At 39.6% G+C, this 57671-nt stretch carries 52 protein-coding genes and 4 pseudogenes; 36 read left to right on the plus strand and 20 right to left on the minus strand.

The features are described 5' to 3' along the window. Positions 1 to 370: 370 nt before the first annotated feature. The 18 genes from BQ4443_RS00050 (at position 371) to BQ4443_RS00135 (ending at position 16459) form a co-directional block, all read left to right on the plus strand. Positions 371 to 1402 carry a methionine ABC transporter ATP-binding protein gene (locus BQ4443_RS00050; protein WP_071057701.1) on the plus strand — a complete coding sequence of 344 codons (1032 nt, stop codon included), beginning with the start codon at positions 371 to 373 and terminating at the stop codon, positions 1400 to 1402. Then, positions 1399 to 2058 (plus strand): methionine ABC transporter permease, encoded by a 660-nt coding sequence (locus tag BQ4443_RS00055; protein ID WP_071057702.1) that lies wholly within the window; start codon positions 1399 to 1401, stop codon positions 2056 to 2058. The genes BQ4443_RS00050 and BQ4443_RS00055 overlap by 4 nt, the downstream gene beginning before the upstream one ends. A 34-nt stretch (positions 2059 to 2092) precedes the next feature. Next, positions 2093 to 2878 (plus strand): MetQ/NlpA family ABC transporter substrate-binding protein, encoded by a 786-nt coding sequence (locus BQ4443_RS00060; protein WP_071057703.1) that lies wholly within the window; start codon positions 2093 to 2095, stop codon positions 2876 to 2878. 256 nt (positions 2879 to 3134) lie between these two features. Then, a complete protein-coding gene (locus BQ4443_RS00065) occupies positions 3135 to 3515 on the plus strand; it encodes a VOC family protein (protein WP_023951001.1) in 381 nt (126 codons plus the stop codon). 37 nt (positions 3516 to 3552) lie between these two features. Continuing rightward, the gene (locus BQ4443_RS00070; RefSeq protein ID WP_071057704.1) at positions 3553 to 4872 is read left to right on the plus strand and encodes an MFS transporter; all 1320 of its coding nucleotides are present in this window, start codon (positions 3553 to 3555) and stop codon (positions 4870 to 4872) included. Between the two features lie 29 nt (positions 4873 to 4901). After that, on the plus strand, positions 4902 to 6413 hold the full coding sequence (gene rmuC, locus BQ4443_RS00075) for a DNA recombination protein RmuC (RefSeq protein WP_023951003.1): 1512 nt from the start codon (positions 4902 to 4904) through the stop codon (positions 6411 to 6413). Positions 6414 to 6644: 231 nt separating this feature from the next. Continuing rightward, positions 6645 to 7334 (plus strand): 50S ribosomal protein L3, encoded by a 690-nt coding sequence (gene rplC, locus BQ4443_RS00080; protein ID WP_023951005.1) that lies wholly within the window; start codon positions 6645 to 6647, stop codon positions 7332 to 7334. After that, positions 7334 to 7954 (plus strand): 50S ribosomal protein L4, encoded by a 621-nt coding sequence (gene rplD / locus BQ4443_RS00085; protein ID WP_023951007.1) that lies wholly within the window; start codon positions 7334 to 7336, stop codon positions 7952 to 7954. The genes rplC and rplD overlap by 1 nt, the downstream gene beginning before the upstream one ends. Further along, positions 7951 to 8253: a 50S ribosomal protein L23 gene (gene rplW / locus BQ4443_RS00090; RefSeq protein ID WP_023951009.1), complete on the plus strand. Its 303-nt coding sequence runs from the start codon at positions 7951 to 7953 to the stop codon at positions 8251 to 8253. The genes rplD and rplW overlap by 4 nt, the downstream gene beginning before the upstream one ends. 1 nt (position 8254) lies before the next feature. After that, on the plus strand, positions 8255 to 9082 hold the full coding sequence (gene rplB, locus BQ4443_RS00095; protein ID WP_071057706.1) for a 50S ribosomal protein L2: 828 nt from the start codon (positions 8255 to 8257) through the stop codon (positions 9080 to 9082). A 16-nt stretch (positions 9083 to 9098) separates the two neighbouring features. Next, the gene (gene rpsS, locus BQ4443_RS00100; RefSeq protein ID WP_023951013.1) at positions 9099 to 9374 is read left to right on the plus strand and encodes a 30S ribosomal protein S19; all 276 of its coding nucleotides are present in this window, start codon (positions 9099 to 9101) and stop codon (positions 9372 to 9374) included. A 3-nt stretch (positions 9375 to 9377) separates the two neighbouring features. Next, entirely contained in the window at positions 9378 to 9707 is a 330-nt protein-coding gene (gene rplV / locus BQ4443_RS00105; RefSeq protein WP_031274552.1) for a 50S ribosomal protein L22, read from the plus strand. 9 nt (positions 9708 to 9716) lie between these two features. Continuing rightward, complete coding sequence (gene rpsC, locus BQ4443_RS00110) at positions 9717 to 10496, plus strand: 30S ribosomal protein S3 (RefSeq protein ID WP_071057707.1); 780 nt, start codon at positions 9717 to 9719, stop codon at positions 10494 to 10496. 2 nt (positions 10497 to 10498) lie between these two features. Then, positions 10499 to 10915: a 50S ribosomal protein L16 gene (gene rplP, locus BQ4443_RS00115; RefSeq protein WP_071057708.1), complete on the plus strand. Its 417-nt coding sequence runs from the start codon at positions 10499 to 10501 to the stop codon at positions 10913 to 10915. A 10-nt stretch (positions 10916 to 10925) separates the two neighbouring features. Next, on the plus strand, positions 10926 to 11117 hold the full coding sequence (gene rpmC, locus BQ4443_RS00120; protein ID WP_023951019.1) for a 50S ribosomal protein L29: 192 nt from the start codon (positions 10926 to 10928) through the stop codon (positions 11115 to 11117). Position 11118: 1 nt separating this feature from the next. Then, positions 11119 to 11394, plus strand: a complete 276-nt coding sequence (gene rpsQ / locus BQ4443_RS00125; RefSeq protein ID WP_023951021.1) for a 30S ribosomal protein S17 — start codon at positions 11119 to 11121, stop codon at positions 11392 to 11394. A gap of 410 nt (positions 11395 to 11804) precedes the next feature. Then, a complete protein-coding gene (fic, locus tag BQ4443_RS00130) occupies positions 11805 to 12365 on the plus strand; it encodes a protein adenylyltransferase Fic (RefSeq protein ID WP_256330789.1) in 561 nt (186 codons plus the stop codon). Between the two features lie 806 nt (positions 12366 to 13171). Beyond that, positions 13172 to 16459: an Eco57I restriction-modification methylase domain-containing protein gene (locus BQ4443_RS00135; protein WP_071057709.1), complete on the plus strand. Its 3288-nt coding sequence runs from the start codon at positions 13172 to 13174 to the stop codon at positions 16457 to 16459. 3 nt (positions 16460 to 16462) lie between these two features. On the opposite strand, the gene BQ4443_RS12060 is transcribed toward BQ4443_RS00135, so the two are convergent. Next, positions 16463 to 17308, minus strand: a complete 846-nt coding sequence (locus tag BQ4443_RS12060) for a TaqI-like C-terminal specificity domain-containing protein (RefSeq protein WP_083331804.1) — start codon at positions 17306 to 17308, stop codon at positions 16463 to 16465. 39 nt (positions 17309 to 17347) lie between these two features. On the opposite strand from BQ4443_RS12060, the gene BQ4443_RS00145 reads away from it, so the two are divergent. The 5 genes from BQ4443_RS00145 to BQ4443_RS00165 all read left to right on the plus strand — a co-directional run bounded on the left by BQ4443_RS00145 (position 17348) and on the right by BQ4443_RS00165 (position 25447). Beyond that, positions 17348 to 18061 (plus strand): master DNA invertase Mpi family serine-type recombinase, encoded by a 714-nt coding sequence (locus BQ4443_RS00145; protein WP_256330790.1) that lies wholly within the window; start codon positions 17348 to 17350, stop codon positions 18059 to 18061. 28 nt (positions 18062 to 18089) lie between these two features. Continuing rightward, positions 18090 to 21440, plus strand: a complete 3351-nt coding sequence (locus BQ4443_RS00150) for a helicase-related protein (RefSeq protein ID WP_071057712.1) — start codon at positions 18090 to 18092, stop codon at positions 21438 to 21440. Positions 21441 to 21703: 263 nt separating this feature from the next. Further along, positions 21704 to 23062, plus strand: a complete 1359-nt coding sequence (locus BQ4443_RS00155; RefSeq protein ID WP_071057713.1) for an FAD-binding oxidoreductase — start codon at positions 21704 to 21706, stop codon at positions 23060 to 23062. A gap of 53 nt (positions 23063 to 23115) precedes the next feature. Next, positions 23116 to 24504, plus strand: a complete 1389-nt coding sequence (locus BQ4443_RS00160; protein WP_071057714.1) for an FAD-binding oxidoreductase — start codon at positions 23116 to 23118, stop codon at positions 24502 to 24504. Positions 24505 to 24526: 22 nt separating this feature from the next. Beyond that, positions 24527 to 25447, plus strand: coding sequence for an aldose epimerase family protein (locus BQ4443_RS00165; protein ID WP_071057715.1), 921 nt, complete (start codon positions 24527 to 24529; stop codon positions 25445 to 25447). An 88-nt stretch (positions 25448 to 25535) separates the two neighbouring features. Here BQ4443_RS00165 and BQ4443_RS00170 read toward each other — a convergent pair whose 3' ends face one another. From BQ4443_RS00170 to BQ4443_RS00180, 3 genes are all read right to left on the minus strand, one after another. Then, positions 25536 to 27041 (minus strand): tripartite tricarboxylate transporter permease, encoded by a 1506-nt coding sequence (locus BQ4443_RS00170; RefSeq protein ID WP_023949219.1) that lies wholly within the window; start codon positions 27039 to 27041, stop codon positions 25536 to 25538. After that, complete coding sequence (locus BQ4443_RS00175) at positions 27041 to 27592, minus strand: tripartite tricarboxylate transporter TctB family protein (RefSeq protein ID WP_023949221.1); 552 nt, start codon at positions 27590 to 27592, stop codon at positions 27041 to 27043. The genes BQ4443_RS00170 and BQ4443_RS00175 overlap by 1 nt, the downstream gene beginning before the upstream one ends. Positions 27593 to 27708: 116 nt before the next feature. Then, positions 27709 to 28689, minus strand: coding sequence for a tripartite tricarboxylate transporter substrate binding protein BugE (locus BQ4443_RS00180; protein ID WP_071057716.1), 981 nt, complete (start codon positions 28687 to 28689; stop codon positions 27709 to 27711). 213 nt (positions 28690 to 28902) lie between these two features. On the opposite strand from BQ4443_RS00180, the gene BQ4443_RS12065 reads away from it, so the two are divergent. Beyond that, positions 28903 to 29067 carry a DUF3861 family protein gene (locus BQ4443_RS12065; RefSeq protein WP_081710609.1) on the plus strand — a complete coding sequence of 55 codons (165 nt, stop codon included), beginning with the start codon at positions 28903 to 28905 and terminating at the stop codon, positions 29065 to 29067. Positions 29068 to 29281: 214 nt separating this feature from the next. On the opposite strand, the pseudogene BQ4443_RS12500 reads toward BQ4443_RS12065, so the two are convergent. From BQ4443_RS12500 to cueR, 4 genes and pseudogenes are all read right to left on the minus strand, one after another. After that, a pseudogene (locus BQ4443_RS12500) lies at positions 29282 to 29587 on the minus strand (pyridine nucleotide-disulfide oxidoreductase); the annotation flags it as partial. 53 nt (positions 29588 to 29640) lie between these two features. Beyond that, positions 29641 to 30096 carry an FAD-dependent oxidoreductase gene (locus BQ4443_RS12505; RefSeq protein WP_218118009.1) on the minus strand — a complete coding sequence of 152 codons (456 nt, stop codon included), beginning with the start codon at positions 30094 to 30096 and terminating at the stop codon, positions 29641 to 29643. Next, positions 30069 to 30614, minus strand: coding sequence for an FAD-dependent oxidoreductase (locus BQ4443_RS12510; RefSeq protein ID WP_218118010.1), 546 nt, complete (start codon positions 30612 to 30614; stop codon positions 30069 to 30071). Before BQ4443_RS12510 ends, BQ4443_RS12505 begins: the two co-directional genes overlap by 28 nt. Positions 30615 to 30679: 65 nt before the next feature. Continuing rightward, positions 30680 to 31108, minus strand: coding sequence for a Cu(I)-responsive transcriptional regulator (gene cueR / locus BQ4443_RS00195; protein ID WP_023949231.1), 429 nt, complete (start codon positions 31106 to 31108; stop codon positions 30680 to 30682). A 107-nt stretch (positions 31109 to 31215) separates the two neighbouring features. Here cueR and BQ4443_RS00200 point away from each other — a divergent pair, with 107 nt between their 5' ends. The 3 genes from BQ4443_RS00200 to BQ4443_RS00210 all read left to right on the plus strand — a co-directional run bounded on the left by BQ4443_RS00200 (position 31216) and on the right by BQ4443_RS00210 (position 34305). Continuing rightward, positions 31216 to 31431 carry a heavy-metal-associated domain-containing protein gene (locus BQ4443_RS00200; RefSeq protein WP_023949233.1) on the plus strand — a complete coding sequence of 72 codons (216 nt, stop codon included), beginning with the start codon at positions 31216 to 31218 and terminating at the stop codon, positions 31429 to 31431. A gap of 103 nt (positions 31432 to 31534) precedes the next feature. After that, positions 31535 to 33700, plus strand: a complete 2166-nt coding sequence (locus BQ4443_RS00205; protein WP_218118005.1) for a heavy metal translocating P-type ATPase — start codon at positions 31535 to 31537, stop codon at positions 33698 to 33700. A 137-nt stretch (positions 33701 to 33837) separates the two neighbouring features. Then, positions 33838 to 34305 carry a hypothetical protein gene (locus BQ4443_RS00210; RefSeq protein WP_071057717.1) on the plus strand — a complete coding sequence of 156 codons (468 nt, stop codon included), beginning with the start codon at positions 33838 to 33840 and terminating at the stop codon, positions 34303 to 34305. A 3-nt stretch (positions 34306 to 34308) separates the two neighbouring features. On the opposite strand, the gene BQ4443_RS00215 is transcribed toward BQ4443_RS00210, so the two are convergent. From BQ4443_RS00215 to BQ4443_RS00245, 8 genes are all read right to left on the minus strand, one after another. Next, positions 34309 to 35505 (minus strand): YncE family protein, encoded by a 1197-nt coding sequence (locus BQ4443_RS00215; protein WP_071057718.1) that lies wholly within the window; start codon positions 35503 to 35505, stop codon positions 34309 to 34311. An 86-nt stretch (positions 35506 to 35591) separates the two neighbouring features. Next, positions 35592 to 36143, minus strand: a complete 552-nt coding sequence (locus BQ4443_RS00220; RefSeq protein ID WP_071057719.1) for a copper chaperone PCu(A)C — start codon at positions 36141 to 36143, stop codon at positions 35592 to 35594. Positions 36144 to 36155: 12 nt separating this feature from the next. Then, positions 36156 to 37295, minus strand: coding sequence for an SCO family protein (locus BQ4443_RS00225; RefSeq protein WP_071057720.1), 1140 nt, complete (start codon positions 37293 to 37295; stop codon positions 36156 to 36158). Positions 37296 to 37444: 149 nt separating this feature from the next. Continuing rightward, complete coding sequence (gene nirK, locus BQ4443_RS00230; RefSeq protein WP_023950938.1) at positions 37445 to 38587, minus strand: copper-containing nitrite reductase; 1143 nt, start codon at positions 38585 to 38587, stop codon at positions 37445 to 37447. A 217-nt stretch (positions 38588 to 38804) separates the two neighbouring features. Then, positions 38805 to 40130 (minus strand): Na+/H+ antiporter family protein, encoded by a 1326-nt coding sequence (locus tag BQ4443_RS00235; RefSeq protein ID WP_023950940.1) that lies wholly within the window; start codon positions 40128 to 40130, stop codon positions 38805 to 38807. Between the two features lie 281 nt (positions 40131 to 40411). After that, complete coding sequence (locus BQ4443_RS12370; protein WP_176752435.1) at positions 40412 to 40549, minus strand: hypothetical protein; 138 nt, start codon at positions 40547 to 40549, stop codon at positions 40412 to 40414. 131 nt (positions 40550 to 40680) lie between these two features. Further along, positions 40681 to 41337, minus strand: a complete 657-nt coding sequence (locus BQ4443_RS00240; RefSeq protein WP_071057721.1) for a membrane protein YczE — start codon at positions 41335 to 41337, stop codon at positions 40681 to 40683. 16 nt (positions 41338 to 41353) lie between these two features. After that, positions 41354 to 41965 carry a glutathione S-transferase family protein gene (locus tag BQ4443_RS00245; protein ID WP_023950946.1) on the minus strand — a complete coding sequence of 204 codons (612 nt, stop codon included), beginning with the start codon at positions 41963 to 41965 and terminating at the stop codon, positions 41354 to 41356. A 309-nt stretch (positions 41966 to 42274) separates the two neighbouring features. Between BQ4443_RS00245 and BQ4443_RS00250 the strand changes: the two genes are divergently transcribed. Further along, a complete protein-coding gene (locus tag BQ4443_RS00250) occupies positions 42275 to 43063 on the plus strand; it encodes a MetQ/NlpA family ABC transporter substrate-binding protein (protein WP_071057722.1) in 789 nt (262 codons plus the stop codon). A gap of 742 nt (positions 43064 to 43805) precedes the next feature. On the opposite strand, the pseudogene BQ4443_RS12725 reads toward BQ4443_RS00250, so the two are convergent. After that, positions 43806 to 43916 (minus strand): annotated as a pseudogene (locus BQ4443_RS12725) (hypothetical protein); the annotation flags it as partial. Here BQ4443_RS12725 and BQ4443_RS12730 point away from each other — a divergent pair. From BQ4443_RS12730 to BQ4443_RS12720, 3 genes and pseudogenes are all read left to right on the plus strand, one after another. Then, positions 43865 to 44206: pseudogene (locus BQ4443_RS12730) on the plus strand (OmpA family protein); the annotation flags it as partial. The pseudogenes BQ4443_RS12725 and BQ4443_RS12730 sit on opposite strands and share 52 nt — an antisense overlap. A 103-nt stretch (positions 44207 to 44309) precedes the next feature. Next, positions 44310 to 45815, plus strand: a complete 1506-nt coding sequence (locus tag BQ4443_RS00260; protein WP_071057724.1) for a VCBS domain-containing protein — start codon at positions 44310 to 44312, stop codon at positions 45813 to 45815. Between the two features lie 84 nt (positions 45816 to 45899). Continuing rightward, positions 45900 to 48608, plus strand: a complete 2709-nt coding sequence (locus tag BQ4443_RS12720) for a VCBS domain-containing protein (protein ID WP_176752436.1) — start codon at positions 45900 to 45902, stop codon at positions 48606 to 48608. A 428-nt stretch (positions 48609 to 49036) separates the two neighbouring features. Here the strand turns inward: BQ4443_RS12720 and BQ4443_RS00270 are convergent, their stop codons facing one another. Continuing rightward, positions 49037 to 50377: an IS66 family transposase gene (locus tag BQ4443_RS00270; protein WP_371128768.1), complete on the minus strand. Its 1341-nt coding sequence runs from the start codon at positions 50375 to 50377 to the stop codon at positions 49037 to 49039. Between BQ4443_RS00270 and BQ4443_RS00275 the strand changes: the two are divergent. The 3 genes and pseudogenes from BQ4443_RS00275 to BQ4443_RS00285 form a co-directional block, all read left to right on the plus strand. Next, positions 50368 to 51093 (plus strand): annotated as a pseudogene (locus tag BQ4443_RS00275) (helix-turn-helix domain-containing protein); the annotation flags it as partial. The gene BQ4443_RS00270 and the pseudogene BQ4443_RS00275 overlap by 10 nt on opposite strands. Positions 51094 to 51309: 216 nt before the next feature. After that, positions 51310 to 51702: an IS66 family insertion sequence element accessory protein TnpB gene (gene tnpB, locus BQ4443_RS00280; RefSeq protein WP_023950278.1), complete on the plus strand. Its 393-nt coding sequence runs from the start codon at positions 51310 to 51312 to the stop codon at positions 51700 to 51702. Between the two features lie 86 nt (positions 51703 to 51788). Beyond that, complete coding sequence (locus BQ4443_RS00285; protein WP_143000511.1) at positions 51789 to 53402, plus strand: IS66 family transposase; 1614 nt, start codon at positions 51789 to 51791, stop codon at positions 53400 to 53402. Between the two features lie 69 nt (positions 53403 to 53471). Here BQ4443_RS00285 and BQ4443_RS00290 read toward each other — a convergent pair whose 3' ends face one another. Together BQ4443_RS00290 and BQ4443_RS00295 are read right to left on the minus strand one after the other, a co-directional pair. Further along, a complete protein-coding gene (locus BQ4443_RS00290; RefSeq protein ID WP_256330793.1) occupies positions 53472 to 54734 on the minus strand; it encodes an ABC transporter transmembrane domain-containing protein in 1263 nt (420 codons plus the stop codon). A gap of 16 nt (positions 54735 to 54750) precedes the next feature. Further along, positions 54751 to 55944, minus strand: coding sequence for a TolC family protein (locus tag BQ4443_RS00295; RefSeq protein ID WP_176752437.1), 1194 nt, complete (start codon positions 55942 to 55944; stop codon positions 54751 to 54753). Between the two features lie 285 nt (positions 55945 to 56229). Between BQ4443_RS00295 and BQ4443_RS00300 the strand changes: the two genes are divergently transcribed. Together BQ4443_RS00300 and BQ4443_RS00305 are read left to right on the plus strand one after the other, a co-directional pair. After that, positions 56230 to 56829: a hypothetical protein gene (locus BQ4443_RS00300; protein WP_071057726.1), complete on the plus strand. Its 600-nt coding sequence runs from the start codon at positions 56230 to 56232 to the stop codon at positions 56827 to 56829. Then, positions 56805 to 57662 carry an IS3 family transposase gene (locus BQ4443_RS00305; RefSeq protein WP_256330839.1) on the plus strand — a complete coding sequence of 286 codons (858 nt, stop codon included), beginning with the start codon at positions 56805 to 56807 and terminating at the stop codon, positions 57660 to 57662. The genes BQ4443_RS00300 and BQ4443_RS00305 overlap by 25 nt, the downstream gene beginning before the upstream one ends. The last annotated feature ends 9 nt before the right edge of the window (positions 57663 to 57671 follow it).

Below are 57671 nucleotides of genomic sequence, written 5' to 3' on the forward strand. Positions count from 1 at the left end.
CTCACTCACCAGGATGATTTTATCTAGTGCCAGTAGGCTAGACGCTTGCTCTTGAATTCCCACTCGTTGGGCGGTCTCGATACGCATTAAAGACGGCATTGATTTCTCCTAACATACACAAAACCATAGTGTCGCGCAATTTAGCAGGAATGAATACATGTGTTCACCGGACGCTTACACTCATAATAACCATAAATAAAAATAATACATTGTTTATATAAAATAAAGTAATATAAATATGGTTGCGTATAAGTATTAAAATGCTAATATACGTTTAATAATTTATTAAAACGATTGGTTTCATTTGCTATACGAAAATAAGCAGAAAAAAGTTAATTAGGAAATCGCGTTTTAGCAGAGGAAGTTTATTTTGATAAAGATTAAAAATATTCATAAATCATTTAGAACAAAAGAAAAAGTTCTACATGCTTTGCAAGGTATTGATTTACATATAAAACAAGGTAAAGTATTTGGAATTATTGGGCGTTCTGGAGCAGGTAAAAGTACGCTTATTCGAATGATTAACCTATTAGAAAGACCTGATCAAGGCGAGGTTTTGATTGATGGTACGGATATTACACAACTAAAAACAGAAGAGTTGCGTCAATTACGCCATAAAATTGGTATGGTTTTCCAACACTTCAATTTGCTTGAATCTCGTACCGTTTTAGATAATGTAATGTTTCCACTAAGGGTGGCTGGTGTACCTGCTGATCAGCGTAAAGCTAGAGCATTAGAGCTACTAAAGTTAGTGGGACTCAGTGATCATGTTCACAAGTATCCTCGCCAGCTTTCTGGGGGGCAGAAACAACGTGTCGGTATTGCTAGGGCGTTATCAACAGAACCTAAAATTTTATTATGTGATGAAGCGACAAGTGCACTGGATCCAGAAACAACACAATCAGTATTGGCGTTATTAAATGAAATTAATAAAACCTTGGGTATTACGATTGTATTAATTACGCATAGTATGGATGTGGTGCGTAATCTCTGTGATGAAGTGGCAATTATAGACGGTGGTAAGATTGTAGAACAAGGTGATGTAGTAAGTGTATTCTTGCACCCACAACATGCTACCACTAAAGCACTTTTGTCTGAGAGTGGTATGGATATGGACTCTTGGAAGTTATTGGCGGGTGATATCAAAGGGAAACTCATCCGTTTGACTTATCATGGGAAAGGAGCTGCAGAACCATTATTAAGTCAGTTAGGTAGAGAATTGAATCTGGATTTTAGTATCTTGCAAGGTTCTATAGGACAAATTAAAGAAACACCGTTTGGGCAGTTAGTAATTGCAGTAGCACATCCAGAAGCGTTAACCGCAAATTTACGTACGACAGAAACAGAATTAAGAGAATTTTTTGAAGCAAGAAATGTTGATGTAGAGGTATTACAGTCATGAATTGGGCAACAATCGATTGGGCGATGATTGGTGAGGCGACGGTTGATACCTTACTAATGACAGGGTGGGCATTATTTTTTGCTGTATTAGTAGGTTTACCGTTAGGGGTGTATTTATTCTTAACTAGCCCGAATCAGTTATTAGAAAATAAGCCGTTATATCAAACAATATCATTTATTGTGAATGTTGTTCGTTCTGTGCCTTTTTTAATCCTATTAATTATTCTTATCCCTGTTACACGCTTAATCGTAGGTAGTGCATTGGGTGTACCAGGAGCAATACCACCATTAGCGATTGGTGCTGCGCCGTTTTTTGCTAGATTGGTTGAGAATGTCTTGCGAGAAGTTGATCCAGGCATTAGTGAGGCTTGTAAAGCAATGGGAGCGACACCAAAGCAAACCGTACTATGGGCATTATTGCCGGAGGCGCTCACAGGAATTATTGCTGCTATTACGGTGACTGCTATTGCCTTGGTTGGTTATTCCGCGATGTCAGGCGTGATTGGTGGCGGAGGACTTGGCGACATTGCCATTCGTTTTGGTTATCAACGTTATCAAAGTGATGTGATGATTATTACCGTCATCATCTTGATTGTATTAGTTCAATTGATACAAACATTTGGTGATACTTTAGTTAAAAAATTTACACGTAAATAATTTAAATCTAAAACATTTTACTAGGAGTTATTTTATGAAAATCACGAAGATTTTTGGTGCATTTGCACTAGCTAGTCTAGTTGCTACAGGTGCTCAAGCAGCGACAAAATTAAGCGTAGCTGCTACACCTATTCCTCATGCTGAAATTCTTGAGCATGTAAAACCAGTTCTAGCTAAAGAAGGCATTGATTTGGATATCAAAGTATTCACTGATTATGTTCAGCCTAATATGCAAGTATTTGATAAAGCTATTGATGCAAACTTTTTCCAACATAAGCCTTATTTAGAAACGTTTAATAAAGAAAATAAAACAAACCTAGTGCCTGTTGCTTTAGTCCATGTAGAGCCATTTGGTGCATATTCTAAAAAATTGAAAAAAGGGGATGAGGTTCCTGAAGGAGCAGTTATTGCTATTCCTAATGACCCATCTAATGGCGCACGTGCTTTATTATTAATTCAAAAACAAGGGTTGATTAAATTAAAAGATCCTTCTAATTTATTAGCGACAGCAAAAGATGTTGTTGAAAATCCTAAAAATTTAAAATTTAAGGAATTAGAAGCAGCAACTTTACCTCGCGTATTAGATGATGTAACAATTGCATTAATTAATGCTAATTATGCATTAGAAGCAGGATTAAAACCAACGGAAGAAGCATTATTCATTGAGGATGCAGAATCACCATATGCTAACTTTGTCGCTACTATTCCTGCAAATGAAAATAAACCAGAACTAAAAGCATTAGTTAAAGCACTTCAAACAGAAGATGTTAAAAAATTTATTCTTGAAAAATATAAAGGTGCTGTAGTTCCTGCGTTCTAGTATGCATGTAGAATAAGTTTCACTATGTATTGCTACTAGCAATACATAGCCGAGATGATAAAACGGTGTTTTTGGCGTGTAGATTTTTATCACTAATCTTAGCCTTTATTTTTAAGAAGTAAGCAGAAAACCTGTATTTTAAAATTAAAAGAGGTTTTAATTCTCGAATCCTTTAGTTATTTACGTAGCTAAAGGATTTTTTTATTAGAATACGAAGATAAATATTTATCACACTTATGCTTAAGGAGTTTTCAAGATGAAAATTGAGCGTTTAGATCATCTTGTGTTGACTGTAGCTGATTTGCAGAAAACGATTGATTTTTATACCAACATAATGGGTATGGAAGTCGTTACATTTGCGGGAGGGAGGTATGCGTTAAACTATGGGCAGCAAAAAATTAATTTACATTCAAAAGGACATGAAATAGAGCCAAAAGCAAAAATTGCTACATGTGGCAGTGCTGATTTGTGCTTTATAACCAGTACACCCTTAGAGCAAGTTATGCAAGAATTAAAAACTCATCACGTTGAAATAATAGATGGTATTGCACCTAGAACAGGAGCTATTGGACCAATACAATCAGTGTATTTCAGGGATCCTGATGGTAACTTAATTGAAGTAAGCCAATACATCTAATTGCCCAATAATTTATTTTCTGCAAATATTTTCGCTAATGACATTACAGAATACTATTAACTTGCAAGAATTATTAAATAGCAAGAGTTATCGACTGCAAAAACTCATATTTGTCTTAACTTTCTTAATTGCATTTTTCGATGGTTATGATACAGCTGTTATTGGCTATATTGCCCCTAGCTTGATACAAGAATGGGGGATAGCAAAAACAGCATTAACGCCAGTATTAAGTGCGGCATTATTTGGTTTAGCAACAGGAGCGATTTTAAGTGGTCCTATTGCAGATAAATTGGGTCGTAAATGGCCATTGATTATGTCAGTATTTATTTTTGCGATAGGAAGTTTGATTTCGGCGAAAGCGGAGTCATTGCGTGCATTAGAAATTTGGCGATTTATTACAGGGATTGGTTTAGGTGCAGCCATGCCCAATGCAGTAACTCTTTTGTCAGAATATTCAGCAGATAAAAATCGTGCTAGAGTCGTTAATACGATGTTTTGTGGATTCCCGTTAGGTGCAGCACTTGGAGGGTTTATTGCGGCTTATTTGATTCCTGAATATGGTTGGCGTTCTACGCTTATTTTTGGTGGTATATTACCTGCATTACTTGGTTTGGTAATGATTGTCTATTTACCAGAGTCACTATGTTATTTAATAGCACTAAAGACAAAACAAACAGCTATTGTTAAGATTGTTCAGCGTTTAAATCCATCATTAAAAAACACAGGATATTATTTTTTTGAACATCAACAAGCAACAGAATTAAGTAAAAAGGGAATCGCCATTGTAATGTCGAAACGTTATGTGGCTGGGTCAGTATTGCTGTGGCTATGCTATTTTATGGGGTTAATTATTTTCTATGGTGTGATGAATTGGATGCCTACTTTGCTAGGACAAACAACATTGGAGCCCGGTACAGCAAAACGATTAGTGGGACTGTTTGCTTTAGGTGGTTTGGGTGCCATTGCAAGTGGGTATTTAATGGATCGTTATAATCCAAACATTTTAAATGCCATTTTAGCCTTATTGACAGCTATATTAATTGCTTTTATTGGACAGGGTTTGTCATGGGGGTTAATGATATTAGTACCTATTGTTATTCTTGCAGGTATCGTTATGAATACCTTACAAGCCTCTTTACCTGCTGTTGCTGCTTTATTTTATCCTACAGAGGGGCGTACAACAGGTGTTTCTTGGATGATGGGTATAGGTCGATTTGGTGCTGTTGCAGGGTCTTACCTGGTGGCGGAGTTAGTGAAGCGTAATTACTCTTTAGAAGAAATTTTTATCGTTTTAGCAATTCCTGCTGTAATAATGATGTTTTGTTTATTATTAAAACAATTCATATATAAACGGTAGTAGCATTTAGCATAACAATAGGATTAGGCATGGAAACAATTTGGTTGCAGGCGCAGGGTTGGTTAAGCCAACCAGAGAGTTTGTTGGTTGCCTTAGTATTTTTTATTGTATTACTTTTTGTTTTGTATTGGCGAGTATATAGCTTATCGAGAATAAGAACAGAGTTAGAGGTGTTAAGAGTCCAACGTGATGATGCTAGATTAGAAGCAGATACAACTAAAGCGATCGTTGCTGAAAAAGAAATAGCATTAGCTGAACTTGATCAAATAAAAGATGACATCGAAAAGCGCTATGAAAGACTCCAAACGACCGTAGAGATGCAGTATCAACAACTGAATAAACAAGAAGATGAGCTGAGTGATATCAGAGAGAAAAACGATCTTTTAACCAATGCTAACTTCTCATTGGAAAAAGAAAAGTTAGCACTTAAGCTTGAAATAGAACAAAAGATAGCCTCATTGCAATTATTGCAAACACAGTTTGAGGAAGCTAAAACACAATTAAGTAGTGAATTTCAAAATCTAGCTAATCGCATGATGGAGGAAAAATCACAACGATTTATTGCTCAAAATCAAACCAATTTACAGTATTTATTACAGCCTTTTAAAGAGCAACTAACTCATTTTGAGAAAAGAGTGAATGAAGTTCATGCCCAGTCAATTCAAGGACAGAGTGTATTAAAAACACAAATCGATCAAGTAATGAATATGGGTGTGCAAATGAGCGAGGATGCACAAAAATTAGCTTTAGCCTTGAAAGGAAATAAAAAAGTTCTCGGCAATTGGGGAGAAACGCAACTAGCGCTAGTATTAGAGCGTGCGGGTTTACAAAAAAATACCCATTATTTAACCCAATATTCCTTTAAAGATGAAAAGGGTGAGAAGCTTATTCCTGATGTGATTGTATTATTACCCGAAGAAAAGCAGATTATTATTGATAGCAAGATGTCACTTAATGCCTATCAACAAGCTGTAACTGAAGTGAACCCAGAAAAAGTACAAGAGCATTTAAAGCAATTTTTAAAAGATACCAAACGTCATGTCGATGACTTAGCAAGTAAGGACTATAGTGCATTAACAGATAAGCAGTCGTTAGGTTTTGTCTTTATGTTTATGCCGTTGGAGTCAGCGTATATTGAGGTCTTAAGGCAAGATGAGGCCTTATTTCAGTATGCCTATGCAAAAGGCGTTATTATGGTTTCACATACGACGTTATTACCAATGTTAAAAACTATTGCCAATATTTGGTTAGTGGCGAACAGTAATCAGCAGGCAATTGCACTAGGAGATAAAGCTAGAGATGTGTATCAGCAGACAGTAATCATTGCAGAGCACTTACAAAAACTAGGTCAGTCACTAACCAGTGTATCTAAAACGTATAATCAGCTAGTGACTAGTTTTGGGGGGCAGCAGGGGTTGGTCAATAAAGTAGAAAAATTTAAAGTCTTATCTACAAAAACAAGCAAAGAGATGCCAGATGTTGAACTGGTACCAACAGACTATAGTCAAGAGAAACTGCAGATCGTGCCAGAAAACCGTTAGGTCGTATAGTTTAATGAGGCATGGGATGTCTAAACTATTGGAAAAAAAGGATATTTTTACAACGATTTGGCTAATTAGACTTGTTAAATAATCGAAAAAGTGTTAAATTAGCAGGCTAACCAGTATGGTTAGGGTGCATTATCTTTTGCGGTCTAAGAGTTGTGGAAAGATAAGTACTTGAATTAATTAATTTTAGAGCCTCACCAATCGTAGTGAGGTATGGAGAAAATGATGTCGAATACGACACCTACACCTGCCGCTCATCGGTTAGGACTAGTGGGTCGCAAGGTTGGCATGATGCGTATTTTTACTGAGGAAGGTGAGTCTATCCCAGTAACAGTATTAGACGTATCTAACAATCGTGTTACTCAAGTTAAGTCTGTAGAAACTGATGGTTATGCAGCGGTACAAGTTGCTTACGGTACTCGCCGTGCAACGCGCGTAACTAAAGCTCAAGCTGGGCACTACGCAAAAGCTGGCGTTGAAGCTGGCTCAATTCTAAAAGAGTTCCGTTTAGATCCTGCAAAAGCAGCTGAATTCACAGCAGGTGCTGTTGTGGCTGTCAATAGCGTATTTCAAGCGGGTCAAAAAGTAGACGTTCAGGGTACAACAATCGGTAAAGGTTTTGCTGGTACTATCAAACGTCACAACTTCGGTTCTCAACGTGCTTCACACGGTAACTCTCGTTCACACCGTGTTCCTGGTTCTATCGGTCAAGCACAAGATCCAGGTCGTATTTTCCCTGGTAAGCGTATGTCAGGTCACTTAGGTGATGTGACTCGTACAGTTCAAAATCTTGATATCGTTCGTGTAGACGCTGAACGTGGTCTTTTATTGGTAAAAGGTGCAGTACCTGGCCATAAAAATTCTGACATCGTTGTTCTACCTGCTATCAAAATGTCTGCAAAAGGAGCCAAATAATGGATCTTAAGCTCCTAAATGATCAAGGCGAATCTAGCGCAACAGTTAGCGCTCCTGATACAATTTTCGGTCGTGATTTTAACGAAGCATTAATCCATCAAATCGTTGTAGCTTATCAAGCAAACGCTCGTAGTGGTAATCGTGCTCAGAAAGATCGTGCGGAAGTTAAACATACGACAAAAAAACCATGGCGTCAAAAAGGTACTGGTCGTGCCCGTGCTGGTATGTCTTCTTCACCATTATGGCGTGGAGGTGGTCGTACATTCCCTAATTCTCCAGATGAGAATTTTAGCCAAAAAGTGAACAAGAAAATGTACCGTGCAGGTATTCGTTCTATCTTGTCACAGTTAGCACGTGAAGATCGTATCGCTGTTGTGGATTCTTTCACATTTGATACACCAAAAACAAAATTGGCTGCGACAAAATTAAAAGCAATGGGTTTAGATTCTGTATTAGTAATTACAGATGCTGTTGACGAGAATACTTATTTAGCTACTCGTAACTTACCTCACGTTGCTGTTGTTGAGCCACGTTACGCTGATCCGCTATCTTTAGTTCACTACAAAAAAGTGCTAATTACTAAAGCGGCAATCGCTCAATTTGAGGAGATGTTAGGATGAAAGCAGAACGTTTATTGCAAGTAATTCTGGCTCCAGTCATCACAGAAAAAGCAACGTTTATTGCTGAATCTGGCGCGAAACCACAATTTGCTTTACGTGTGGCTTCTGATGCAACAAAACCAGAAATTAAAGCAGCTGTTGAATTGCTGTTTAAAGTAGAAGTTGACTCTGTTTCTGTTCTGAACCGTAAAGGTAAAGTTAAACGTGCTGGCCGTTATATGGGTCGTCGTCGTAATAACCGTATCGCTTACGTTTCACTCAAAAAAGGTCAAGAGCTTGACTTTTCGGAGGTGAACTAAGATGGCATTAGTTAAAATGAAACCTACGTCAGCAGGTCGCCGTGGCATGATTAAGGTGATTACACCTAATCTACACAAAGGTGCTCCGTTTGCGGCGTTAGTAGAATCACAAAAACGTAGTTCTGGCCGTAATAACAATGGTCATATTACTGTACGTCATCGTGGTGGTGGTCATAAATCTCACTACCGTATCATTGACTTCCGTCGTGATAAAGATGGTATTCCAGCTAAAGTAGAACGTATTGAATACGATCCAAACCGTACGGCGCATATTGCATTAGTTTGCTATGCAGACGGTGAACGTCGTTATATTATCGCTCCTCGTAACTTAGAGGTGGGTGCTGTTATCGAATCAGGTAAGGAAGTTGCTTTCCGTGTTGGTAATACAATGCCTATTCGTAGCATTCCAGTAGGTTCAACTATTCACTGCATCGAATTACAACCAGGTAAAGGTGCTCAGTTAGTGCGCTCAGCAGGTGCTTATGGCACATTATTGGCACGTGAAGGTATCTATGCACAAGTTCGTTTGCGTTCTGGTGAAGTTCGTTTAGTTCACATTGATTGCCGTGCAACGATTGGTGAAGTAAGCAATGGTGAGCATAGTCTACGTCAAATCGGTAAAGCCGGTGCTGTACGTTGGCGCGGTATCCGCCCAACAGTACGTGGTGTGGCAATGAACCCTGTTGATCACCCACACGGTGGTGGTGAAGGTCGTACTGGTGAAGCACGTGAACCTGTGAGCCCATGGGGTACTCCAGCTAAAGGTTACAAAACTCGCCGTAATAAGCGTACAGACAATATGATTGTCTCACGTCGTAAGCGTAAATAAGGGACGGTAATATATTATGTCACGTTCAATTAAAAAAGGTCCTTTCGTAGATGCTCACCTAGTTAAAAAGGTAGAAGCGGCTATCGAAGGTAAAGATAAAAAGCCGATCAAAACTTGGTCGCGTCGTTCAACCATCCTTCCTGATTTTATCGGATTGACGATTGCTGTTCATAACGGTCGTCAGCACGTTCCGGTTTATGTTAACGAAAATATGGTTGGTCATAAACTAGGCGAATTCGCACATACTCGTACATACAAGGGTCATGCTGCGGACAAAAAGTCTAAGAGGTAAGTGATGGAAACAACAGCTGTAATTCGTGGTGTGCATATTTCAGCGCAAAAAACACGTCTTGTTGCGGATTTGATTCGTGGTAAGTCTGTGGCACAAGCGTTAAATATCTTAACATTCACACAGAAAAAAGCCGCTGGCATTATCAAGAAAGCTCTTGAGTCTGCAATTGCAAACGCAGAGCACAATGATGGTGCTGATATTGATGAATTACGTGTCACTACAATTTATGTAGATAAAGCACAATCAATGAAGCGATTCTCTGCACGTGCTAAAGGCCGTGGTAACCGTATTGAGAAACAAACTTGCCACATTGTGGTTAAAGTTGGTGCATAAGGAGTCATAATGGGTCAAAAAGTTCACCCTACAGGGTTCCGTCTTGCAGTTACTCGCAACTGGAATTCTCGCTGGTTCGCTGAAGATAAAGAATTCGGCACAATGTTAGCTGAAGATATTCGTGTACGTGAGTACTTAAAACGCAAGCTAAAAGCTGCTTCTGTTGGTCGTGTGTTAATTGAGCGTCCAGCTAAAAATGCACGTATCACTGTATTTTCTGCTCGTCCTGGTGTTATCATCGGCAAAGGTGGTGATGATATCGATTCACTAAAATCAGATTTACAACGCTTAATGGGCGTTCCTGTTCATGTGAATATCGAAGAAATTCGTAAACCAGAAGTAGATGCGCAATTAATCGCAGATTCAATTGCTCAGCAACTTGAAAAACGTATTATGTTCCGTCGTGCTATGAAACGTGCTATGCAAAATGCAATGCGCGCTGGTGCACAAGGTATCAAAGTAGCCGCATCTGGTCGTTTAAATGGTATTGAGATTGCTCGTACAGAGTGGTATCGTGAAGGTCGTGTACCTTTACATACGCTACGTGCCATGATCGACTACGCGACATCAGAAGCTCAAACTACTTATGGTATCATCGGTATCAAAGTATGGGTTTACAAAGGCGATTTATTACCAAACGGTGAAATGCCTGCTGAAGCAACAGCACCTCGTGAAGAAGAGCGTCGTGCTCGTCGTCCACGTGGTGAGCGTAATGATCGTCGCTCAGCTGGTCGTGGTCGTAGTCGCAAAGCAGCTGCTGAAGCAGCACCTGCGGCAGAAGGAGAATAAACATGTTATCACCAGCACGTAGAAAATACCGTAAAGAGCAAAAAGGCCGTAATACTGGTCTAGCTTCTCGTGGTACTAACGTAAACTTTGGCGATTTCGGTCTAAAAGCAACTGGACGTGGTCGTTTGACAGCTCGTCAAATCGAATCTGCTCGTCGTGCGATGACTCGCCATATTAAACGTGGTGGCCGTATTTGGATTCGTATCTTCCCAGACAAACCAATTTCTCAGAAACCTGCAGAAGTTCGTATGGGTAATGGTAAAGGTAATCCAGAGTACTGGGTCGCTGAAATTCAACCAGGCAAAGTGCTATACGAAATGGACGGTGTTAGTGAAGAGCTAGCACGTGAGGCATTCCGTTTAGCGGCTGCTAAGTTACCTATTTCGACGACGTTTGTAACTCGTCACTTAGGTTCGTAAGGGGATCTTTATGAAAGCTAGTGAACTACGTTCAAAAGACGCAACCGAGCTAAATAAAGAGCTCGAGGACTTGTTGAAAGCACAATTTAACTTGCGTATGCAACGTGCTACTCAACAACTTTCTAACACAAGCCAGTTAGGCAAAGTTCGTCGCGATATCGCTCGTGTTCGTACGTTATTGACCGAAAAGGCAGGAAAGTAATATGAGCCAAACTCAAACAACTGAAAAACGCCAACGTACTTTAATTGGTAAAGTGGTTAGCAATAAAATGGATAAAACTGTAGTCGTTCAAGTTGAGCGTCGTGTTAAGCATCCTATTTATGGCAAAATCATTATCCGTACTAACAAGTACAAAGCGCATGATGAAAACAACCAATACAACGAAGGCGATACTGTTGAAATTGCAGAAGGTCGTCCAATCTCTCGCTCTAAATCTTGGAGTGTGATTCGTTTGGTTGAAGCTGTACGTGTTATCTAATAACGTGATTGTGCGGTGAGTATCTCAGATACTCATTTACAGTACAGCAAGAAAAGCCATCTCGTACGAGATGGCTTTTTGTTTGGAGGCTGAAAGGGGATTGAAGAAAAGATGATATCACTAATAATCTTTTGCTGTATATTATTATAAAAAATTGATCTGAAGCAGGCCTCCTTTCCCTAATCACTGTCTAGTTTTCTTGACTGTTCTCTCTTTCTCTCTTTGAACGATTGAGATTTTCTCGGAGGGTGAGTGTTCTGTTAATTGTAAATGGGCAGTAGAAGAATCTCACACAAGAATTGATGAACAACGACCATATAGAGTCGTATTTTTATTAGGTATAATGGCTTATATTAAACTGATTGATAATATACAAACTGGTATTGGTTTACGGAAAAATAGAGGGCGTAGTGAAAAAAATAGAATATACCCAAGAAATTGACCGTTTAAATAAACAAAAAGTTTATGAATTATATGATTCAGGAGCGATTCATCAGCTTGGGGTTGGAACAACAAAAGGCTTACAAGACATACATCATTATTTATTTAATGGTTTATATGATTTTGCTGGTCAAATTCGCAAGCAAAATATTTCAAAAGGGAGTTTTCGTTTTGCTACTGCCATGTACTTAGAGGCAGCTTTAAAGGAAATTGAAAAAATGCCTGAAACGACCTTTGATAAAATTATTGATAAGTATCCGGAAATGAATATTGCCCATCCTTTTTTGGAAGGCAATGGGCGTTCAACCCGTATTTGGCTAGATTTAAATTTTAAGAAAAACCTTAGAAAAGTAGTAGATTGGGAAAAAGTAGATAAAAAACTATATTTCCAAGCAATGGAACGTAGTCCTATCAATGATTTGGAAATTAGTTTCTTATTACAGAATGCCTTAACCAATAAAATTGATGATCGAGAAATTTTCTTAAAAGGTATTGAACTGTCTTATTATTATGAACAACCTGAATATTAAGTTAAAGAAAAAATAGTTTTCTCTTCCGTTAATTCATTTTCTTCCTCATTTTGTAACTTTAATCATGTTGTTTTCTAATTAGTCCTTTTTAGGTTATCTTATCAAAGGGATAGCAAAAGGGTTGTTAAATGAGGACTCTCTTATTCCGTGAGCAACAGAAAACTAATAATAAAAAGACCTTAGGACTAAGTTTTCATTAAAAGATAAGTAAAGAGGAGCTTATATTGAAATAGGTCTAAGCATTCATATCTAATAGATTGATAATATTTTATCAATCTATTCTTTATAGTAAACTTGTCACCCAAAATATGAGAATTTTGGGTGACAACATAATTTGTTCCCCATTTATGCAAGACAAAAAGAGTTGTTAACCATTTTTTAGGAATTTTGGTTAGCAAAAGATATTCTAAAAAACTCTTTTTTCTATAGATGCATCATAACTTAAGAGATATTTATACCCACCATAATAATGAAGTTATTTTTTCTGAGTATAAATAGGAAGGAGGTTGGAGTAGAAAAGCAGTTGCTCTTTTGGGAATAGGGATAAGTAGCATGAAAGCAATTCTCATCAAATGTAACTTCCAGGAGGTGATGTAGCACAAGCAGGGCGAATCTACGGTGAAATTATCCGTTTAAAGAAAAAATGCCCTAGACCAGTATAGACTATTATTGATGATATAGGAACTTTGATAGTCTTAACATTAAAGCTATGTTGGATAAGGTGAGAGAGGAAGTAAAATATCAATAACTATACTAAAATAAGGTATTATCATTATTAATTAATGAAATTAAATAGAGAATAGAAGATGGACAAGGAAGATGTATTAATTCAAGAATTTTCAGTTGACACACTATCAAATTATTTCCGGAGAATAATACCATCTTTCAATACAAAAAAACAAAATTACGATGATATATTAGAAAGGTTTGATAAGAGGTTTAATTCTCTTGAAAAGTTAGGTAAGACTAATTTAGAAGACAATAATGTGCTTATAGTTGTTGCTTGCCAATATAGCGGTTATTTAAGTGAACGATCATCAAAAAAACAACAGTTTGAAATTACCAAAAAAGTATTAAAAGAAGAAAAAGCGGATGCGGCTATCTTTGTTTTCTATGATGATGAGAAGCAGTTTAGATTTTCTTTCATTATGAGAAATATTTCTTCTAAGGAACGTTATTCAGATTGGAGGAGATATACTTATTTTGTATCTTGCAAAGAAACGAATAGAACATTTAAGGAAAGGTTAAAAAATTGTGCTTTTGATACACTAGACAGTATTAAGGAAGCGTTTTCTGTTGAGAAATTAACTAAAGATTTTTATAACCAACTGTATCAATGGTATGAATGGGTGAAAAGTGAAGAGGTTGGTGTAACTTTTCCCAACGATGTACGAATAAGTGAAGATGATAGGGACAACCTAGACGAAAGAATTATTCGTTTAATTACTCGATTACTGTTTGTATGGTTTATCAAACAAAAACATTTAGTTCCAGACAATTTATTCAAAAAAGAAGCATTGTATAAAATTTTAAAAAACTTTGATCCTACTAGTTTGACAGATGGAAATTATTACAATGCAATTTTACAAAACCTATTTTTTGCTACTTTAAATCGTGCTGTGGGTGATAGGTGCTTTGCAACGACAGAAGGAAGTAGAGATATTAAGACAAAATATCGCTATAAAGATAAATTTATGGCGACCTCAGAAGAAGAAATTATTGAATTATTCTCGCCAGTGCCTTTCCTCAATGGTGGATTATTTGAGTGTTTAGATAAGGAAAAGGAAACGCACGGTATAAAATATCATTTAGATGGATTCAGCCGGAATCATGAGAAAGATGCAAAAGGTCGCTATAAAGAGATTGCATTTATCCCCAATATTGTATTTTTTGATGCTGAAAAAGGCCTTTTCCCTATTTTAGAAAGATTTAATTTTACGGTAGAGGAAAATGAACCTAGCGAAATTCAAGTAGCACTTGATCCTGAATTGTTAGGTAATGTATTTGAGAACTTATTAAGTGCTTATAATTCTGAAACATCAATATCTGCACGTAAACAATCGGGTAGTTTCTATACACCAAAAGAAATTGTCCATTATATGGTAGATGAATCAATTATTGTATACCTAAAAAATGCAAAAATATCTTTGTCAGAAGAGGAAATTCGCTATTTGGTAGAAGGTGATAGACTTCCTGACGTACTTGAAAATAATGATGATTTATGTTCTAAGGTTTATCAGAAGCTACGAGCAATTAAAATTGTCGATCCAGCTTGTGGTTCAGGTGCATTCCCAATGGGAATCTTAAAGCGTATGATTCAGATTATGGAAAAATTACATCCTGAAAATGATTTGTACGATTTAAAACTACATCTAATTGAAGAATGTATTTATGGTATTGACTTGCAAACAATTGCTATTCAAATTACAAAATTACGGTTCTTTATTTCTTTGATTGTTGATCAGAATAACTTAGATATAGCAAATCAAGAAGGTAATTATAATATTAGACCGCTTCCTAATTTAGAAACAAAGTTTGTCGTCGCCAATACCTTGATAGGCAAACAATCTAAAGCAAAAACTTTATCTTTATTTGAGGCTCCTGAGATAGAAGAGTTAAAAAATAATTTATTGGAAATTAGAAAAAAACATTTCTATGCAAAAACAGAGAAAGACAAAAAACATCTCCGTCATGAAGACGAAGTAAAACGAGAGAGATTGAGTCAGTTAATACAAGAAAATAGTGATTTTACTCCTGATGATATTAAACAATTTTCACAATGGAATCCCTATGACCAAAATGCATGTTCTCCCTTTTTTGATGCAGAATGGATGTTTGGTGTTAAAGATGGGTTTGATGTTGTTATTGGGAATCCTCCTTATATCCAATTACAGAAAAACCAAGGAGAGTTAGCAAAAAAATATGAAAAATGTAACTATCAAACTTTTGCAAAAAGTGGAGATATATATTCACTTTTTTATGAACGAGGATATTTTCTTCTAAAGGAAAAGGGTATTCTTTGTTTTATTACCTCTAATAAATGGATGAGAGCAGAATATGGAAAGCAAACAAGAAAATTCTTTGTTGAAAAGACAAATCCTTTATATCTCATTGATTTTTCAGGACAAAGGGTTTTTGAATCTGCAACAGTTGATACTAATATATTATTATTGATGAGGGATAAAAATAGACAAGAGTTAATGGCTGTAGCAGTTAAATTTGATTCGTTAAATAATTTGAGCGATTATTTTCAACAACATGCGCAGTCGGTACAGTTTCAAAATGATGAAACTTGGGTTATTCTTAATCCAATTGAACAACAAATTAAAGCGAAAATTGAAAAATATGGTATACCACTAAAAGAGTGGGATATTTCTATCAACTATGGAATTAAAACTGGGTTTAATGAAGCATTTATTATTGATGGTCAAACCAAAGATAAGTTAATTGCAGAAGATCCAAAATCTGCTGAAATTATTCGACCGATTTTACGTGGCAGGGATATTAAAAAATATTCTTATGAGTTTGCTGATTTATGGTTAATTAACACACATAATGGGATCAAAGAAAAAGGAATCCCTCCAATAGATATTGATGATTACCCTATAATAAAAAAGCATTTACAACAATACTATATTCAGTTATCCAAACGGGTTGATAAGGGGGATACCCCATATCATTTACGAAACTGCACATATATGGAGGATTTTTTTAAACCAAAGATAGTCTATCCAAACATGACTAAATTTCTACCTTTTGTACTTGATGAGAAGGGCTATTTATTAAACCAGAAATGTTTTTTTATTACGGGAAAACATTTAATATTTTTAACAGCTTTTCTAAATTCTAAAATATTTAAGATATGTTTTAAGGATAATTTTCCAGAGTTATTAGGAGGTACACGAGAATTATCTAAAGTGTTTTTTGAAAAACTAAGAATACCTCTTATCACAGATATAGAGGAGAAACATATAGCACAAATAATGAGTACATCAGGTATTGATACATCAGTAATATCCAAAGAAATAGAAAACTACCTGATAGCTATATTAGACTTGTCAGAATATGAGGATTATATTCTATCTAATGAATAAATTCTATATTAACTCATTGATTATAAAAGTAATTTCTTCCTTATTAAAGTGATATAGAGAAAAGAGAATATTATCAATAGTTTGTATTGAAACTGATAAGGTTTTTATGCTACTAGGAATCGGTAGATTTTGTATAAAAGTTTTTTTGTATCGGAAACCATCGGCTCCTAATCCCCCTCCAGCATAAAAGGTTTTAAAGATATATGTCATACACTTAGAATTAAGTATATGCTGTAATTTTTCTACACCATCCCCTGTCATAATGAAAGTTGTAGCTTCAGGGAAAAAATATCCGTGATTATCAAAATAAAACTGAGAATCTTTTACTATCTCACTATACATAATTTTTGGTTTAAAAAAATCCTCCCAATAGCTTATACTATCTTGTGTTTCAAACCATTGATTACGAGTGTATTTTCTTGACGAAGACAACATATTCATTGATATATCAATACCATATTGTTGAGCATGATTTAAAATCTTCTCTTTTTCTTCTTTGTGCAACTTTCTCCCCACCTGATCTATTTTAGGGCGAAATCCGGATAAAAACCTTTTAACAGCAGGAAAATTCTCTATTCTATATTGTTTACTTGGAAATGTAGCTATAAGGTATTTATCAGCAAACTCATAAGAATATTTTTTAATATCCCTGCCACGTAAAATCGGTCGAATAATTTCAGCAGATTTTGGATCTTCTGCAATTAACTTATCTTTGGTTTGACCATCAATAATAAATGCTTCATTAAATCCAGTTAAAACGCCACGATAAATAGAAATATCCCACTCTTTTAGTGGTATACCATATTTTTCAATTTTCGCTTTAATTTGTTGTTCAATTGGATTAAGAATAACCCAAGTTTCATCATTTTGAAACTGTACCGACTGCGCATGTTGTTGAAAATAATCGCTGGTATTTTACGTTCTATTTTTGCTTTTTTTAATAATTTAAATTTATCTTTAGTTTCATCTAAAATTGAATATTTAGGGATGGAATTTAAAATGATTTATGGTTATATTAGGGTTAGTACAGATAAGCAAACTGTTGAAAATCAACGATATGAAATTAATTTATTTTGTGAAAAACATACCTTATGTGTCAATAAATGGATTGAAGAAACTATATCAGGCTCTAAGAATGTACAAGATAGAAAGTTAGGTATGTTATTAAACAAAATGAAGAAGGGAGATATTCTAATTTGTTCTGAATTATCAAGGCTAGGACGTAACCTACTAATGATAATGGGAGTGTTGAATGAATGCATGAATAGAGATATTCAGGTTTGGACTATCAAGGATAATTATCGTTTAGGAAGTGATATTAATTCAAAGGTATTAGCTTTTGCTTTTGGGCTTTCTGCTGAGATAGAAAGAAACTTGATATCCCAGAGGACAAAGGAAGCATTAGCACGAAAAAGAGCTGAAGGTGTTATTTTAGGAAGACCCCGTGGCAGTAAGTCCTCTAAAACAAAATTAACTGGTCAAGAAAAGAAAATACTGGAATTACTAGAAAGAAAGGTATCTTATTCTGCTATTGGAAGAATTCTAGGGGTACATAGATTAACTGTATCAAGTTTTATAAAAAAACATAGATTACAATCATAATAGTATTTGAGGAAAGGAGGAGTTTAGAGTGTCTAAATTTATTACGAACAATGGAACTACTGTATCTGTAGCAGATAGGGTAAATACCTTAATTTCTATTAGTCATGAGTTAAAGTTTCTAGTAGGTTTTTTTTATTTTTCAGGTTGGTCAGAGATAGCAGAGAGTCTACGTCAGAATGAAGAGAGTTATCTTAAGATATTAGTGGGATTAGATACTTTTAACTATATGGGAACGGTAGTAGAGTATGGGCTAAATCATGAAGGAGCCTCTCAGAATGAGCAGTTTCATGCTTTTTTAAACTCTACTAAAATTGCATTAAATCAAGATACTTTGGACACTCAAGAATTTTATGAGCAGATTAAGTTTTTTGTTGCAATGATTGAGAATGGGCGTTTGGAAATTAGAAAAACAGAGAACCCTAATCATGCGAAATTGTATCTATTTCATTTAAAGGAATCACAAAAGCATCTTCAAGGTATAACAGGAGAGTTTATCACAGGTAGTAGCAATTTAACCAAGGCAGGTTTTTCAGGACAGCAAGAGTTTAATGTTGAAATTCGTGATTATGGGTATGAAACAGCAGAGAATTATTTCGATGACTTATGGGAATATGCATTACCCATCACAGATAATGCAGAGTATAAAAAGCAATTGATTGATTTAATTAATACGAATACATTAGTAGCAGATGTTTCTCCTTTTGAAGCCTATTGTTTAGTCTTAAAAACCTATTTGGATTTGTATGATCAGACGGATACTAATTTAAATTTAGGTGATTTATTAGAAAAATTAGGTTTTAAAAAATTCTCTTACCAATTGGATGCCGTACAACAAGCATTGAGAATTATTAATGAACATAATGGATGTATTATTGCTGATGTTGTAGGTTTAGGGAAGTCTATTATTTCTTCATTAATTGCTAAACAGCTGAATCAACGAGGTTTAATTATTTGCCCTCCAGGTCTTATGGGAAATCCTGGGTATAGAAATAGTGGTTGGTGGGAATATTTAGAAAGATTTGGTTTATATAATTGGCATGTCTTTAGTAGGGGAGCCTTAGATAAAATAGGTGAGCAAATTGAAGGTAAAGGCTATGAGATAGTAATCATTGATGAGGCACATTACTTCCGTAATGAAAATACACAAGATTATGAATATTTATCCTCTATATGTAGGGGCAAGAAAGTCATTTTGTTGACGGCAACACCATTTAATAATTCACCAGCAGATATTTTTGCATTATTAAAATTGTTTATTATCCCAGGAAAGTCTAGTTTATCGCTAGATGATGACTTGGAAAGTCAGTTCCGAAGTTTTGGATATACTTATGATCAACTTTCAACGATTTTAAAAGACTATCAATCTGATGATAATCGCAAGAAAGAAAAAGCAGAGAGAATTTATACACAAAGAATAGGATTATTACCTGTACAAATTAAAAGGGTACATGATGAGATTAAACAATTGTCAGAAAACATAAAACATTTGATTAGCCCTATTGTTATTCGCCGTAATCGTTTAGATCTTCAAGCGGATTATATTTATTCTAAAGAAATTGATGAGTTATCAAAGGTTAGAGACCCTGAAGAAGTATTTTATTATCTGACAGAGAGCCAAAATCATTTTTATGATGCAATATTATCGACTTATTTTGGTCCTAGAGGAATGTTTACAGGAGCTATCTATACACCATTTCTATACCAAGAAAAATTTGATTTGGATAAGTTGGATAAAGAAGAGAATATGAAATATCAAAACCAAACTAACTTGTTTGAATTTATGAGACGATTACTAGTTAAACGTTTTGAATCTTCTTTTGGTTCTTTCGAAAAATCAATAGAGCGTTTTTTAGAAGTGCATAGGATGGTACGACACTTTATTAGTAAGACAAGAAGATTTATTTTAGATAGAAAGTACTTAGAAAAATTTAAGGATGATAGTTTAGATGATATAGAAACCTTTTTTGAAAATTATATAGCAATAAATGCTGATAATGAAAAGGCAGAAGTTTATGTGATTGATGAGTTAGTAGAGAAAGACCGTTTTTTAGCGAATATTGATTCAGATATTCAAATGTTTGAAAACATTCAGAGACAACTGAAGGAGTTAGATTTAACTGCTAATGATCCTAAGCAAGAGGCTATCATTGAAAAGGTACGTGAATTACTAGAACAAGAGCCTGCTAGAAAGATAATTATTTTTTCTGAATATGTTGATACTGTTCAATATTTGGAGATAGGCTTTAAAAAAAACTTTGGCGATAAGGTGCTAATTTGTGATGGTAAGATGACAAATGATTTAGGGAAATGGCTTAATACTGACTTCAATGCACAGTTTCAGGGTGAAAAGACTAATCAATTTCAAATATTAATTACTTCAGATAAATTAGCCGAAGGATTCAATTTGAATCGGGCAGGTGTAGTTATTAATTATGATATTCCTTGGAACCCTACAAAAGTTATTCAGAGATTAGGTCGCATTAATCGAATTGGAGCTAAAGTATTTGATGAACTTTATTTATTCAATTTTTTTCCTTCATTAAAAGGCTCTAGTGTTGTTCGGTCTAAGGAAATTGCTGGGAAAAAAATGTTTTTAATTCATAATGCTCTTGGTGAGGATACTAAAATTTTTACTGAGGATGAAAAACCTACTGCTTCAAATTTTGTAGACCGTATTAATGCTCGTCCTGAAGAGGAAGGAGAAATTAGTATTGGTACAAAAATTCGAAACTTATATCGTGATATAACTCAACAGCACCCTGATATTATAAAAAAAATAGAACAATACCCAACAAGAATAAAAACGGCGAAAAGTTATGATAGTTATAGTTTGAATATTTTAAGAAAAAAAGGGGATAATATTTTCGCACAAATAATTACAAAACAGCAAGATAAAACAGTGGTGGAAGATGTGCCTATAGAATTATTCTTACATAATCTAGAGTGTTCATTAGAAGAGCCCAAGGTCAAATTTTCTATGAATTTTTGGGGGTTATATGAGGAAATTAAAGAAGGAAAAATAAAATTTCGAAATAATAAAGGGGCATCTGATATTTCTAGTGAAGAAAAGGCGTTGGATGTCATAAGTATTTTTAGAAAAAAACTACTAGAGGTGCGTCCTGACTTAGTACCCTTTGCTGATACGCTGAAAATAGACATTCGAGAATATAAAACTTTGCCTAAATATAGTTTAAAGCAAATAGCTAAAGTGGGAAATAAACTTGACGATAAGAAGTTTTATCTCTATATTGAGGAGTTAGAAAGATTACAAAAACTGCTTGGTTCTAATTATTTAAATGATCTTCAGAGAAAAGTGGGAAATCGATCTAAGGAAGTAATCATTGCCGTTGAGAATGTAAAACAAGGAGTAATTTTATAGTTAGGTTGCCCTTTAAAATCTACATATTCACCGAGAGTTGTTTTTTATAGTATTACATCCCTATAAAGAAAATTTTAGAGTAAAATGGGTTACTTCCTAAGTAAGCAAATAATAAGGGGGATTTTTTTTCTCTCTTATTTTTAACTGATATGGATATTTTGGATACGAAGGAGTCCAAACGATGAAAAGTGAATAAATATCATGCTTATCCAAAAGGTTTACAATAAAATCTTTTTATCGCTTCTTAAAATACTCATCGCCTAATGGAATCAACACTGTTCACTCAACTTGGTATTGCTTATATCACTGATCTTCATCAATTACAAAAATACGCCACAGATAGTAGTGGTTACCCCATGGCGTTGCCACAAATCGTGCTTCGTCCTTGTTCGACAGAGGAAGTGGTAAAGTGTATTAAAGCGTGTATAGAACGGCAGCAGTCATATACCATTCAAGGAGGGTTGACAGGCTTAGCAGGTGGTGCACGTCCTGATGAGGGTGATGTAGTTATCTCGCTTGAACTAATGAATAAAATAGAAGAAATCGATACTATTGGTGGTACGGCAATTGTTCAAGCAGGGGTCATATTAGAAGATATCCAAAATAGTGTGCAAGAGCATGGATGGTATTTTCCTTTGGACTTGGGGGCTCGAGGATCTTGCCAGATAGGTGGTAATATTTCTACAAATGCGGGTGGTAATAAGGTTTTTCGTTATGGTACCACTAGAGAGTTAGTGCTGGGATTAGAGGTTGTTTTACCAGATGGTACAGTTTTAAATATGCTTAATAGAGTGATTAAAAATAATACTGGTTTAGACTTAAAGCATTTATTTATAGGTACAGAAGGTCGTTATGGTATTGTGACTAGGGCTTGTTTACGATTATTCCCCAAACCAGAGGCACGTTTTAGTGCGTTAACAGCGCTAAACTCATTTAATGATGTCACTTTATTATTAAAAGAAGCAAGAGGGAAAGTGGCAGAGTTATCTAGCTTTGAAGTGATGTGGGATAATTATTTACTTAAAGCATCGCAAAGTATTAATAAACCAGCCCCATTCAATGGACAATACCCAATTTATGTGTTGCTTGAAGTAGAAGGTGGCAAAGAGGGGTTGGAAGAAAAATTTAATCACTTTTTAGAACAACAATTAGAAAGTGGTTTAGTCGCTGATGTGATTATTCCACAAAGTGAAGAGCAAGTAAAAGCTATCTGGAAAATAAGAGATGCGAGTGGTGAAACAATGGCAAAAATTAGTCCTGCCGTAGCATTTGATATAGGCATTCCGTTAAAAGGTATGCAAGCATTTATTGATGAAACGATTAATGCACTAGAAGAGCAGTATCCTACCGCAGTAAACTTGTTATTCGGGCATCTGGGAGATGGTAATCTTCACTTAATGACTGGTTGCTTGACACCAGAACAGCTAATACCAGTAGAGGAATTGGTGTATACATTGACTGGTAAATATAATGGTAGTGTGACAGCAGAGCATGGCATTGGTCGGATTAAAAAGCCTTTCTTATCAGTGAGTCGAAGTGAGGAACAAATTAAGGTAATGCAAGATATCCGTAAACTATTTAATGCCAATGATTTACAAAATAGAGCAAGAGTAATAGACTAGGGTCTTATATTTATATTTAAAATATTTTAAGAATAAAATAAATAGGAAGTGGTATGAAAAGAGTAATGAGTGTTGAGGCGAAAAAAGCATTTGAGGCTCAATTTGGTCAGCAATTTATAGTCAGCGAAGCTGTACGTGAGCATCATGCTAGAGATGAGTCTGCTTATGATAAGTTTTTGCCTGATGCGGTAGTGTTTGCACATAATACAGACGATGTGATTGCCGCAGTGAATATCTGTAGAGAATATAATCTGCCGCTAATTCCTTATGGTGCAGGGACTTCTATTGAAGGACATATTCTTCCTATTCATGGAGGTATCAGTTTAGACTTAAGTGAAATGAATAAGGTCTTATCAGTAGATGACCAGGATTTCACCGTCACGGTACAACCTGGTGTATTGCGTATGCAATTGAATGAAGAAATTAAGCAGACAGGGTTATACTTTCCAATTGATCCAGGGGCAAATGCCTCAATAGGGGGAATGGTCAGTACGCGTGCATCAGGAACAACAGCGGTTAAATATGGTACGATGCGAGAAAATGTTTTGTCACTTACAGTAGTGACAGCTGATGGTAAATTACTCAAAACGAGTAGTAGAGCAGCTAAATCGTCTGCAGGCTATGATTTAACACGATTATTTATTGGCAGCGAAGGGACATTAGGTATTGTTGTTGAAATTACGTTAAAGGTTTATCCAATCCCAGAAGAAATTATCGCTGCGATTTGCTCTTTTCCAACCTTAGAGGATGCAGTTAATTGTACGGTGATGGTAAAGCAAAGTGGTACAACTATTGGGCGAGTAGAGTTTTTGGACAGTCATGCGATTAAAGCGGTAAACGCCTATAGTCATTTAAGTTTAAAAGAACAGCCTACCTTATTTTTTGAGTTTCATGGCTCTGCTACAGGTATTCAGGAGCAAATAGAATTAATTAAAGAATTTGTTCATGAAAACAATGGTTCTGATTTTGACTGGGCGAGTAAGACAGAGGATCGTAATCGATTATGGACAGCAAGACATAATGCTTATTTTGCTAGTTTACAGTTACGTCCTAACTCTCGCAGTATCACGACAGATGTTTGTGTGCCTATTTCCAAATTGGCTGAGTGCGTATCTGAAACAGCAAAAGATTTAGAGACAATCAGCTTTCCATGGACTATGCTAGGTCATGTGGGGGATGGTAATTTCCATGTATTGATGATGATTGATCCAAATAGTGATAGCGAACGTGAGGCGGCTGAACGCTTGAATCATCGCTTAGTTCAACGTGCGATTGCTCTAGATGGAACCTGTACAGGTGAGCATGGTATTGGCATACATAAGATGGATTTTCTAAAAGAAGAACTTGGCGAGGATATGATAGAGATGATGCGTCGAGTTAAACATGCGTTTGATCCTCAAAATATTTTGAATCCCGGTAAAGTATTTAGCTGGGAGGCGTGAGTATTTTTGCGTATAGCTTGCCATGAATCAACGGAACATTATTAGTTTAGCTTATGCTAATCAGGAGTTGGATATTGTTCCTTCTCTTGGAGCGGCGATAGCACGTTATCAAGTCATTCACCAAGGAAAAGCCTATGATTTTTTGAGAAGAGCATCGAAAGGTGCGATTGATCAAGGAGTGATTAGTGAAATGGCAAGCTTTTTAATGGCTCCTTGGGCTGGACGAATACAAAATGGAACCTTTAATTATCAAGGTAAAGACATCCATTATCCAAGCAGTATCCCTAATTTTCCACACAGTATGCATGGATTCACCAGAGATAAAGCGTGGCATATTGTAGAGCAAACGGCACAGATGGCATTGCTAGCGTTTAATCATAGCGAGAATCACGATTGGCCCTTTAGTTTTGAGTTATTTCAACGCGTTGAATTAACGTATACTGGCGTTACTATTAGTGTAACAGTACAAAATATAGGTGATACAGATATGCCTTTTAGTCTAGGTCACCATCCATTTTTCCCATGTAATGAACATACCTTAATTAAAACAAATGTTCAACGAGCTTGGTATAGTGATGATGAGCTAATGCCAATAGTCTTAAACACACATCCCGCCTGTCAGAAACTAGCACAAGGACTGTATGTTCAAGAGCAGGGTTTTGATACGATTTTTACTGATTGGGATAAAAAAGTTGAGATTTATTGGTTAGATGAACGACGCTATTTACGTTATTACGTTACGGAACCAATGGGTTTCTTTGTACTGTATAACCCTCCTGGTGAAAAATGGTTCTGTGCAGAGCCGTTTGGTAATATTACCAATAGCTTTAATTTGCGAGAAAAATATCCCCGAGAAATCATTGGCGGGATGGATATCAAAGCAGGAGAAAAGATAGGGACTAGATTTGAATTGGTGCCGGGGTTTGAATTACAAGCCCCTTAGGCGGTAGTAAATTATCCTACTGTTTAAGGGGCTTAAATTTTCATGCACAATGAATAGTTAGTAAATAAAATTATTGTGAATGATGAGGTTACTCTTCGACAAATGTCTCTTCACGTTTTTTGCGAATTGACGGTAGTGTCACTAAAATAATCAGACCTACTGCCAACAATAATAAGCTAGCAGATAATGGACGAGTAATGAATGTAGTGAAATCTCCACGAGAGAATAATAGTGCACGACGGAAGTTTTCTTCCATCATAGGACCTAATACTACACCTAAAAGTAAAGGAGCTCCTTCACATTTTAGTTTTGTCCAGATATAACCAATCACGCCAAATAATGCCATGACAAAAATATCAAAGACATTATAGTTCAATGAGTAAACCCCGATTGAGCAGAATAATAAAATGGCAGGGAAGAGGATACGATAAGGTACTTTTAGTAATTTAACCCATAGACCCACTAATGGAAGGTTTAAGATAACTAACATCAAGTTACCTACCCACATAGAAACTACTAATCCCCAGAATAAATCTGGATGGGAATTCATTACTTGAGGGCCTGGCTGAATATTGTGAATAGTCATTGCTCCAACCATTAATGCCATTACTGCATTACCAGGAATACCTAAGGTCAATAATGGGATAAACGAGGTTTGAGCGGCTGCATTATTAGCTGACTCTGGGCCTGCAAGACCTGCAGGGTGACCTTTACCAAAACGTTTTGGTTCGCGAGATAGCTTTTTCTCTAATGTATAAGAAGCAAATGAAGAAAGTACAGCACCACCTCCAGGGAGAATACCTAGTGCTGATCCTAATAGGGTGCCACGCACAGAAGCAGGAGCCGCCTCTTTGAATTCTTGTTTATTTGGATACAGAGAACCAAGTTTGTCGGTAATATCTACGCGATTTTCTTTTTGAGCGAGGTTATTCATAATCTCTGCTAAACCAAAAACCCCCATAGCGATAACAGCAAAATCTACACCGTCTTGTAATTCGGCAATACCAAAGTCATAACGAGCAATGCCTGAGTCAACATCAGTACCAACCATACCGATTAGAAGGCCTAGTACAATCATGCACAGTGCTTTAGGTAAAGAACCCGATGCAAGCACCACAGCACCTACCAAACCAGTAACCATTAAAGAAAAATATTCTGCTGGGCCGAATTTAAACGCAATAGAGGCTAGTGGTGGTGCAAACGCTGCTAAAAGAATTGTTGCAACACACCCAGCAAAGAATGAGCCTAGTGCAGCAATAGAAAGTGCGGCACCAGCACGCCCATTTTTAGCCATCTGATGTCCGTCCAGAACAGTCACAACCGCAGACGTCTCTCCAGGTAAGGCAACTAGAATAGCGGTTGTTGAACCACCATATTGAGAACCATAGTAAATACCTGCCAACATAATAAGGCCTGCGACAGGAGGAAGTACATAGGTTAAAGGTAATAACATTGCAATAGTAGGAACAGGTCCAATACCGGGTAATACACCAATTAGCGTACCTAATAAGCAACCAAGGAAAGCGTACATTAGATTTTCTGGGGTAACAGCAACAGAAAACCCAAGGGCTAAGTTATTTAATAAATCAAACATTAGTTAGCTCCCTTTACCTTTTTATAAAAAATAACACATCCAACCACGATAGCAATAGGAATAATGATTTGTGCATCAGTACTCCACTCTGACCATGGTGCAGGTAAAGTAGGGAATACTAAACCTAAACCTTTAACAAACACTAACCATGCAAAGAAAATAAGAAATATTGCGTTGGCAATTGCGATTTTCCAACTAAACTCATGGCTAGCTAAACTACTGAAAATGACAAGAATAGCCACGGAAATATACATACCTAGATAGTTTAGCGTATAGCCAAATAAGACAATAGAGCCTATTACTAGCAGGAGAATATCCCAGTCAAAATGGCTAACCTCATGTTCTTCATTATACTCACCTCGTAGCGAAGATAGGGTAACAAAAGCCCCTAAAATAGCGAGTAAACAGCCTAGTAAAAAAGGGAAATAGCCTGGTCCCATACGAACCGAGCTACCCATATCATAATTTTGTTCTGCAATGAGGGCAAAAGCTGAGCCTAGCCCAATGAACATAAGACCAGACCAAAAGTCTTGTTGATTTTTGATAAGCATAATACTTCCTGCTTGTTAAGAGTGGATATGATTCTAATAAGTCTTATGACTTATTAAAGCATTAAAACCTAGAACCATTTTATTGGTCTAGGTTTTAAATTGCCTACTAAACTTAATTATTTAAGTTCAATTTTACCTTTTGCGACAACTTCTTTTGCCCAGTCATATTGTTGCTTAATTTCTTTAGTAAATTCTTCTGGGGTATTGCCAGATGCGAAAGCACCTTGTTTCATAAGGGATTCTTTTACACCTGCATCTTGTAATGCTTTGGCAGCTGCTTTGTGTAGTGTGGCTACTATGTCAGCAGGTGTACCTGCAGGAGCAAGTAAACCATACCATACTGGGCTATTAAGTTGTTCATACCCTAATTCTTTTAGAGTTGGCACTTCTGGTAAGTCTTTTAGACGCTCAGGCCAAGCAACGGCTAAAGGGTTTAAGTTCTTAGCTTGGACTTGTGGTAAAGATGATGGTAAGTTATCAAATAATAACTCAATATGACCACCAACAGCATCAGCTACTGCAGGACCTGAACCTTTGTATGGTACGTGGATAATATCTGTACCTGTCGCTTGGCGGAATGCTTCACCAAATAAGTGTAATACGCCACATTGTCCAGATGAACCGTAAGTGTATTTACCAGGGTTAGCTTTGATTTCTTTTAAGAAACCAGCAAAATCCTTAGCAGGAAATTTTGTTGGGTTTGAAGAGATAATGTTTGGTACATTGACAAAGTTAGTAACTGGTGTAAAGTCTTTGAAAGGATCATAACCTAAGCCAGTTGGTTTACATGCTGGATTAACGGCTAAAGTAGAAACTGTAGCAATAGATAAGGTATAGCCGTCAGGTTTTGCACGAGCTGCCTCTTGTGCACCAATAGCACCACCAGCGCCGCCTTTGTTGTCAACTACGATAGATTGACCAAGGATTTCACTCATTTTGCTTGTTACGATACGAGTAACAATATCAGTAGAGCCACCAGGAGCAAAAGGTACGATCACACGAATAGCGTGATCAGGGTAGGCAGCATAAGCACTACTCATAGCACCAACAAAAGAAAGGGCAGCAATAGTAGCTACTTTAATAAAAGACTTTTTCATAAAATTTATTCTCCGATAATACTGGGAAGAAAAGAGATAACTAAACTGTACAAAAAATAAAAAAATTTGAATATCCGTATAAACGCTAATAGTAGTAAGATTGTAAAATTAATGAGAATTATTTTTATTTAATAGGAAAAGAAAAATGAAGCAACATTTATTTCGTATTACCGTAGAACATTTACAAGATAAAGAAGGGAATGCTGTTAGGCCTTGCCTTTAATTTTTAATGCCCCTAATCATGATAACTTATTTGATATTGTGGATAAAGTGAAAAATTTGGAGTCATTTACCCCTGAAATGGCAGCACGCTTTGCGATTGGATTAAAGCTGATGGGAGAGGTAATGTTAGAAAATAGAGACATGGTATTTTTTTAAAGAAATACAGCCTCATTTTATGTAAATTATGGCTATTGTTAAGGATAAGTAGGCGTATAAAGTATAAACATGTGAGAAGATGACTTGTTTGCTAAAAACAATAAATGACTATATCTCCTACTTATGGACAATAAGTTAGCCAATAAAAAAAGAAGAGCCACTGGTAGCTCTTCTTTTTGCTGAGCGATATTCAGATTAAAAATTAAATAAATCATTAAAAATTTTCTGCCATACTTAGATGGCTGAAAATTTGGTTTTTGAGTTGTGTATAAGGAATATTACAATCCATGGCTAATTTGATGAGGTTAATTAATTCATTTGCCTCGGCACCAAAGAGCGTAGCCCCTAAAATTAAATGGCTGGTTGCATCAACAACGACTTTATAAACGCCTCGTAAATCGTTATTAACATGGGCTTTAGGCATTGTTGCCATGGGTAAAGATTTTGTTTTTACAGCAAGTCTTTGTTGTTCTGCCTGAGTAGCGTCTAGACCAATACGGCTAAGTGGTGGAACAATAAATAAGGTATTAGGAAAGGTTTTACGTGTTTTTAAAGAATAATCTTTATTACCATTTAAATAGTTAAGACAATTCTAAAGTCATCTAAGGAAATATACGTAAACTGTGGACCACCATTGACATCACCTACAGCAAAAACATTAGGAACAGTTGTTTCACAATACTCATTTACTTGGATAGCACCTTTTTCAGTTAGTTTAATATCCGTAGCCTCTAGATTTAGAGATGAAACGTTAGGTTTACGTCCTGTGGCATAAAGAACAGCATCAAAAGAATAATCTTGAGAATTATCAGTAATCACTACTGTCTCACCCTCATTACGCACTTGGGTAAGATTGGCATTAAAGACAAAATTGATATTTTTAGCTTGTAGATACTCTTGTGCAAGTGTAGCAATGTCTTGCTCTTCTCTAGGTAACAAACGTTTGCCTGCATCAAATACAGTGACTTCTGTGCCTAGTGTGGCAAAAAGACTCGCAAATTCTAAGCCGATATTTCCGCCACCAATGATTCCAAGTTTTTAGGTAATGTGGGTAAGAATTGAATGCCTGTGCTGTCGAATACATTCTTACTTTCTGCTAATCCTTTGATAGGTAGAACAACGGACCCAGCACCTGTATTGATAATAATTGTCTCTGCGGTAAGCTGAGAGGTGCCTTGCTCTGTCTTAACCTCAATCTCTTTATTCGCGATGAATTTTGCTGATCCTGTAATGACTTCTACATTAGCACCAACCATCGTATCATAGTTTTTCTTGCGCAAGCGAGTGGTGATAGCTGTCTTGTCTGCCATCGAAGCATCAAAGAGTTTGCCCTTGTCTGCAGCAGTAATGAGTGTTTTGCTTGGTATGCAGCCGATATTGATACAAGTATCGCCATACATTTGAGGGCTTTGCTCTATTAAGGCGACTTTTTTGCCTTGGGTTGCCATTTTTGCAGCTAGGGTTTTACCTGCTTTACCAAAGCCAATAATAATTAAATCATGGGTAGATATAGTTTCTCCCTTTAAGATGAGTATGAAGTAAGTTATCTTTGTTTTTCATTGTACGCTTAAAAACAGCGATGATGAGAGGATATAAAAAAGAATGTTTCAGATTATTTAGATGATGTATGGCAAGACCTTGTCTCCTGTTGCGTTTCTCCCAATCCGTCCAGAATAGGGCATTCACTGCTATTATCACCATGGCAAGAGTTATGCCATTTCTTTAGTCGTGCGAGCATATTTTGTAAGTGCTCTATCTGATCTTCCAATGTATGAATATGCTTAGCAGTTAATTCTTTTACTTCTTTACTACTACGGTGCGGATTATCTTGTAGTGCTAAAAGCTCAGCGATTTGTTGTAACGAGAAGCCTACTAGTCTAGCTTGATGAATAAAATGTAAGCGATTTAAATCCTGTGCATTATAGCGACGATATCCATTGTCAGCGCGTGAGCTTGGAGTGAGTAGACCATATTTTTCATAGTCTCTAATCTGTTTAGAGGACAATCCAGTTTGTTGAGAGGCTTCGCTAATATTTAACATAAGCATAACTTTATAAAAAATTTTAAAATAGACTTTACCTTAACCTTAGGTTAAGGTTTATAGTGTAAAACATACAGCAAGGAAAGCTGTGATTTTAGGAGAACAAAATGAAAACTGTTGTTTTAAAAGTAGATGGTATGACTTGTGGTGGTTGTGTGAAAAGTGTCACTCGTGTATTAGAGGGACAAAAAGGCGTTAGCAACGTAGAGGTGAGTTTAGAAAAAGCTAACGCAACCGTAGAATTCGATGAAACAGTGATTGATGCTGATGAGCTAGCTGATGCTGTTGAAGATGCTGGATATGACGCACAAGTTCAATCTTAATAAATCATTGCTTAGTAGTAAAAAGCCTATGGTCTATCTACTCAACTATTACCGTAGATAGACTATAGAGCAAGCAAGGGTCATGAATAATCAATAGAGGTGAATGGTGCAAGAGAAAATAAGCGTTGATGTTGAAGGTATGACGTGCCAAGCTTGTGCAACGCGTATTGAAAAAGTATTGAATAAGAAAGACTTTATTCAAGAAGCGGGTGTTAATTTTGCGAGTGAAGAGGCTCAAATTACATTTGATAATACGAAAGCGTCACCAAATGATATTCTAAACCTTATTAAAAAAACTGGCTATAAGGCATCTCTTAAAAAACCAGAAGAACAGCCTAAAATCCATGAGTCAAGGATAAGTTGGCGATTATGGTTATTACTTGCCATTAATATTCCTTTTTGGATTGGTATGGTAGGTATGATGGTGGGCAAACATGAATGGATGATGCCCAGCATATGGCAATTTGTGTTAGCGAGTATTGTGCAATTATGGTTAGCTATCCCATTTTATAAGAGCGCTTGGGCTTCTATAAAAGGAGGTCTAGCCAATATGGATGTCTTAGTGACGATAGGCACTGTGGCTATCTATGCCTATTCTGTTTATATGTTGTTCTTTAGCCCACATCGACAACATGAGGGAATGGTGCACGTTTATTTTGAAGCCAGTGTCATGGTCATTGGCTTTGTGAGCCTAGGTAAATTTTTAGAAGATAGAGCAAAAAAAAATAGCTTAAATAGCTTAGGACTATTATTAAAATTAACCCCACAGCAAGTGAGTGTCCAACGTCATCAGCAATGGGTCACTACACCGATTGATCAGGTAGTTATTGGCGATATACTCCGTGCAAATCATGGTGAAAGAATTGCCGCTGATGGTATTGTACAAAGTGGTGAGGGTTGGGCAGACGAAAGCCATTTAACAGGTGAATCTAATCCTGAACAAAAGATGGTTGGTAGTAAGGTATTAGCAGGCTCTGTTATGAGTGAGGGCAGCATCATCTATCAAGCGGAGCAACTGGGTAGTAAAACACTACTTGGCGATATGATGCAAGCCTTATCCGAAGCACAAGGTAGTAAAGCACCAATAGCGCGTATTGCAGATAAAGTCTCTGGTATTTTTGTCCCTGTCGTGGTAGGAATTGCTATCTTAACCTTTGTGATTACCTGGGGTGTGAAAGCTGATTGGGTGACAGCATTAATGAATGCCGTAGCCGTATTAGTGATTGCATGTCCGTGTGCCTTAGGTTTGGCGACACCTGCGGCAATTATGGTGGGTATGGGTAAAGCCGTTAAACAGGGTATTTGGTTTAAAGATGCTACCGTGATGGAAGAGGCCGCACATGTTAATGCAGTGGTTTTAGATAAAACAGGAACATTAACTGAAGGTAAGCCAAAAGTGGCTGCCATTTGGCGCTTACCAGATAGTACAGTGACAGAAGATGATTTGTTACGAATAGTGGCAGCAGTTGAGCAGAATGCAACGCATCCTTTAGCAAAAGCGATTGTGGATTTGGCTACCGAGAAAAATCTTTCTATATTAGCCACTCATGAGGCAAAAACTATTGTTGGTGAGGGAATTGTAGCGACTGTAGAAGGGGGGGGTGAGGTAAAAGTAGGTAAACCATCTTTTACACAAGTAGTCTTGCCAGCTGACTTACCACGCGTATGGCAAATTGCTAGTGTGGTTACTGTGGCTATTAACGGAAAACCAGTAGGTGCCTTTGCTATGGCGGATAGTCTTAAAGAAGATACTGCCAAAGCCATTAAACGTTTACAAGAGAATGCTATTGATGTCTATGTGATGAGTGGTGATCATCAACAAGTTGTCGAATATATTGCACATGAGCTAGGTATTCAACATGCAATGGGGAATATGAGTCCACGTGATAAAGCTACACAAATTCAGCAATTGAAAGCTAATGGTAAAATTGTGGCAATGGTGGGAGACGGTGTCAATGATGCGCCTGCTCTGGCCGCAGCAAACGTAAGTTTTGCAATGAAAGGTGGGGCTGATGTTGCCGAGCATACAGCTAGTGCGACATTGATGCAAAAATCTGTTAATCAAATGGTGGATGCTTTATTAATCTCTAGAGCAACGTTGAAGAATATTAAACAGAATTTGTTCTTTGCCTTTATTTATAATGTGTTAGGGATTCCATTAGCAGCATTGGGCTTTTTAAATCCTATTATAGCGGGTGCAGCAATGGCGATGAGCTCAGTTTCCGTTTTAGGAAACGCTTTAAGGTTAAAAGGTATTAAGATTAAATGATTTTTACCATAATCTTATAAAGGGAGTTAGTAGACTATGAAACTATTTGGCTTTACTAGTAGAGTATCCTCAAGTGATTCAACTATATCAGCTAGCGAAAAAAGATAGCTTTAGTAGAAAAATTTAGAGGACGTTAAATGAGTAAAGCCAATACCTTAATGAATTTATTAAATAGCTTATCGCCAGATCAGCAACAATTTTTGGCATTACCTGTTGGTAATCACCCGCTGTATCCTAAGCAAACAGACTACTTTAAGGATATGCAGGCGAAAATGACAATGGGTAATGCCTATTTTGAATCGGATATTCCAATTGCTTTTATAGGAGAGTATTTAGCAGATTCAGTAAATCCGTATATTAAGAAAAGAGGATTTCTTATTACGGATAAGCATATTTTTATTCAAAGCAAACAATTACCAAGTTCTTTTGTTTTTCAATTGGATAAAACAGTGAGTCCACAGCTTGTTGTGCAAATGGTCTGGGAGGCATTTGAACAAAGTGTTTATCCTGAAATGCCAAAGGAAGAGCTGATAGCGATTCAGAACATATTTTCACGTGTTATCACGCTTGTGCTACCAGCTATTCAAGCCAAAATGGCAGGGTAAACATTAATAGCAAATGCTATTATTGCTGCCCATACGCAATTTTCCACCCATAACGACTCCTCGGATAGGCATCGGATCAAGCATTTCTTTACTACGAATATCAAAACGTAATACTTGAGGAGGTCCTTCATCTACTGTCATAAGCAGGGTCTTGCTGTCGCCCGTTACCCACATATCTACCACTTCATAAGGGAAACGATAGATTTTTTTATCTTCAGGATTATCAAATGATTGGAATAATAGACCTTTATCTCCGCCAAGTATCCATGTACTTTCTAACCAACCAGTACGGAATATTCTAGGAGAAAAGTCTACGTTAAAACGCATTGGTTTTTCATCACCCGCATTGAAATCAAATATGGCTACGCTACCTGATACATCAGCGAAAAGTACACGCTTAGAATAGGCATCAATATAAGGCATATTGAGAGGGCGATAGGTGGTACCTACTTGATACATAGGTCCAGTAGTAAGTAACTTATCGTTTTGTGGAAAATAGACTAAACCCTCAGAACCATCTAAGGTTGTAAATGCCACCATAAAATCCTCTGGACTTGATACTCCCGTATCTAAGCCAGAAGAGGTTTTAATTCGACCGGTAAAATCAATCGTATCCCAAGGTTTTTCAATAGGATCATATCCATATTTACGGTAAATTTTTGGTTTTTCCTTATCGAGTACCCAGAAAGATTGGCTAAACGAGCTAAATAATAAGGTGTAGTAGGCGTAAAGAACGGTTTGACGTTTTGAGGAATCAAATTTTTCAGGAAATATTTTGACTTCCCCTGTTTCATAATTCACTATACCTACCTGGTCGCGTAGTCCTACCGCTAATAGCTTAGATTGAGGCACAAAAAAAACTTGATAAAGAGGCGAGGGTAAAGGAACAATTTTTGTCTCGCGATTGCGTAAATTATAAAGATATAAGTCAGATACCTCGGGATTACCTAAGGCTAACATTGCATCATCACGAGCCATCTCCATAACTTGTGGTTTGATATTAAAGTTTAATAGCTCAATAGCCTCACCAGTCATAATATCAAAAACTGTAATATAGTATGTTGTTTTATCCGCAATAAATAAATAACGCGTAGGATCATAAAGTGTTTTAGCTTCTGTGGCGGCAAATACTGGAGAAGTAGATAACGATAGCGATAAACCCGTTGCTGCGGATAAGTTTAAAAAATCACGTCGTTTCATAACACACCTTTAAGAAGAATACGGATAAAAAAGCAACGGCAGTTGAGCCGTTGCTCATACATGACTTATATTGGACTCAGGCTAAATTAATGTTTATGACCTTTATGTGAATGGTCGTGTTTATGACCATGATGATTTTGTTTGTGCATCATATCATCGCCACTGCCTAGTGCTTTGGCTTCCTCTATTACCGTAGCAACAGATTTTACTTCTGCTTGGCAAGTAGCTGAAGAACCATCACTAAATTTAAAAATCATTTCGTGTTTTTCGCCAATTTTCGGAAGTTTGTCATCAGGAATTTGCATTAACATCACATGATCACCACCTTTTTTGAAATAGCGATCACCTTTTTCAAGTTTTGCATTGGTCAGAGGGATCATTGTCATGACATTGTCTTTCATTTGCATTGAATGAATTTCAACGTTAGGCGTAATGCTTGGGATTGATGCAGACACAATATCAACTGGCTCACCATTATTGATAAACTTCACAAATGCTCCAGTCATATGTTTACCAGGTAAAACTTCTTGAATAGCACAATTTTCTAAGGTAATGCTGGATGTTGGTGCTTTAGTTTCTGCAACTGCAGACGCACTTAAACCAATAAGTAAACTAGTTAGGATGATAGTATTTTTCATAATGTATTCACCTCATTTTGTTTGAATAATGCACTGAGCATATGCTTTTAATGACTCAGTCTCTTCAATAATGCCATTTTTAATAGCAATTTGTTTACCTTGTATGAAAAGTGCATTGAAAGGTAATCCTTTGCCTCCAAGTTGTCTTAATAAGCTCAATCCTTTAACAGAATAATTATTAAGTGCAGATAATTTTTGATCAGCAAAAAGTTTGTTAATATCTTCTTCTTTATCACCTAAATTAATTGTATATAAAGGCATGTTCTTTTCTGTGCTTGCAAAATTATTAAGTATAGGTAATTCAATTCTACATGGGGCACACCACAAAGCCCATAAATTAACTAAAGCTACAGGTGCATCTTTGGCTTGAGGATAAACATCTTTTAGCAATATATCTTGTTTATGCTCCGTAAACCCCTTTGGTAATTCACATGCTTGCTGCTGATTTAAGGTGGTATCAGTATGAGTATTTTCTACGTTACTAGCTGTTGCTGTCGTGGCAGGTGTGCTCGTTGCCACTGCCTTTTCTTCCTTGGGTAAGCTCGTATCAGCAGAAGAGACCATAGCTTTTTTTTCTGGAGATGAATTATCACTCAGTGCCTTATCTAGTGCCTCTGTTAATCCTTTATCTCCAATTTGATAGTCATATACATCAACTAACTCATGATTTGGGTTAATGAGATAGATCAAAGCACTATGATAAACGGTATAAGAAGTGCCTTTTGTGGGGATATCAACTTTTTTGCCATTGAGACGATAACCGAAAGTGGCACCTAGCTGTTTAGCTAAATCCTTGATATTTTCCATTTTTCCAGTTAAACCAACGATTCGCTCATCAAAATAGCTTGTATAGGCATGCATAGATTCTGCTGTATCATTAACAGGATCAATGGAAACAAAAATTGGGACGATTTTCTCAGGGTGCTTGATGGCTTTCATCGCTAAGCCATATTCGTATAAGGTAGTAGGGCAGATGTCAGGGCAAGAGGTATACCCAACGGCTAGCAAGAGATATTTACCAGGGTAGCTTTCTTGAGTGACTTTGCCGTGAATATCTTCGAGGTCAAAAGTAATTTGTTTTGCATAAGAAAGGTTACTTATCGCTATTAAGGAAATCACAAAACAGAAGCGAGTAATCAAACGTAGAAACATGCCAGACCTCTTTCCTTTTTATTGACTCAATTATGAATACTTTACGCAAATATGCATGATTGAATTAATATTTTTGTACTACTACTGGTCAAATGAATGTTTTCATAAGACCAGTAGTGTTAGTTATTACTTAATGTATAACCAGTAAATTATTTTTTCTCTTCAACTTTGTGAGGAGCTACTGTTTGTTCCATTAAGTCATTGTTCCATTTACCATCAACTTTAATTTGAGCTAATGCACCAAGGTTCACAGCTTCAATTAGGTTGTGTGATAAGTAAACATATGTACCAGGTTGTTTGAAGGTATACATTGCTGCACCTGCTGAACCAGCTGCAATTACCCAAGATTCTAGGTCTTGTGCAGGAGCATCAGCTAAGTTACCACGTTCCCAAACATATTCACCGTGACCACCAATTAAGTGAGGGTAAGATTGACGGTTAGCTTGAGAGTGATAAATCATTAAAGTTTCACCGACTTTAGAAGTAGGTGCATTGTCACCGGTGTAAGCACCTTTACGCTCACCAAACACGATATGTGTTGGAATTAGGCCGTCCATGACTTTCTTGTCATCAGCAAAAGAGAGTGATGGGCTAGAATAACGTTTGTAGGCACCTTTCTCATCTTTTGGAATATAGAAGTCTTGTTCGCCAATATAGATGGCTTTGTCATAAGTAAGTTTGTTACCGTTTTTGTCTTTTAGACCGTCTTTAGGAATTACAACAATAGCACCGTTCATACCATGAACAACGTGCCATGGAATCATTGCGCCACCAGGAGCACAATGGTAAATATGTACGCCAGGTTTGATAGCTTTCCAACGAACAACTACTTCTTCACCAGGAGCTACGTGAGTTAATTCACCAGCACCTAATGCACCAGTAGAGGCGTGGAAGTCAATGTTATGTACTAATTGGTTTTTAGATAGGTTTTTAAGTTTTAACTCAACATAATCACCTTCGTGAACAACAACTAGTGGACCAGGAACAGATCCATTAAATGTAAATGCCCACATAAATACGCCAGGCTCAACCTCAATTTCCTTTTCTTCGATGAACATTTCAATTTCAACGATACGTGGAGCTGCAGGGTGATCTAATGTATGCTCAGGAACATTAGGTGGAGCAACTAATGTTTGTTTGACGCGCTCTAATTTTTGAACGCTATCTGGTGCTTTAATGACTTCGTAGCCAGGTAAGCCACCAGTAGTTGATTTGACTTGAGATTCTGCTTGCGCAGTTGTAGCAGCGACAAGTGCTGTGAATAATGCTGTAGCAATAAATTTCTTGCTCATTTAATTTCTCCTCTACTAACACAATTGTCAGTGCCGTTAGTGTAAACGAAGATAGGTAAAAAGCAGTTGATAAAAGTCAATAACCCGAGTTTTTTTGTGGGTTATTTATAAAAAAATTGTAACAGCATAGAAAGGATGATAAAAAAATGCTTGTACTGATAAGGTTGTCCTGAAAGTACAAGCATTATGAAATTTATAACTAAATGTAAAATAGTATTTATAAAACCATGGCAGCAATCCAACCAGACACCATTAATGGCAAGTTGTAATGTAAGAAAGTCGGAATAACAGTATCACGAATATGGTCATGTTGACCATCAACATTTAGACCAGAGGTTGGACCTAAGGTGGAGTCAGAAGCAGGCGATCCCGCATCACCTAACGCACCAGCCGCACCAATAATAGCAACAGTTGCTTCAGGGGAGAAGCCCATAGCTGTACAGAGAGGAACATAAATAGCCGCAATAATAGGGAGCGTTGAGAAGGAGCTACCAATACCCATCGTAACTAATAAACCTACAAATAACATTGCAAATGCAGCCATGCCTTTACTATTGCCAAATAATGCAGCAGAGGCTTCTACTAGTGGTTGAATTTGTTTGGTTTCTTTCATTACTTCCGCAAAACCTTGTGCTGCAATCATAATGAAGCCAATCATAGCCATCATCTTAATGCCGTCATTGAAAACATTATCAGCCTCTTTCCAACGAACAACACCTAATGCCATAAATACAGCAAACCCAAACATTGCGCCTAAAAGCATAGAGTCAGTCCACACCTGTACTACAAATGAGACAACAATAGCAATTAATGCAACAATACTGCGATAATGACTAGGCTCAGGTTGGCTAGCTAACTGAGCATTTTTCATATCTGTCTCTGTGGATTGGTATTGACGATGCTTTCGGTAACTAATAAAGATAGCGATTAATAAGCCAGCCACCATGCCAAGAGCAGGAATAGTCATGGTTTGGAAAACATTAATATTACTAACATCAAGACCTGCTTTCGAAATATTGCCTAGTAGAATTTGTTTTAAGAAAATTTCACCAAAGCCGAAAGGTAACCACATATATGTAGTCACTAGACCGAAAGTCATGATGCAGGCGAGCAGACGACGATCGATTTGAATGCGATTGAACACAAGGAGTAATGGTGGAATGACTAATGGAATGAATGCGATATGAATCGGGATAAGATTTTGACTCATAATACTCATTGCCAGGATCGCGAGTAACAGACTCCATTTGATGTAGCTACTAGAACCAGATGATTGATTAATCTTTTGGATGACTCCATTTGCTAAGGTGCGTGGTAGACCAGAGTGAGCAATCGCGACAGCGAAAGCCCCTAGCAATGCATAGGAAAGAGCAATTTGTGCTCCATTAGAAAGACCTGTTTGGAAAGCTTTCATTGTGGTGGCCATATCAAGCCCACCAAGTAGCCCCCCTGCAATTGCGCCAAGAATTAAACTCAATACCACATGGACACGAGCTACCGATAACACAAGCATCACCAAGACGGCGACAACAACGGCGTTCATTGTTACTCCTTTAAGATTGTAATAAACTGAAACGAATTTTAGTGTAGCATAAGCCTTCCGAAAGATGATGGAGTCAAGACGAGTTTTTGCTTGGGGGTTTTGATTTCAGATAATTTTGTCGTGTTGAACAGACATTTTCAAAAGCATAAACAGGTTTGCTAATTGGGAAAATAAGAGAGGGAAGAATGTAAGAAAAAATCCCTATGTTGTAAACTGACTTGATAAAATTTGGAAGTTTGGTAATAGGGATTTATAGAAGGGAAATAATTGCTGATGGGGAATTAACCACCGCAACCACCACAACAACCACTTTCAGAGGCTTTTTCCTTTACTTCTTTTGTTTCTTGAGTATTGTTGTCTTTTTGACGTTTTACTTGTTCAGCTTGTAAATTTTCTTTGGGCGTATTTTCTTGACTCATTTAGATCTCCACTAGAGAATAAATATGAATTATCAAGTATCGATAATTTACTTTCTATTCTAATGGCTAATCGCTTATTTCAATAGAAAACCCAGTATCCTTTTGTGGGTAAACAAAAAATAATTATTGCATCAATGTGTTGTGCGTGAGGTATAGTTTTTTGCTAGAAAATTTAACGTGTTTTGTAAAACCCATCCAACACCTAATGCAAAACAGAGAGTCCCTAAACCAACTACGCCGCCTAATAGCCAGCCAATAAAGCAAACTGTTCCTTCGATAAGAGAGCGAATTAACCCTATTTTCCATCCTGTTGCTTGATACAACCCAACCATCAATCCATCACGAGGGCCTGAGCCCATATGGCATGTTAAGTAAAAACCAGAGGAAATACCAATAAATAAAATACCACTAATGGTAAGAAGTATTCGTAGGGTCAGATTATTCGGCGCGGGAAGGAGGTATGTTGTTAGACCTAAACCAATGGCGATTAAGGCAATATTTAATATAGTCCCTAAGCCCGGTTTTTGATGGAAAGGAATCCATGTCAACATAACCGCCACACTAATAAAGAAAGAGACAATTCCTACGTTTTTATCAAGCTTGAAAGCAATGCCTTGAGCAAGAACTGTCCAAGGGGTGGAGCCTAAAGATGATAGCACTAATAAACCTTCTCCAATACCAAAAATTAGTAAGGATATACATAGCACCATAATTGGTTTTGGTCCTGCTTTCCAAAGAGAATTTGAAGACCATGTTGTTAATGGTAGTGTGTGTTTGCGAGTGCTCATAAATTTGTTTGTTGTTCTATTGCAGACCTAACCACGCACGAATTGCAGCATGATTATGGATTAGTTGAATGTATTGTTGTGCGGGAAGAGACATCATAGAGACCAAATCATAATTAATCAATCGTAGTACAACAGGAGTGTAATACGCGTCTGCAGCGGTAAAGGTATTGCCCGCTAAAAATGGCCCCTTAAAATGAAGAAGTCCTTGTTGCCATAATTCGTCTAAGCGTGATAATTCTTTTTTGAGTAAGGAATCAGGGATTATGCTTTTCACAAAAACAGGAGAAAAATTACATTGTTGGCGCAATTGTTGGAACCCAGCGTGCATCTCCGTGCATGCTGAATAGGCATAGGCTCGTGCTACTTTGTCTGTTGGAAAAATGGCAGGGTAGTCTTCTGCTAGATAAAGTACGATAGCTAATGAGTCCCATATAAGTGTATCACCGTCCAACAGAACGGGTACTTGAGAGGTGGGTGAAAAAGTTTTCCATAGTGCTTTTTGAGTGGTATTATCTTCTAGATAGGGATGCTCTATTTCCTCAAAAGGAATGTCTAGTGCCTTCATGAGCACCCAAGGTCGCATAGACCAAGAAGAGATTTTTTTATCACCGATATGTAGTTTTAGCATGGGAATTGTGCTCCAACATCTTTATGTGCTAGTTGCAATTATCATAAGTTAATGTGTTATCAGTGTACAGGGAGTTATAACTCTGTACCACAATTGCAACATATAAGAAAGAAGGCTTTTATAGTTGAGTTAGCGATTTATTTTTTTGACGTAGATAAAAAGATAGTCTGAAATATCAAAAAAATGCATATAAAGAACTAAAAAAATTCATATAAATTTGTGGTGATATTTATATTCCCAAATAATATTTAGAAAAGGAGTAATATTTTTGTAAGCTATAAACAATAAATTTTTTTATGGAAGTATGTAATGAATAAGAAAAAAATAGTAAGTGCTCTAGCATTAGCATTGGCGTTTAGCTATACCGCCCAAGCTGGGGAAAAGTTAAGTGTGGCAGCAACACCAGTACCTGCAGCAGAAGTTCTTGAGTTTATGAAACCTGCTTTGGCGAAAGATGGTGTTGATTTAGAGATTCATGTATTTACGGACTATATTCAGCCAAACCAGCAAGTAGCAGATAAACAAGTGATGATGAATTGTTTCCAACATAAACCTCACTTGGATGCATTTAATGAGAGAACGGGTGCAAATTTGCAACCTGTAGGTTATATCTATGTGCCACCATTAGGGGCTTATTCTCGTAAAGTGAAATCAATTGCTGAGTTGCCAGAGGGCGCAACGGTGGCAATTCCTAATGACACAACCAATAGTACACGTGCTTTATTGCTATTAGAGAAAGGTGGCTTGATTAAACTGAAAGATCCAACAGATTTGCATGCTACGTCACGAGATATTGTAGAAAATCCTAAGAAACTTAAATTTAAAGAATTAGAGGCCGCAACGTTGCCTCGCGTAGTGGATGATGTAGATTTGGCAGTTGTGAATACGAACTATGCGCTAGAAGCCAATTTAAATCCGAAAAAAGACTCTATTCTATTAGAGGACGCTAAATCGCCTTATGCTAATTTATGTGCGGCTCCTGTAGAATACAAAGATAGTGAGTTAGTGAAAAAGTTGATGAAAGCATGGCATAGTCCTGAAACAGTTAAATTTATTCAGGAAAAATATAAAGGAACCGTTATTCCTGTCGATTTGTAATTAGTTAACTCTTTTTAGTCGTGTCCTTAAGGCCACAGTAATTTGTTACTGGGGTCTTTTTTAATAGAGGGTAGTAAGTTTTTATTGTATACTTGAGATGTATTGGGTTGTTTAAATATAAGAAGATGTATATTTTATATGTCAATACCAGCATGGTTAATGGAGTGGTGAGGAGTGAGTGTTATGAAAAATTTAGTACTTAAGTTGGGCACCTATGCAGTTGTTGCTGCAACGCTGGCAGGTTGTGTCGTAGGTGGCTTGGGTGGTGGCCAAGATGGGGAGGATGGTCGCGCTGCGGAGCGTTGGCGTACGTATAAGAGTGGAGCGGTTACTGCGCCTGCTGAAAACGCTGCTAGCGTGGTGTTTTTGCGCGAAGAGGGTTCGCTGACTGGTCAAGCCGTTAACATCTTTGTGAATGGTGAGTACTTAACCTCATTGTTACCAGGCGGTTACAAACAGTCGATTGCGTGTGTGGGTAATAACCGATTAACGTCCCAGTTTACGGATGTACGAACACGTTACTTAGAAAAAGAGCGTTCGGGTCAGTACTTCGATATACCTGCCAGGCAGGTAACGTACTTTATGGTGGTGCCGGATGCGTCGGGTGCGGCTACTTTACAGCCACTGGATGCAGCGACCGCTAAGCCGATGATCAATGGCATGAAAGAGCAGGCACACACCTTACCGCGTGTCGATAATCTCGCGGCCTGCGCGCCGCCCGTCGTCAAGCCGTTCCAGACATTTACGCTTGATGCGTCGGCCTTATTCCATTTTGATAAATCCGATTACGCCAATATGTTGCCTGCGGGCAAGTCAGAGATTCAGAACGTGGTGCAGCAGATCCGTGCGAGCAATGCCAATATTGAGCGCATTGCGGTGACTGGTTATACCGACCCTGAGGGTTCAGCCGCGTATAACCAAAAGCTCTCTGAGCGTCGCGCGGCAACCGTTAAGCGGGTGATGGCTGAGAGTGGTCTGGCATCTCAGCACATTGTGGCGGTTGGCCGGGGTGAGACCAATTTAGTGGTGCCTGATTGCCGTCAGCGTTTCCCGAGAGACGCACGCCAACGCACCTTGTGTGACCAGCCTAATCGCCGTGTAGAGATTGAGCTATACGGCTCGATGGCGAATCCGGTTGAGTAATCAGCCACTATTTATATAATCCACACCATTTATTTGCTTCGGTAGGCGCTGACAGTCGCCTACCGAAGTAGGTAGGTATTTGAATGAGTAAGAGGTAGATACCATGAGTTTGAAGCAAATTACCTTACGTATTAATAATAATAAAGAAACAGTAAAAACCGTACAGATTGCAGGCGGTAAAGGCGGGATTGGTTCCCAAGGTCAAGCGGTACACATTCAGGCGCAGGCCAATGTGCACTATCATTTTACCGATGAGGCCACAGGGTATGGTCCAGAAAACATCGCCACCAAGCGTGCAGGCAAAGATTTATACATTGCTTTTGAAGGCGGGGATGTTGAGCAGCCGGATTTAGTCATTGAGGGCTATTACAAAGACAACGGCGAAATCGGTTATGCCGAGGGTAGCAATAATATGCTGATCGGTACGCACGAAAATGGCGATGTGTATCCTTATGTGCCCGAGAGTGCCCAGACATCCGATGCGGTGAGCATGTTGGCGGAAGGCGTGATGGCGGGTCAGGCGCTTGGCGGTGCGACACCGTTTGTGGTGCCCTTATTCTGGTTGCCGTTACTTGCTGCGGGGGTGTTGGGTGCTGCGTTAGCCGGCGGTGGTGGCGGAAGTGGTACACCTGTTCCTCCGCCGGATTATAAGCCAGAGATCAGCGGTCTGACGCCCGCGGCAGACGGTGGTGATGCGATTGTGTATGAGAAAGCCTTGGCTGACGGTTTTGATCCAAGTGCTGATGGTGCGCGTGGCAATGGCACCTTTACGATCAAAAGCCCAGACGGTATTAAGAGTTTAACCATTGGTGGTGTGACATTTATCGCGGATGGTAAGTTGGTCGCAGGTGCTAAGCTTACGACCCCATTTGGTAATGAGTTAATAGTAACCGGTTATGACGCGACGACGGGTGAGGTGCGGTACACGTACACGTTGCTTGGCAATGCGCAGCACCTGGCAGGAGATGGCACCAATGCGCTGTTTGAAAATTTACCAGTGGTGCTAACAGATAACGACGGCGATAAGGTCACGAACACCTTAAGTGTACAGATTGTGGATGACGTGCCGACTGCGAATCCTGATGTGGATAATGTGGCGGCAGATCAGACGGGTCCGGCCACGGGTAATGTGTTGACAGGCGTGGATGTGGCTACTGGTGATGCCAATGCCACGGATGGCGTAGCCGATGTGCCGGGTGCCGATGGTGTGACGGTAGTGGGTGTGGCCAAGGGCGACACGGCTGCCGCGCTGGATCAGCCCGATACCGTGGGTGTGGCGCTTGAGGGTGAATACGGTACCTTGACGTTGCATGCGGATGGGTCGTATAGCTATGAGCGCAAGGCGGGCACGGCTGGTGGCGGGAACGATGTGTTCACGTACACGATTAAAGACGGTGATGGTGATCTGGCGCATACGACGCTGACGATCAGCATTGGTAATACGCCGCCGGTGGTGGGTGATCCGAATGAGCCGAGTACGGCAAATGTGACCTTGTTGGTGGATGAGAAGGGTCTGCCACCGCGCACGGACGAACCGGGTGGTTCGGGCGAGATGACCGATGGCGATGGTGGCAATAACACTGACCCGAGCGAAGAGGCGACGGGTTAGGTGGTGTTCACGAGTAGGGATGGCCTTGCGTCGGTAGTGCTGGGCGGTGAGACACTGGGCACGGATTCGTCTAGCCCGACGACGGTGTTAGATGATGATACGGGTACGCTAACGGCGTACTACGAGTACAACGCCACAACGGGTGAGGGTACGGTGTATTACCGTTATGTGTTAAAGGACAACGTGGCGCATGTCAATGCTAACGATGAGAAACTGAACTTGCCGGTGTTGACGTTGACCGTGACAGACTTGGACGGTGAGACGGCCGAGGGCAAATTGACGGTCACGGTGGTGGATGATGTGCCGACCGCGAATGCTGACACAAACGAAGTGTCGGAAGACGATACTATTACAGACGGTAACGTATTAGACAACGATATCTTCGGAGCTGATGGTAGTCATCCTGATGGTGCAGTTGTCGGTGTAAAAACAGGTGATGACATTACTACACCTGTGTCAGGCAATATAGGCTCAGATTTAGAAGGCACATATGGTACCCTGAAATTGAATGCGGACGGTAGCTATACTTACATTCCAAATGCAAATGTACAAGCATTGAACACTGGAGTTAGTGAGATAGATCGCTTTGTTTACACTATTCGCGATGCTGATGGTGACCTTTCCACCACAACATTGGAAATTACGGTAACAGGCAGTAATGATGCTCCTACTTTACAGGCAAATATTACTGCAGCCGTGGTATCTGAAGAGGGTCTGGATAAAGGAATCAAAGACGACATTGGCGTTCCGAGTGATGGTAGCGATAGCGCTACGCACGTGCTGGGCACTGGTGCAATCAAGTTTACCGATATTGATTCGAGCGGCACATTCACCTTTCAGTTCACAGCGCCGTTCGGTAACTTCACATCGGGTGGACAGGCTATTGTCTGGGACGTGAGTAAGTCTGGGAAGATCATTGGTAAGGTCAATGGCGATGAAGTCATCAAAGTTGAGACGACTCAAGTTAGTGGAACGGGTCACGACAACGAATATCAGGCTGGCTACAAGGTAACTTTGAGCAAGCCGATCGATCACCCAATATCCAATGTCGAAGATGTGCTCGATCTGAACTTTGGTCTTCAGGTCAAGGATGCTGAAGGTGCTCTGAGCAATGTGCAAACGCTTAAAGTCAGCGTGGAAGATGACAGTCCGCTTGTTTCTAATGTATATGAAACGGTAGCTGTGTCACACACTTTCTATGCCAATGTGATGATCAGTTTGGATCTCTCGGGAAGTATGGGCTGGAGCTCAGAGATCCCAGGAAAGAAACGCATAGAAGTTGCTATGGAGGCTATCAACGCCATGCTTGATACCTATCAGGCACGGGTGGATGCTGCAGGAGCCGGGGAGGTCAAGGTCAACCTGAGCACATTCGGAGAGGATGCGACTCAGCGTACGCCAGGTTGGGTCAGCATTGCAGAAGCCAAGAAAATTCTGAGTGATTTGAAGGTGCCAAATGAAACAACCAACTACAAGGCGGCTTTGAGGGAATTGCTGAACAATTTTGAACAAAGTGAATATGGCAGTAACGCTCCGGTTGAAGAACGTGGTGTCATTAATGTTTCGTATTTCATGAGTGATGGAGAACCGAGTAGTGGTAAGGAGGTAAGTCAAGATCTACAGAGTCAATGGGAAAAGTTATTGAATACTCATAAAGTGAAGTCTTACGCAATCGGCTTTGCTAGCGCATCCGATGCCAAGCGTTATCTGGATCCGATTGCCTACGATGGCACAGTTAGTGTGGATGATAACAACATGACTATTCTGGTTAGGGACATGAGTCAGCTTGACGACATTTTAGTAGGTAGCGTGTCAGAAGCAGGGAAAGTGGAAAGTAGCATTATCAAAACTTCTTTGCTTGGCGTTGTTACAGGTTTTGGTGCCGACGGTGGTTACGTGTCTGAGGTATCTGTGGGTGACAAGAAGTTCAGTAGTACCAAAGCAGGCGTTATCACCGGTTCTGGTGATAGTTGGAGTTATGCTGATGGAGCCCTGACAGTTGAGCTTGATGGTGGTGCTCAGCTTGTGGTACAAATGACTGGCAAAACTTCTAACGGTAAAGTGACCTACAAGCCGCTTACGAGCGTAGACAATCATGATCCGGTGGTATTCGGCTTAACGGTTACGGACAACGATGGAGACTCTATGAGCAATTTAATGGTGATCGATACGTCTGCTTTACCTATTGCCAATGCGACACATCGTGGCGATGTGACGGACGATACGATCAACGGTACAGACGATGCTGACATCATTGACGGCGGTGAAGGGAACGATACGCTCAATGGTGGTGCTGGCAATGACCGTCTGTACGGCGGTGCAGGGAACGACACCCTCAACGGTGGCGCTGGCGATGACTACCTATACGGTGGTCTGGACAACGATACACTCAACGGCGGAGACGGCGATGACTATCTAGTTGGTGGTGCCGGCAAAGACACCCTGACGGGTGGTGCGGGGGCAGACACGTTTGTCTTTGCCGCACTGTTGTTAACAAATGGCAACAACGTGGATACCATTACTGACTTTCAAACGGGTGTTGATAAGATAGCATTAAGCTCATTGTTCTTTGATGGAGGGTTGGTTGCTGCTGATGCTTTGGGAGATCAAGTAGCCTTCGTTAGCAGTGGTACGGACCCAGTGGCAAATGAAGCGAAACCGACGATCCTGTATAACAGCAGCACAGGTGTTTTATCTTACGATGCTGATGGTTCGGTTAGTGGTGACGCAGTGCAGTTTGCCACACTGACTGGTAGTCTGGCGTTGCAAGGTAGCGATTTCATCATCATCTAATCTAGCTCGCACCCAATCCGCCACTGTAACTCAGAGGCGGACTGGGTCAGCAGATAAAGCAGTGTCGCTCAAAGCGCGCTGTCAGCTCTGCTGAGCGTTGATTAAGAAAGCCACAGAGCTTCATTCAAAACCGGGCTCTGTGAGTTTTTGTGTCTATCGGTGTTTAACAGGCATTGACGTTTAACAAAGAGCTAGTCTAACCTGTATTAGTTTCGACTTAATCTGACACAGTTCTTGAAAAAGAGAGAGTTACTCGTTCAAAATAATGGGTGTCTAAACCTTAAATTGAACATAAACAGGGAGTAACTCTCATGCACCATACTACCAATTCAATCATCAAACATAAAGTAGGTTTGTAAGCGTCCGGTGAACTCCGATTGACTTCCGTTTTTAAACGTTCAATGCCCCGATTTTGTCGGGGCATTGTGTTAATTCTTGGTGTCGTTTGGCGCTTGCCAACGATGAGGCAGAAGCTCAGTAATGTCCTTCGCTTTCTGTGTCGGCAATCGTTCCAACACATCCTTAAGGTAAGCATAAGGGTCATGGCCATTGAGCTTAGCCGATTGAATTAACGACATCACCGCAGCCGCACGTCGACCCGCTTTCTCTGAACCTACAAAGAGCCAATTCTTGCGACCAATCGCGAGTGGACGTATCAAATTCTCTACCGCATTATTATCCATCGGCAGTTGAGCGTCTTCCAAGAGGCGCGTCAAGGCAAGCCAATTGTTCAGGCTGTAACGAATGGCTTTGGCGATCGCCGAGTTCGGCGGCACCAGCTCAAACTGACTACGCAACCACCTTTCTAATTGCTTAAGTGCCGGCTCCATGTGGCGTTGTCGATGGGCTAATCGCTCCGGTGGACTTAAGTTCCTGGCCTCGGCCTCGTAGTGATAAAGTCGTTGGATTTGTTGTAAGGCCTGTTCAGCCACTGAGCTGCCGTTGGCTTGGTAAATATCGTGGAATTTGCGACGCGCATGCGCCCAACATCCCCCCTCAATCACTTGCTCATCGGCAAAGAGGGCTTTATAACCGGCGTAATCATCACACATCAGACTACCGCGCCAATCGCCTAAGAATTCGCGGGCATGAGCGCCTGAGCGACCTGGCTTAAAGTCATAAATCACCGCTTTCATCTGCTCATAAGCACCCGGGGCATAGACCCAGAAATAACCACGTTGCGTTTTGCCCTTTTTATGGTGCATGTAAGTGATGGGGGTCTCATCGGCATGCAATACCGAATGCGAGAGCACCTCTTGGCGTAAAGCATCAACGAGCGGTTGTAACTGTGCGCCACAGGTGCCTACCCAATCCGCCAGCGTAGAACGGGCAATGCGTACACCGCTGCGCTCAAAGATGGCTTCTTGACGGTGCAACGGCAGATGGTCAGCATACTTCATGATCAGTACTGTCGCCAGCAGTCCGGTCGTTGCCAACCCCTTATCAATGATGTGAGGAGGTACCGGCGCTTGATTGAGGGTCTTGCAACAATCACACACGTATTTCGGACGAATGTGATTCTCCACGCTAAAAGTACCGGGCACATAATCCAGTTTCTGACTCACCTCATCCCCAAGATGACGCATCTCAGCACCACAACCACAGGTCGTGCTTTCCAACGTATAATGAATATCCACCGAGGGCAATTCCGCCGGCAAACGCATACGAGACGGTGTGCGAGGTGTGTGCTCTTGACCACTCATGGACGTTAATTGCTGACCGATGTTGTCTAACATCGTTTCTAGCTCAGCCANAATACATGTGTTCACCGGACGCTTACGTAGGTTTATTAAATTTAGCCGAAGAACCTAACAATGTGTCGCAGGCATGCAAGATCATGGGTGTATCTCGCGATACTTTTTATCGTTATAAAGAGCTTGTTGATGAAGGCGGGTTAGAGAACTTAATTGATCGAAGTCGTCGAACGCCAAACTTAAAAAATCGTGTAGACGAAAAAACAGAGTCTGCTGTTATCAACTATGCCATTGATTATCCAGCTAACGGTCAAGTCAGAACGAGTAATGAGTTGCGTAAGCAAGGCGTTTTCGTGTCCCCGAGTGGCGTTCGTTCGATTTGGCTACGACATGATCTTGAGAACTTTAACAAACGCTTAAAGGCATTAGAAGATAAGGTTGCTCATGAAGGCATCATTCTCACGGATGAACAAATCGCCGCACTTGAACGTAAAAAGAATGACGATGAAGTCAGTGGCCAGATAGAGACGCATCACCCAGGCTATCTAGGCTCACAAGACACCTTCTATGTTGGTAATCTCAAAGGCGTAGACCGTATTTATCAACAAACGTATATCGATACTTTTACGCGTGTCGCGCATTGCAAATTGTATACAAGCAAGACGCCAATTACAGCGGCGGATTTATTAAACGATCGAGTTTTACCGTTTTATGCAGAACAAGATGTGAGTATCTTGAGAATCTTAACGGATAGAGGAACGGAGTTCTGCGGTAAGGTGGAACACCATGAGTAATTGCGTTGTTGATCGCGTTCAATCGGTCGTTCAACGATCTCATTTAAGCCTTTTAAAGCGGAGTGAGCTTGTTGGAAGCGAATGGCTAAGTTAGCGATTTGCCCCACTGGTGCTAAAGCGCGGTTAGATAAAATGTAAGCGTCCGGTGAATACATGTATTCATTCCTCCTAAATTGCGCGACACTATGGTTTTGTGTATGTTAGGAGAAATCAATGCCGTCTTTAATGCGTATCGAGACCGCCCAACGAGTGGGAATTCAAGAGCAAGCGTCTAGCCTACTGGCACTAGATAGAATCATCCTGGTGAGTGAGGCGACAGATTTACGAGCAGGGATGGATACCTTGCGCACTAAGGCAATTCAGCGCTTTGGTCAGGTGGCACCTCACGAAGCCTATGTGTTTATGAATCGCACGCACACGCTTCTTAAATTACTCATGCACGATGCGATGGGGTCGTGGCTATGTGTTCGTCGACTACATGAAGGACGCTTTCACGGTGCAGGCTCACGGATGAATCCGGCACTGTCAGCAGAACAACTGCAGGCCTTAGCCTTGGGGCTGCCTTGGCATCGTTTAGGTGAAGCCGGTATCTATCGTTATTGTTAGTTTGATCGTGAGCTAAGTGGGGCGATCTTGTCAATTAGGTATTCTCGGGATCGCTTATTTTATCGGCATAAGGCATACTACGTCTTATGCCGAATTCTTTTGCTTTTCTTTCCTCTGATTTATCCCAGTTAACTGCTGAGCAGTTGCGCGAACTCGTGCTGCAACAACAAGCCTTAATTGCTCAACAAGACGCATTGATTGTAAAAAAAGCAGCACAGATGGAAGAAAAGGATCTGGCCTATCGTCGTGTTCTGAGCGCTTACGAACAAGTGAAGATGGAGTTGGCGATCTTAAGACGCATCAACTTTGCTAAACGTAGCGAACAGCTCCCTGACCTACAAGCGAAACTTTTTGAAGATGACGCCCATGAGGATCTGGCTGAGCTAGAAACGATGTTAGACAACATCGGTCAGCAATTAACGTCCATGAGTGGTCAAGAGCACACACCTCGCACACCGTCTCGTATGCGTTTGCCGGCGGAATTGCCCTCGGTGGATATTCATTATACGTTGGAAAGCACGAGCTGTGGTTGTGGTGCTGAGATGCGTCATCTTGGGGATGATGTGAGTCAGAAACTGGATTATGTACCCGGTACTTTTAGCGTGGAGAATCACATTCGTCCGAAATACGTGTGTGATTGTTGCAAGACCCTCAATCAAGCGCCGGTACCTCCTCACATCATTGATAAGGGGTTGGCAACGACCGGACTGCTGGCGACAGTACTCATCATGAAGTATGCTGACCATCTGCCGTTGCACCGTCAAGAAGCCATCTTTGAGCGCAGCGGTGTACGCATTGCCCGTTCTACGCTGGCGGATTGGGTAGGCACCTGTGGCGCACAGTTACAACCGCTCGTTGATGCTTTACGCCAAGAGGTGCTCTCGCATTCGGTATTGCATGCCGATGAGACCCCCATCACTTACATGCACCATAAAAAGGGCAAAACGCAACGTGGTTATTTCTGGGTCTATGCCCCGGGTGCTTATGAGCAGATGAAAGCGGTGATTTATGACTTTAAGCCAGGTCGCTCAGGCGCTCATGCCCGCGAATTCTTAGGCGATTGGCGCGGTAGTCTGATGTGTGATGATTACGCCGGTTATAAAGCCCTCTTTGCCGATGAGCAAGTGATTGAGGGGGGATGTTGGGCGCATGCGCGTCGCAAATTCCACGATATTTACCAAGCCAACGGCAGCTCAGTGGCTGAACAGGCCTTACAACAAATCCAACGACTTTATCACTACGAGGCCGAGGCCAGGAACTTAAGTCCACCGGAGCGATTAGCTCATCGACAACGCCACATGGAGCCGGCACTTAAGCAATTAGAAAGGTGGTTGCGCAGTCAGTTTGAGCTGGTGCCGCCGAACTCGGCGATCGCCAAAGCCATTCGTTACAGCCTGAACAATTGGCTTGCCTTGACGCGCCTCTTGGAAGACGCTCAACTGCCGATGGATAATAATGCGGTAGAGAATTTGATTCGTCCACTCGCGATTGGTCGCAAGAATTGGCTCTTTGTAGGTTCAGAGAAAGCGGGTCGACGTGCGGCTGCGGTGATGTCGTTAATTCAATCGGCTAAGCTCAATGGCCATGACCCTTATGCTTACCTTAAGGATGTGTTGGAACGATTGCCGACACAGAAAGCGAAGGACATTACTGAGCTTCTGCCTCATCGTTGGCAAGCGCCAAACGACACCAAGAATTAACACAATGCCCCGACAAAATCGGGGCATTGAACGTTTAAAAACGGAAGTCAATCGGAGTTCACCGGACGCTTACGATAAAATGACACAGGCGATGATCGCACCCATCGAAATGCGATGGTCAGGGTTTTCTGCATGAACTAAATAAGCACCGAAAAACACCAAAAACACGGTATTTAATTGCTGCATGCCCACGGTAAAGTTCAGCATAAAACTACTGATGCCCTTAACCTTCATACCATAATAAGCAGAGGCCGCAGTAAAGCGATCCCAGCGCTTTTGTGCCCAAGGCGCAGCGTTATTGGCTTTGAGTGTTTCTACACCCTCTACCGCTTCAACGGCTAAACCTTGGCGTTGCGAACCTTCTTTCATTGAAGCAAGGATATAACGGGCTAAAAACGGTTGAATTGTTAAGCCGACAATAACAATAATCGGGATAATGGCTAATGGTATAAAGGCAAGCTGACCACCCACCATATAGATCACGAAAATAAATAATAAGAAAAACGGCAGATCAATGAGCGTTAATATCCCCGCACTGGTCATAAACTCTCTTACCGACTCAAAGTCACGTAGGTTGTTAGCATATGAACCTGATGAAGCAGGGCGTTCGGCCAAACGTAAAGCCATAACCCGCCTAAAGAGCGCTGCACTAATGGTTAAATCGGCTTTTTTGCCAGCCACATCGGTGAGGTAGGCTCGAATTTGCTTAGCGATGAACTCAAATGTAATCGCTAAGACCACCCCAATGGTTAAGACCCAGAGCGTATCATAAGCCTGATTGGGCACGACACGATCATAAACGTTTAAGACATAAAGTGAACTGACGAGCGCAAGCGCGTTAATCAAAATAGAGCTAATCAGCACCTGATTGTAATAACTACGATAGCGCCAAATTACCCGCCAGAACCACGCCTTCGACATATTATATTCGGGTAGGTCGGAACGAAGGTCTTGAGTAATTTTAGGTTTAATAAACCAAGTAAAACCGGTATAGCGTGTCTGTAAGTCCTGGTGAGAGATTTTTTGCTCGGGCGCATCACCTTGGCGGATGGTGTATACACGATTGTCACCTGAGCCCTCGATGGCGCTAATAACAGCTGCTTCTTGTTGGTTGAGTAAAATAACTACCGGTACAGCGAGCGATGGGATTTCCCGTAAAGGGCGTTTAGAAAGGTGATTTTCAAAGCCATGGCTTAATAACACCTCGCGTAAAGAGGATAAATCCACATCGAGTTGTGCATCGCGCACCACGTTGGCAGATAAGGCTGCTTCTGCAACGGGTGAGCCTAATAGGCGCGTCGCGAGCGCCAAATGTTTGATAATATTATTCATACTGATCACTGCTCGATTATAAGTTTTCCGGTAAACCGGCCCAGCTGGCGATTTTGGCTTGTGCAAGCAGATAAGCTAAGGTTGCTGTTCTAAATTGGTTGCGCGCATTGACATAAGTAGACTCAATACGCGACAAATCAGCGTAGGCATCCAGTACTTCTAAGAGACTGCGACGAGAGATTTGGAACTGCTCAGCGTAATTGGCTGCTACTTGCTTTTGCACTTTAATGTGTCGTTCAGAAATTTTGGCCTGATTTTGGCTTTGGCGCATTTCAATTTTTGCCGTTTCAAAACGCTCGGCAATATCTCGCTCGATTTGATCAACGCGCGCATCGGCCGCATACAGTCGTGCCGTGGCGGAATGTGTGTTGTAAGTAGCTGGTCGGTTAAAGAGATCCCACGAAAGGCTTACGGTGAGATTGCGGTCTTGACGTGTGGCTAAGCCCTCTAAGTTAATCTGCGGTTTGGTCGCTGCATCAACCACAGTAATGTCGGCTTCAGCGCTGTCACGCTCTGCTTCTTGGGCCAAGATACTTGGATGACTGTCACGATTAACTTCTTTGTAGCTATTAATAATTTGATCGGCGGTTTGTCCTTTAAAAGGATCCACCAAATCAGCTACCGCTAATTTACTTTCAGTATATAGGTTGAGGCTGCTCATGGTTGTTTGCAATGAACGCTCTAGGTCAATAATTGTTGACTCTGCCCTTAAATAACGTGATTCGGCTTGTGCGTATTCGGACTCGCGACCAATATCGTAAGTTTTAACGATACGTAAATCATTTAGGAATTTTTGATGACGTTTTAAGTCATTACGAGCAACCGCTAAGGCTTCATTTAAATAAATGGCTGTGACATAGTGGTTGGCTATGAGATTGCCTAACTCCTCACGAGTTTCAAAGAATTTGTTAAAGGCAAAGCGCTCTTTTTTCTTATCGCGATCGATGGTGGCTTCAATACCACCCCAGGCGTATAGATTTAATTTACCCTGCAATCCGAAGTCAGTTTTTCGACGATAATCACTCTCATACTCATGGTGACGAGCTAAGTTGTGAGTAGAAATTAAGCTTACCGTCGGATAGTGCAAGGCTTCGGAAGACTTACGGTTTTGTAGCGCTGCATCTTGCTCTGCACGTGCCTCCATCAATTTAGGATCCATCAAGAGGGCAAATTGTAAGACGTCCTCTAAGGGTGTCGCCGCAAAAGACAATGCGCTGTAACTGGTTATGGCCAGAGCGGTCAGAGAGCGCCATAAAGAAGTGCTAAAAGATTTTGTTTTCAAACTCATCATTATCGCCTAAAACTTGTACAGTGCAAATTAGTATACCCAGAATTAAGGGCATGCTTTAACTATTTACGATTTAAGTACTTAGTTTTACTAATGAATTGTTATGTTTATTTACATAGTTGTTGTTTTTATGCGTCGGTATTAGGGTTTTTTCTATATATTACAATAAACCGGTATGGATATTTTGGACACGAAGGAGTCCAACATATGAAGATATCGGTATCTATTAAAGAGCAAGCCTGTGAGAGGCTTTTGCATTTTCATCCTAAAAAAACGATAGCTCGAGAATTAGGGGTTTCAGCCAGCGTTGTTCGGGACTGGAGTTTTTTTGTCAACAAAGGTGACTTTGCTTGGATAAGTGAGCGTAGTGTCCTGACACGTAAAGCACAGCACCATCAAGCGATTTTGTACTGGATAGAGCATTACCCCATAGGTTACAGTGATGTTGCCCGTTTATTTGGCATTCGTCCCTCTGACTTATACACAAAGATTAAACGTTATATCGCACGTAGCCCCTCTGAGCATTTGCCTGATAAAATACGGTTATGGGATTGCCTAAGATGGCATGGGACAGGAGATGCAATGGTTGATAAAGCACGAATTCGTAAAATGGTCAGTGATCGCTTATCCAGAGCTAAGACCAAAGAGCAGCTGGATAAAGAGGTGAATGATATTTTAATTACCTACGAGTGTTTATTCCAAGAGATACTCAGTGATTGCAAGGATGAGGTCAAAAAAAAAGAGTTGCAGCTATATCACGAGCAGCTCAAGCAGGCGTTAGCATCAAGGCTGCCTGCCAAGTATTGAGTATGCCAAGAAGCAGCTATTATGCGGCCAAGTATCCGAGCGAGTCGATGCGACGTGATGAGCAAAAAGCGCAGTGGATAGCACAGATACAACAAGCGTGTTTTTATACGATAGGTCGTCGTCGCATGGGGGTATTGCTTGAGCAAGCCCAAGGCTTAAAATTAGGTCAGTCGCAGATAGGTCGCTTGATGAAGGCGTTCGAACTCAATGCCAAGATACGTCAGCAACGCAAGACGTATCAAAAGAGCCGTCGTGTGCAGATGCAGGGGTTAGCTAGCAATGTACTCAATAGGGACTTTAGCTCGGCAAGCCCAAGGAGTAAGTTGGTCGCTGATGTGACCTATGTACCATACTATGAAGATAATCAATGGCACTGGGGTTACCTATCGTTGATATTGGATTTATACGACCGCTCCATTGTGGCGTGGTGCTATGGTAAACAACACAATCAGCAGTTAGCGTTAAAGACGTTAAAAATACTGAGCTTTAAAGGTGTTGCTCCGCATGCGTTACTGCATAGTGATCAAGGCTCTATTTATACCTCCCAAGCCTTTAGAGAGGAGTTGGCTAGACAAGGGATTGAACAAAGTCTATCGCGTGTAGGTAACTGCCATGACAATGCGGTGATGGAAAGTTTTAATGGCATATTAAAGGTAGAAGGACTGTATAATGAGGCATTTAGTACGGCAAGTACGCCCTGTTTTATTGAACAAAATCAAGCGGTTGAGCGATTTATCGCTTTTTATCACCATCGACGCCCTAGTTCTGTATTGAACAATAAAACGCCGATGGCATTTAATCAACCCTTTTGTTTAACACCTATGGTCTATTGACCATTTTTA

The sequence above is a fragment of the Pelistega sp. MC2 genome (assembly GCF_900099475.1).
GTDB lineage: Bacteria > Pseudomonadota > Gammaproteobacteria > Burkholderiales > Burkholderiaceae_B > Taylorella > Taylorella indica.

Excerpts from the sequence above, each read along its gene's own strand:
- BQ4443_RS00055 (WP_071057702.1), top strand. The coding sequence starts at position 1,399 with ATGAATTGGGCAACAATCGATTGGGCGATGATTGGTGAGGCGACGGTT.
- BQ4443_RS00060 (WP_071057703.1), top strand. The coding sequence starts at position 2,093 with ATGAAAATCACGAAGATTTTTGGTGCATTTGCACTAGCTAGTCTAGTT.
- BQ4443_RS00065 (WP_023951001.1), top strand. The coding sequence starts at position 3,135 with ATGAAAATTGAGCGTTTAGATCATCTTGTGTTGACTGTAGCTGATTTG.
- BQ4443_RS00070 (WP_071057704.1), top strand. The coding sequence starts at position 3,553 with ATGACATTACAGAATACTATTAACTTGCAAGAATTATTAAATAGCAAG.
- rmuC (WP_023951003.1), top strand. The coding sequence starts at position 4,902 with ATGGAAACAATTTGGTTGCAGGCGCAGGGTTGGTTAAGCCAACCAGAG.
- rplC (WP_023951005.1), top strand. The coding sequence starts at position 6,645 with ATGTCGAATACGACACCTACACCTGCCGCTCATCGGTTAGGACTAGTG.
- rplD (WP_023951007.1), top strand. The coding sequence starts at position 7,334 with ATGGATCTTAAGCTCCTAAATGATCAAGGCGAATCTAGCGCAACAGTT.
- rplW (WP_023951009.1), top strand. The coding sequence starts at position 7,951 with ATGAAAGCAGAACGTTTATTGCAAGTAATTCTGGCTCCAGTCATCACA.
- rplB (WP_071057706.1), top strand. The coding sequence starts at position 8,255 with ATGGCATTAGTTAAAATGAAACCTACGTCAGCAGGTCGCCGTGGCATG.
- rpsS (WP_023951013.1), top strand. The coding sequence starts at position 9,099 with ATGTCACGTTCAATTAAAAAAGGTCCTTTCGTAGATGCTCACCTAGTT.
- rplV (WP_031274552.1), top strand. The coding sequence starts at position 9,378 with ATGGAAACAACAGCTGTAATTCGTGGTGTGCATATTTCAGCGCAAAAA.
- rpsC (WP_071057707.1), top strand. The coding sequence starts at position 9,717 with ATGGGTCAAAAAGTTCACCCTACAGGGTTCCGTCTTGCAGTTACTCGC.
- rplP (WP_071057708.1), top strand. The coding sequence starts at position 10,499 with ATGTTATCACCAGCACGTAGAAAATACCGTAAAGAGCAAAAAGGCCGT.
- rpmC (WP_023951019.1), top strand. The coding sequence starts at position 10,926 with ATGAAAGCTAGTGAACTACGTTCAAAAGACGCAACCGAGCTAAATAAA.
- rpsQ (WP_023951021.1), top strand. The coding sequence starts at position 11,119 with ATGAGCCAAACTCAAACAACTGAAAAACGCCAACGTACTTTAATTGGT.
- BQ4443_RS00135 (WP_071057709.1), top strand. The coding sequence starts at position 13,172 with ATGGACAAGGAAGATGTATTAATTCAAGAATTTTCAGTTGACACACTA.
- BQ4443_RS00145 (WP_256330790.1), top strand. The coding sequence starts at position 17,348 with ATGTTGTTGAAAATAATCGCTGGTATTTTACGTTCTATTTTTGCTTTT.
- BQ4443_RS00155 (WP_071057713.1), top strand. The coding sequence starts at position 21,704 with ATGGAATCAACACTGTTCACTCAACTTGGTATTGCTTATATCACTGAT.
- BQ4443_RS00160 (WP_071057714.1), top strand. The coding sequence starts at position 23,116 with ATGAAAAGAGTAATGAGTGTTGAGGCGAAAAAAGCATTTGAGGCTCAA.
- BQ4443_RS00165 (WP_071057715.1), top strand. The coding sequence starts at position 24,527 with ATGAATCAACGGAACATTATTAGTTTAGCTTATGCTAATCAGGAGTTG.
- BQ4443_RS00170 (WP_023949219.1), bottom strand. The coding sequence starts at position 27,041 with ATGTTTGATTTATTAAATAACTTAGCCCTTGGGTTTTCTGTTGCTGTT.
- BQ4443_RS00175 (WP_023949221.1), bottom strand. The coding sequence starts at position 27,592 with ATGCTTATCAAAAATCAACAAGACTTTTGGTCTGGTCTTATGTTCATT.
- BQ4443_RS00180 (WP_071057716.1), bottom strand. The coding sequence starts at position 28,689 with ATGAAAAAGTCTTTTATTAAAGTAGCTACTATTGCTGCCCTTTCTTTT.
- cueR (WP_023949231.1), bottom strand. The coding sequence starts at position 31,108 with ATGTTAAATATTAGCGAAGCCTCTCAACAAACTGGATTGTCCTCTAAA.
- BQ4443_RS00200 (WP_023949233.1), top strand. The coding sequence starts at position 31,216 with ATGAAAACTGTTGTTTTAAAAGTAGATGGTATGACTTGTGGTGGTTGT.
- BQ4443_RS00205 (WP_218118005.1), top strand. The coding sequence starts at position 31,535 with ATGGTGCAAGAGAAAATAAGCGTTGATGTTGAAGGTATGACGTGCCAA.
- BQ4443_RS00210 (WP_071057717.1), top strand. The coding sequence starts at position 33,838 with ATGAGTAAAGCCAATACCTTAATGAATTTATTAAATAGCTTATCGCCA.
- BQ4443_RS00215 (WP_071057718.1), bottom strand. The coding sequence starts at position 35,505 with ATGAAACGACGTGATTTTTTAAACTTATCCGCAGCAACGGGTTTATCG.
- BQ4443_RS00220 (WP_071057719.1), bottom strand. The coding sequence starts at position 36,143 with ATGAAAAATACTATCATCCTAACTAGTTTACTTATTGGTTTAAGTGCG.
- BQ4443_RS00225 (WP_071057720.1), bottom strand. The coding sequence starts at position 37,295 with ATGTTTCTACGTTTGATTACTCGCTTCTGTTTTGTGATTTCCTTAATA.
- nirK (WP_023950938.1), bottom strand. The coding sequence starts at position 38,587 with ATGAGCAAGAAATTTATTGCTACAGCATTATTCACAGCACTTGTCGCT.
- BQ4443_RS00235 (WP_023950940.1), bottom strand. The coding sequence starts at position 40,130 with ATGAACGCCGTTGTTGTCGCCGTCTTGGTGATGCTTGTGTTATCGGTA.
- BQ4443_RS12370 (WP_176752435.1), bottom strand. The coding sequence starts at position 40,549 with ATGAGTCAAGAAAATACGCCCAAAGAAAATTTACAAGCTGAACAAGTA.
- BQ4443_RS00240 (WP_071057721.1), bottom strand. The coding sequence starts at position 41,337 with ATGAGCACTCGCAAACACACACTACCATTAACAACATGGTCTTCAAAT.
- BQ4443_RS00245 (WP_023950946.1), bottom strand. The coding sequence starts at position 41,965 with ATGCTAAAACTACATATCGGTGATAAAAAAATCTCTTCTTGGTCTATG.
- BQ4443_RS00250 (WP_071057722.1), top strand. The coding sequence starts at position 42,275 with ATGAATAAGAAAAAAATAGTAAGTGCTCTAGCATTAGCATTGGCGTTT.
- BQ4443_RS00260 (WP_071057724.1), top strand. The coding sequence starts at position 44,310 with ATGAGTTTGAAGCAAATTACCTTACGTATTAATAATAATAAAGAAACA.
- tnpB (WP_023950278.1), top strand. The coding sequence starts at position 51,310 with ATGCCGTCTTTAATGCGTATCGAGACCGCCCAACGAGTGGGAATTCAA.
- BQ4443_RS00285 (WP_143000511.1), top strand. The coding sequence starts at position 51,789 with ATGCCGAATTCTTTTGCTTTTCTTTCCTCTGATTTATCCCAGTTAACT.
- BQ4443_RS00290 (WP_256330793.1), bottom strand. The coding sequence starts at position 54,734 with ATGAATAATATTATCAAACATTTGGCGCTCGCGACGCGCCTATTAGGC.
- BQ4443_RS00300 (WP_071057726.1), top strand. The coding sequence starts at position 56,230 with ATGAAGATATCGGTATCTATTAAAGAGCAAGCCTGTGAGAGGCTTTTG.